This is a genomic window from Bradyrhizobium sp. DOA1, assembly GCF_001593325.1.
Taxonomy (GTDB): domain Bacteria; phylum Pseudomonadota; class Alphaproteobacteria; order Rhizobiales; family Xanthobacteraceae; genus Bradyrhizobium.
Map to the genome: position 1 here is coordinate 614,589 of NZ_JXJM01000001.1, position 55,041 is coordinate 669,629.

Sequence of the window (55,041 nt, forward strand, 5' to 3'; positions counted from 1 at the left end):
GTCGTCCCGGCTCGGTGCCGCCGACCGGCGGCACGCCGCCGGCAGTGCCGCCGCGGCGGGGGTAAGGCGTTTGCGCGGAGGGCATGCGCCATATAGAGAGGTCGTGTCATGACCGACATGTTCGTATCGCTGGGCAATTGGAACTGGCTGATCTTCGGCTTTATCCTGATGGCGCTGGAGGTGCTGGCGCCGGGCATCTTCCTGTTCTGGCTCGGGCTCGCCGCGCTGCTGGTCGGACTGATCTCGTTCACCGTTGCGATATCCTGGCAGATCCAGCTCGTGATGTTCGCGGTCTTCGCCGCCGCTGCGGTCCCGGTGTGGCGCCGCCTCGCCCGGCCGAAGCCGGACGCGAGCGCCAGCCCCTTCCTCAACAAGCGCAGCGAAGCCCTGCTCGGCCGTGAGTTCACGCTGGAGAAGCCGATCATCGATGGCTCAGGCACCGTCCGCATCGGCGACACGGTCTGGCGCGTCGCGGGTCCCGACACGCCGGCGGGGACCCGGGTCAAGGTGGTGCGGGTCGACGGCGCGAATCTGACGGTGGCCGCGGCGTAGCTCCCCTGTAAGAGTCCTACCTCTTCCACCGCTCCGCAAATTTGTGCAGCGGCATGAACGTCTCGCACAGTTCCCGGCCCAACGGCGTCAGCCCGTAGCCTCCGGCCTCGCCCAGCTCCACGAACCCCGCCTCGCGCAGCTCAGTCAGCCGCGCTTGTAGCACCGTCGGCGAGGCCTCGTCGCATGCCGTGCGGAGTGCGCGCGAGGTGAGGGACCCGTCGCGCAATTCCCACAGGATCCGCAGGCTCCAGCGCCGGCCGAGCAGGTCGAGCAGCGCCATGATCGGCCGTCCGGTGCGCGAGCCGCGGATACTGCGTGTTTTTGGGTCGGCCTGTTTCGCCATCGATGCCCCCTTGCGTGTTGCTACAAATATTGTAGCGTAGTGCTACGGTAATTGTAGCAACGGAGACGGCCCATGTCCCATCTCGCGCCCCGCATCGCGCCGCTCGATCCGCCTTTTCCCCCGCAGATCCAGCAGCAGTTCGATCGCATCATGCGCGGCGCGCCGCCGCTGGTGTTGTTTCGGGTGCTGGCAGGCCACGCCCGCGCCTGGGACAAGTTTCGCGCCGGCGGGCTCCTTGATCCCGGCCCGCTCTCGCTGCGCCAGCGCGAGATCGTCATCGACCGCACCTGCGCGCTGAACAGATGCGAGTATGAATGGGGCGTGCATGTCGCGATCTTCGCCGGTGCGGCCAAGCTCATCGAGGAGGAGGTGCGGGCAACGGTGCTGGGCGATGCGACGTCGCCGTGCTGGTCGCCGCCCGAGCAGGCGCTGATCGCGGCGGTCGATGCGTTGCACCATCGCGCGACGCTCGACGACGATGAGTTTGCCGTGCTGTCGGCGCATTACGACGCGGCGCAGATCCTGGAGATCATGCTGTTGTGCGGCTTCTATCGCACGGTGTCGTATCTGGCGAACGGCTTGAGGCTGCCGGTGGAGGAGAAGGCGGCGCGGTTTCCAGGATAGGTCCCTCCACCGTCATTGCGAGGAGCTCTTGCGACGAAGCAATCCAGAGTCTTTCCGCGGAGGGATTCTGGATTGCTTCCGCCTTCGCCGGAGGTTTCGGCGGACAAGTCGCTTCGCTCGCAATGACGAGTGGCGAGCGCGCTACGCCACGCCCGCCCGCAACAGATCATGCAGATGCACGATCCCGACCACCTTGCTCGCATCGGTCACGACCAGCGCGGTGATCTTGCGCGTGTTCAGCACCTCGATCATCTCGGTCGCGAGCATGGAGGGCGGCACCGTCTTCGGCTGCCGGGTCATGATCTCGTCGACCGTCACGGTCAGAAGGTCGGGCCGCATGTGACGGCGGAGATCGCCGTCGGTGATGATGCCGACGGCCTCGCCCGCATCGTTGACGATGCAGACGCAGCCGAGCCCCTTGGCCGACATTTCGACCACGGCCTCCGACATCTTGGTGCCTTCGGGCTTGACCGGGATCTCCGCGCCGGTGCGCATGTAGTCGCGGACGAATTTCAGCATCGCGCCCAGCTTGCCGCCGGGATGGAAATGCGCGAACTCCAGCGCGGTGAAGCCGCGCCCCTCGAGCAGCGCGATCGCGATGGCATCGCCGATCGCGGCCTGCATCAGCGTCGAGGTGGTCGGCGCCAGATTGTGCGGGCAGGCTTCGCGCGCCTTCGGCAACTCGATCACGATGTCGGCGGCTTGCCCCAGCGAGGACACAGCGCTCGACGTCACCGCGATCATGGGAATCGCAAAGCGCGCCGAATAGTTCACGAGGTTCTTCATCTCGGGCTGCTCGCCCGACCAGGACAGCGCCATGATGACGTCGTCGGGCGTGATCATGCCGAGATCGCCGTGGCCGGCCTCGGCCGCATGCACGAAGAAGGCGGGGGTGCCGGTCGAAGCCAGCGTCGCCGCGATCTTGCGGCCCATATGGCCGGACTTGCCGAGCCCGGTGACGATGACGCGGCCCTTGGCGTTGCGGATCAGGTCGACCGCTTTGGCAAATGTCGCGCCCAGCGGGCCGCGCAGGGCGGCGGCGAGCGCATTGATGCCGCCGCTCTCCGTCTCCAGCGTGCGGAGCGCGGATTCGACGCTGTCAGGAATGGAGCCGGATGATGCGGTCATCAGCGGTTTCGAATTCGGCATGAGCAGGTCCAGGGGGAGGGGCGTTCGCCCGTTGGCGCCTGCTTAGCACGCCGCGGCCGTGGAGGCGACGCGGCCGCCAAAGCCCTCAACGGGTCATTAACCATAATTGTTTTAACTCCATTAACGATGGTTCCCCTCAGCGACGGGAGATCATCAGGAAAGTGTTTGATTTTGTTGGAGTTCTTCCACGTGGGGTCGTCTTCAGGCACCGGCCGGAGCATACGCGCGCATTTCCTGCGCGCCGCTTTGCCGTGCCTTGCGCTGACGGCCCTCGACAGCGCACCGGCTAGCGCCCAGAGCCTCACGCCAGAGCTCTTCAATCCCAGCCGCGGCGGCTTCGCCTCGCCCGAGACGCTGCCGACGCGCCGCACCGCCGGCGTGCCGCAGGCGCCGTCGGATGCGTTGCCGACGCTGCCCGATCCCAACGATCTACGCCGGCGCCAGCAGGCCCCAGCGACTTCGCGCCCTGGCCAAAATGCAACCGCTCCGGTCCCGACCTACGGCTTGCCCGCCGCCAATGGCGCAAGCGGCTCCGGCTACGATTCGCTGAACCGCAAGCGGCAGCAGCCAAAACTCTATCCCGGGCAGCCCAAGCCGAAGCGCCCGGTCGGCCCTGGTTCGAAGGCACCGCCGGCAACGCCGGAGCGCACGCTAACGCCGCCGCGAATCGCGCCGCCGCCCTCGGAGACCGCACACAAGGTCCCGGTGCCGCCGGCAATGGCGGGCAACGTGCCGGGCCAGCCGCTGCGCCGCCGTCTCAAGCTGGATGAGGATCCGTTCGGCGCTGTCGGCGACTACGCCGGCAGCTTCCTGATCAAGGGCGGGCTCGAACTCTCCGCCGGCTACGACACCAACCCGACGCGCCTCAACAAGCCGGTCGGCTCGCCAGCCTATGTGATTGCTCCCGATCTGCTCGTGGTGTCCGATTGGGAGCGCCATGCGCTGGTCGCCGATCTGCGCGGCTCGTTCTCGGGCTACACCAACGACATGCCGGCGACGATCAACGGCTTCGCCTCGCCGTCGCCGGTCGAGGCCAATCGTCCCGATTTCACCGGTCATGTCGACGGCCGGCTCGACGTCACCCGCGATTTCAAGCTGCTCTCGCAGATGCGCCTGCGGCTCGCCACCGACAATCCCGGCAGCCCGAACGTGCAGGCCGGCCTGCAGAAATACCCAGTCTATGCAACCTACGGCACGACCATCGGCTTCGACCAGACCTTCAATCGCTTCCAGGTCTCGGCCGGCGCCACCGTCGATCGCACTGCCTACACCGATTCAAGGCTCACCGACGGCTCGACCTTTCCCAACACCGACCGCGACTTCAATCAATATGGCGGCGTCGGGCGGTTCTCCTACGATCTGAAGCCGGGCCTCAAGCCCTTCGTCGAAATCCAGGGCGACACCCGCGTCCACGACCAGGCCGCCGATCGCAACGGCTTCTTCCGCGACTCGAACGGCGGCTATGCCAAGGTCGGCTCGTCCTTCGAGTTCTCACGCATCCTCACCGGCGAGATCTCGGTCGGCTATTCCGCGCGCAACTACACCGACCCGCGTCTCAGCCAGCTCGCGGGCTTCCTCACCACGGGGTCGCTGATCTGGAATGCGAGCGGCCTCACCACCGTGAAACTTTTCACCGACACGCAGATCAACGAGACCACCGTGCCCGGATCGTCCGGCGTGCTGGTGCGCACCTATTCGGCGGAAGTCGACCACGACTTCCGCCGCTGGCTCACCGCGGTCGGCAAATTCACCTACGGCACGTACGACTATCAGAACCAGAACCGCAACGACAAAACGTATTCGCTTGAAGGCAATTTGATCTACAAGCTCAACCGCAACATCTGGGTCAAGGGCACGCTCCGCCACGACATCCTGGATTCGAACATCGCCGCGGCGAGCTCGCAGGGCACCGTGGTACTGCTGGGGGTGAGGCTGCAGAATTGAGTGCGCACGTGCGCATTGCAACGTATGTGGCCTAGTTAGCGGCGCTCATGCCACTCACTCAGCTGTCATGCCCCGGCTTGACCGGGGCATCCAGTACGCCGCGGCCCATCGAGTGAACCACTGCCGTTTCGGAGTACTGGATCGCCCGGTCAAGCCGGGCGATGACACCGTTTGCTAATCTGGTAGCGCGCGCCGCGCCTCACCGCGGCAGGTCCGTCTTCCCCATCAGGAAAGTGTCGATCGACCGCGCGCACAGCCGGCCCTCGCGGATCGCCCAGACCACCAGCGATTGCCCGCGGCGCATGTCGCCGGCGGTGAACACGTTCGGGCGCGAGGTCTGGTAGTCCAGCGTGTTGGCCTTGACGTTGCCGCGCGGGTCGAGCTCGACTGAGAGCAGCTTGAGCAGGCCCTCGTGCACGGGATGGACGAAGCCCATGGCAAGCAGGACGAGCTCGGCATCGAGCTCGAACTCGGTGCCGGCGATCGGCTTGAACTTGTCGTCGACGCGGACGCAATGCAGCTTCTTCACCTGGCCGTTCTCGCCGGTGAATTTCTGGGTCAGCACCGCGAATTCGCGGACGGCGCCTTCGGCCTGGCTGGACGAGGTGCGCATCTTCAGCGGCCAGTTCGGCCAGGTCAGGCCCTTGTTCTCGCGCTCGGGCGGGGCGGGCATGATCTCGAGCTGGGTGACCGACAGCGCGCCCTGGCGCAGCGAGGTGCCGATGCAGTCGGATCCGGTGTCGCCGCCGCCGATCACGACGACATGCTTGCCGCCGGCCAAAATCTCCTGGACGCCGCCGAGCGGCTCCTCCGAGACACGGCGGTTCTGCTGCGGCAGGAAGTCCATGGCGTAGTGGATGCCCGCGAGCTCACGGCCGGGAATCGGCAGGTCTCGCGGGGCTTCTGCGCCGCCGGTCAACGCCACTGCATCATACTCGTTGAGCATCTCGCGCGGATCGACATTGCCGTCAGCGCCGACATGACTGTTGTAGTGGAAGGTGACGCCTTCGCCTTCCATCTGCTTGACGCGGCGGTCGATGACGCCCTTCTCCATCTTGAAGTCGGGGATGCCGTAGCGTAGCAGGCCGCCGGCCTTGGCGTACTTCTCGAACAGGTGCACGTCGTGGCCGGCGCGCGCGAGCTGCTGCGCGCAGGCCATGCCGGCCGGCCCCGAGCCGATCACCGCGACCTTCTTGCCGGTCTTCTCGGCTGCGATCTCAGGCTTCAGCCAGCCATTGTCCCAGGCGCGGTCGACGATGGCGCATTCGATGGTCTTGATGGTGACGGGGTTGTCGTCGATGTTGAGCGTGCAGGACGCCTCGCACGGCGCCGGACAGATGCGCCCCGTGAACTCCGGGAAATTGTTGGTCGAGTGCAAATTGCGCGAGGCTTCTTCCCAATTGCCCTGATAAACGAGATCGTTCCAGTCGGGGATCTGGTTGTTGACGGGGCAACCGGGCGTGCCGGGCGCGACCGAGCCGGTGCCATGGCAATAGGGGATGCCGCAATTCATGCAGCGCGCGGCCTGGTCGCGCACCTCTTTCTCGGAGAGGGGAACGACGAACTCGCTGTAATGCTTCACGCGCTCGGCGACCGGGGTGTACTTGCGGTCGTGCCGTTCGATTTCGAGAAAACCCGTGATCTTGCCCATTAAACCCGAAGTCCCTGCCGCTTGGTCGTTTGTTCTCTCACTCCTCATCCTGAGGAGCGGCGCGCTCTTCGCGCCGCGTCTCGAAGGATAGAGGCCGGATGGTAGTCTCGTGGTTCGAGACGGCGCTACGCGCCTCCTCACCATGAGGCTTCTTTAAGCCCCGATCGCGATTTTCGGCTCGGCGTCCGCGTTGGCGGCCATCTCGCGCAGTGCACGCCGGTACTCGACCGGCATCACCTTGCGGAATTTGGGCAGCCATTCCTTCCAACTGGCCAGGATGTCGGCGGCGCGCTTGGAGCCGGTCGCTTTCGCATGGCGCGAGATCAGGACGTGCAACCGCTCGACGTCGGAGTCGAGCAGGTTCTTGAAGACGTCGACCCGACCGTGTGCCTCGAGGTCACCTGAGTGGTTGTAGGTGCCGGCGTTGATCAGCTCTTCGGACAGCACTGGCTCGAGCTCGACCATCGACAGATTGCAGAGCCTGTCGAAGTCGCCGGTCTCGTCCAGCACATAGGCGATGCCGCCGGACATGCCGGCCGCGAAGTTGCGCCCGGTCTTGCCGAGCACGACCACGATGCCGCCCGTCATGTACTCGCAGCAATGGTCGCCCGCGCCCTCGACCACCGCGACCGCGCCCGAGTTGCGCACGGCAAAGCGTTCGCCGGCGATGCCGCGGAAATAGCACTCGCCCTCGATCGCGCCGTACATCACGGTGTTGCCGACGATGATGCTCTCTTCCGGCACGATGCCGGCGTTCTTCGGCGGCTTAACGATGATCTTGCCGCCCGAGAGGCCCTTGCCGACATAGTCGTTGCCTTCACCTTCGAGCTCGAAGGTGACGCCGTGGGCGAGCCACGCGCCGAAGGCCTGGCCCGCCGTGCCCTTGAGGCTGACATGGATGGTGTCATGCGGCAGGCCCGCATGGCCGTAGATCTTGGCGACCGCGCCCGACAGCATCGCACCCGCGGAGCGGTTGGTGCTGTTGATGTTGGCCTCGATCTTGACCGGCGCGCCGCGGTCGAGTGCGGGCTGCGCCTTCTCGATCAGCGTGCGGTCGAGCACCGCCTCCAGATGATGGTTCTGGCGCTCGGAGTGATAGATCTTCTGGCCCTTCTCTTCCTTCTGCTTGACGAACAGCTTGGAGAAGTCGAGGCCCTTGGCCTTCCAATGCGCAACCAGCTTGGTCTGATCGAGCAGCTGGACCTGGCCGACCATCTCGTTGAAGGTGCGGAAGCCGAGCGAGGCCATGATCTCCCGGACTTCTTCGGCGACGAAGAAGAAGTAGTTGATGACGTGCTCGGGCTGGCCGGTGAAGCGCTTGCGCAGGACGGGGTCCTGGGTCGCGACGCCGACCGGGCAGGTGTTGAGGTGGCACTTGCGCATCATGATGCAGCCGGCCGCGATCAACGGCGCCGTGGCGAAACCGAACTCGTCGGCCCCGAGCAGCGCGCCGATCACGACGTCACGCCCGGTGCGGAAGCCGCCGTCGACCTGGACCACGATGCGGCTGCGCAGCCGCTCGCGCACCAGCGTCTGGTGCGTCTCGGCGAGGCCGATCTCCCAAGGCGAGCCGGCGTGCTTGATCGAGGTCAGCGGTGAAGCGCCGGTGCCGCCCTCGAAGCCGGCGATGGTGACATGGTCGGCGCGCGCCTTGGCGACGCCCGCGGCGACCGTGCCGACGCCGATCTCGGAGACCAGCTTGACCGAGACGTCACCCGTCGGGTTGACGTTCTTGAGGTCGTAGATGAGCTGCGCCAGATCCTCGATCGAGTAGATGTCGTGGTGCGGCGGCGGCGAGATCAGGCCGACGCCCGGCGTCGAGTGCCGGACCTTGGCGATGGTCGCGTCGACCTTGTGGCCGGGCAGCTGGCCGCCTTCGCCGGGCTTGGCGCCCTGCGCCATCTTGATCTGCATCATGTCGGAGTTGACGAGATACTCCGTGGTGACGCCGAAGCGGCCCGAGGCGACCTGCTTGATCGCCGAGCGCATGGAATCGCCGTTCGGCATCGGCTTGAAGCGGTCGGCTTCCTCGCCGCCTTCGCCAGTGTTGGACTTGCCGCCGATCCGGTTCATGGCGATCGCGAGCGTGGTGTGCGCCTCGCGCGAGATCGAGCCGAAGCTCATCGCGCCCGTGGCGAAGCGCTTGACGATGTCCTTGGCCGGCTCGACCTGGTCGAGCGGCACAGGCTTGCGCTTCTCTTCCTCGGCGTTCTTGATCCTGAACAGGCCGCGCAGCGTCAGCAGACGCTCCGACTGCTCGTTGAGGATCTTGGCGAAGGCGCGATAGCGCTCCTGCGAATTGCCGCGCGCGGCGTGCTGCAGCAGCGACACTGACTCGGCGGTCCAGGCATGGTCCTCGCCGCGGCTGCGATAGGCATATTCGCCGCCGACATCGAGCGCGGTCTTGTAGACCTGCGCCTCGCCGAACGCGTCGGCATGACGGCGCACGGCTTCCTCGGCGATCTCGGAAAGCCCGACGCCCTCGACGCGGGTATGCGTGCCGGCGAAGAACTTTGCGACAAAGTCGGCCTTGAGGCCGACCGCGTCGAAGATCTGCGCGCCGCAATAGGACTGGTAGGTCGAGATGCCCATCTTGGACATCACCTTGAGCAGGCCCTTGCCGATCGACTTGATGTAGCGCTTGACGATCTCGTAGTCGTCGAGCGAGCCGGGCAGGCGGTCCTTCATCGCGATGATGGTCTCGAACGCGAGATAGGGATTGATCGCTTCGGCGCCGTAGCCGGCAAGGCAGGCGAAGTGATGCACTTCGCGCGGCTCGCCGGATTCGACGACGAGGCCGACCGAGGTGCGCAGCCCGACGCGGATCAGATGATGATGCACGGCGGCGCAGGCCAGCAGCGCCGGGATTGGCACGCGGTCGCTGCCGACCATGCGGTCGGACAGGATGATGATGTTGACGCCCTCGCGCACCGCGCTTTCGGCACGCGCGCAGAGCTCGTCAAGCACCTGGTCCATGCCGGCCGCGCCGAGCCCGGCGTGGAAGGTGGTGTCCAGCGTGCGCGACTTGAAATGCGACTCGGCCACGTCGGAGATCGAGCGGATCTTTTCCAGGTCCGCGTCGGTCAGGATCGGCTGACGCACTTCGAGACGCTTGGTCGTCGCCATGCCCTGGAGATCGAACAGGTTCGGCCGCGGCCCGATGATGGAGACGAGGCTCATCACCAGCTCCTCGCGGATCGGATCGATCGGCGGGTTGGTGACCTGCGCGAAGTTCTGCTTGAAGTAGGTGAACAGCGGCTTGGCCTTGTCCGACAGCGCCGAGATCGGCGTGTCGTTGCCCATCGAGCCCGCGGCTTCCTCGCCGGTGGACGCCATCGGCGTCATCAGGATCGATACGTCTTCCTGGCTGTAGCCGAACGCCTGCTGCCGATCGAGCAGCGACAGGTTCGAGCGCACGCCCGTTGTCGGCACCTTCGGCAGCTCTTCCAGCACGATCTGGGTGCGCTCCAGCCACTCCTTGTAGGGATGGCTCTTGGCGAGCTCGGCCTTGATCTCGTCGTCCGGGATCAGGCGGCCCTGCTCGAGGTCGACCAGCAGCATCTTGCCGGGCTGCAAGCGCCACTTGGTGATGATCTGGTCCTCGGGGATCGTCAGCACGCCCATCTCGGACGCCATCACGATGCGGTCGTCCTTGGTGACGAGATAGCGCGCCGGCCGCAGGCCGTTGCGGTCCAGCGTGGCGCCGATCTGGCGGCCGTCGGTGAAGGCGATCGCGGCGGGGCCGTCCCACGGCTCCATCAGTGCGGCATGATATTCGTAGAAGGCGCGGCGCTTCTCATCCATCAGCGGATTGCCGGCCCACGCCTCCGGGATCATCATCATGACGGCATGCGGCAGCGAGTAGCCGCCCTGCACCAGGAATTCGAGCGCGTTGTCGAAGCAGGCGGTGTCCGACTGTCCCTCGTAGGAGATCGGCCAGAGGCGGTTGATGTCCTTGCCGTAGAGCTCGGAGCTGACCGAGGCCTGCCGCGCCGCCATCCAGTTGACGTTGCCGCGCAGCGTGTTGATCTCGCCGTTATGCGCGATCATGCGGTAGGGATGCGCCAGCGACCAGGCCGGGAAGGTGTTGGTCGAGAAGCGCTGGTGCACGAGGGCGAGCGCGCTCTCGAAATCGGTCTCGTGCAGGTCGGGATAGTACTTGCCGAGCTGGTCGGCGAGGAACATGCCCTTGTAGATCACGGTGCGGCACGACAGCGAGCAGGGGTAATAGCCGGCAAGGCCGCGGTCGCGGCGCTGGTAGATCGCCTGCGAGATCGACTTGCGCAGGATGTAGAGCCGGCGCTCGAAATCGTCCTCTGTCTTGGCGGTGCCGTTGCGGCCGATGAACACCTGCATGCAGGCGGGCTCGGTCGGCTTCACGGTGACGCCGAGCGAGGAATTGTCGGTCGGCACGTCGCGCCAGCCGAGCAGGGTCAGGCCCTCTTCCTTGATCTGGTCGGCGATGATGCTCTTGATGACGTTGCGCCAGGCGGTGTCGCGCGGCATGAACAGCGCGCCGATGGCGTATTCGCCGGGCGCCGGCAGCTTGAAGCCGAGCTCCGCGGCCTTGCGGCTGAAGAAGGCGTGCGGGATCTGCACCAGGATGCCGGCGCCGTCACCGGCGCGCGGGTCGGCGCCGACTGCGCCACGATGCTCGAGATTGCACAGGATGTTCAGCGCGTCCGAGACGATCTCGTGCGACTTCTTGCCCTTGATGTTGGCGATGAAGCCGACGCCGCAGGAATCCTTCTCGAGCGCAGGATCATAGAGACCTTCGGCTTTGGGCCGCGAATTGTGCTCTTGGATCGGGTAAGCGATCGGATCGGTCGTTTTCGAGGCGACCGTCGCCGACAGCTCTTCTGCCACGATGTTTGCGCGCTCGAATTGCGACCCGTTCATTGTTCCTGTCCTCTCCGTGCGGCAAGCTGCCTCACCGCTATCTTCGGCGCACCTTGGGCGTTCCGCGGCACCCGCCTCTGGGTCACCGCTCGTCCGCTCGCGAGCCGCATTTTCTTAAATTCAGGCCTAGGCGTTCTTCGTCCCCGAGAACGGCTTTGCCTGGCACCTTCCTGGGGCTCAAGAGCACCAGTTCTCGCTGCAATCCCTATGCCGGAACCGCAAGCAAAATTGAGACAGTCTTCCTGTCCTAACCATCACCTTGCCAAATTTTTGTCTAGCACACAAGCGCGCGGAAGTCCCGATTCCCCATAAGTCAATCAATCGCTTTCCAAAAGTTGCGCAGCCCCGATTTTGGAGCAAACGCGCCCTGATGCGGCCCTTTGGACGCCGGAATCCCCAATGAAGCTTCGGATCAGCCCTTCGGAAGGTGCGCCACGTCGCGAGAAGCGAAAGATGGCGGCCGTTGGAGGGCCTGACAGGAGCGTGTCGACCATGAAGTTTTTCACAGGATGTGTGGCTGCGGCCACGCTGGCGCTGGCTGCAACGGCCGCTCAGGCGCAAGTTCCCACGAGCGGTATTGCGGGAGGGGCTGTGATGGCGGTGTCGGATTTCGACGGGCCGTATGCCCCGCCGGAGGCCGCGCCACCCCCGCCGCCGCGTTACGGTTACGGCTACGGCTACGGCTACGGCTACGGCTATGAAGAGCGCGGTCCGGCGCCGGAGCTGCTGCCGTCCACCGAGGTCTATGCCGTGCTGCGCGACAACGGGTTCCTGCCGCTCGGCATCCCGCGGCTGCGCGGCAGCGTCTACACCATCGCGGTGATCGACCGTCGCGGCGATAACGGCCGGCTGGTGATCGACGCCCGCGACGGACGAATCCTGCGCTTCATGCCTGCCGCTGACGCCTATGGCATGGCCCCCGCCTATGACAAGCCCGCGGTCGCGCCTTACAGCCCGCAAAGCGCACTGCCGCCGCCGACCGTGGTCCGCAGCGGCCCGCCGCGCCCGCCGGCTGCAATCCCGCATGTGGCAAGCCACACCGTGCCGCTGCCCAAGGCTGCCCCGCGCCGCGGCGAGACGCCGGTGGTCGGGGCGAAGCCGGTTGAGCCAACGCCACAGCAGGCCCAGGCGCCGCAGCAGGCCCAGCCCACGCAGCAAACCGCGGCCGCCATGCAGGCCAAGCCTGCTGAAGCCGCTGCACCCACCGTCGGTCAGGCCAAGCCCGCGGCGACGATCCTGCCGACGCAGGAGATGCCGGCTGCACAGGGGCTGGATTAGCAGGCTGAACGCAAGCCGCTAGAAACAAGAGGCGCCTGAGCAATCAGGCGCCTTTTGCATTCATGCCGTCACCGTCAGCTCCGCGGCTGCCCCGCAGCCTCCAGGATCAGCTTCGCGACCTCCTTCGGATGCGACACCAGCGAGAGGTGGCCGGCGTCGAGCTCGACCGTGGTGGCGTTCATGCGCTTGGCGAGGAAGCGCTCGAAATCGGGATTGATGGTGTAGTCGTTTTTCGACACCGCGTACCAGCTCGGCTTGCTGTGCCAGGCGGCTTCCGTGGTGCGGCCGGCGAAGATGGAGGCTGCGGTCGGCCATTGCACCGCGTAAAGTGCCTTGGCCTGCTCCGCCTTCACGCCATTGGCGAAGTACTTCAGGAAGGCCTCTTCCGAGAGCTTGGTGTAGCCGTCGTGCTCGACGATGCCGGCGCGGGCAGGTCCGGCCGGAAACTGCTTGGACAGCGCGACGAAATCCTCATTCGCATCCGGCGCGCGTGCGGCGACATAGACGAGCCCGGTGACCTTGGGATCGGTGCCGACCTGGCTGATCACGGTGCCGCCCCAGGAATGCGCGACCAGCACCGTCGGTCCATCCTGCTCAGCCAGTACGCGCTTGGTCGCCTCGACAGAATCCGCGAGCGACGACAGCGGATTCTGCACGGACGTCACGTGCAGGCCCGCCGCCTGCAGGATCGGGATCACCTCCGACCAGCTCGAGCCATCGGCCCAGGCGCCGTGCACCAGCACGACATTGGTCGCTTTCACCGTCTGCGGTGTCTGTGCCTGGGCGACGCTGAAGGGGGCTGCGAGCAGGCTCGCGGCGACGAAAAGGCTGCGCCAGAAGGTCACGATCGTTCTCCGTCTTGTTTTGGTCGATGTCCAAGGGACGGAGCGAAGAGCCGTGGCGTTACGCTGCTCACCAGTCTGTGATCGGCGCGATAGCGAGCCAAACGACATAAAAAAACGCCCCGGGGCACCGGGGCGTTTTCGCAACCTGGCAGTCGCTTGGCTCAGGCGGCTTGCGCCGAGCTCTCGATCACCTGCGCCTTCGGGGCGCCGGCGTTGATAGCGATCTGGCGCGGCTTCTTGGCTTCGGGAATCTCGCGGACGAGATCGACGTGAAGCAGGCCGTTCTCGAGCGAGGCGTCCTTCACCTGCACGAAATCGGCAAGCTGGAAGGCGCGCTCGAAGGCACGTGCGGCGATGCCGCGATAGAGCACTTCGGACTTCGAGTTCTCGTTGGCGACTTTCTCGCCCTTGATCGTCAGCGTGTTTTCCTTCGCGACGATGGAGAGCTCGTCCTTGGCAAAGCCCGAGACCGCAACGGTGATGCGGTAGGCGTTCTCGCCGGTGCGCTCGATGTTGTAGGGGGGATAGCCGGGGCTGCCGTCCGAACCGGCCTGGTCGAGCAGGTTGAAGAGACGGTCGAAGCCGACGGTGGAACGATAGAACGGGGTGAGATCGTAGCTACGCATGGTCAAGTCCTCCATTGAGCGACTGTTGGGTACCCGCCCGCCAATCGGGCCGGGCTTTCGTCTGTGTGCAGCCTCATGTTCCGGTTCCGAAACACTGGTAGCGGCCTGCACGAAAATGATATGGGTGGATCGAGACGGCGTTCAAGAGGGCGGCAACAAGCGCCTTTTCGGCGCTCCCGCCCCTTGATTTGCAGCACTTCGCGCCCAAGCACGCCCAAATGACGCTGGTCTCGATTCCCGCCAACCCCGTTCCGGAAAACGTCGTCAGCGGCACCATCAAGACCCCCGATGGCGCCGAGCTGCGCTTTGCCCGCTGGGCGCCGCCGGCGGGCCGCAAGGGCACGGTCTGCGTCTTCACCGGGCGCAGCGAGCAGATCGAGAAATATTTCGAGACCGTGCGCGACCTGCGCGATCGCGGCTTTGCGGTGGCGATGATCGACTGGCGCGGGCAGGGCCATTCCTCGCGCCGCCTGCGCGATCCCCGCAAGGGCTATGTGCGCGACTTTACCGATTTCGAGATCGACGTCGAGACCTTCGTGCAGCAGGTGGTGCTGCCGGACTGCCCGCCGCCCTTCTTCGCGCTCGCCCATTCCATGGGCGGCACCGTGCTGCTGCGCATCGCCCATGCCGGCAAGCGCTGGTTCGACCGCATGGTGCTGTCCGCGCCGATGATCGACCTGCCCGGTCGCACCACGTCGTTTCCGGCCCGCGCGCTCCTGAAGGCGATGCGCCTGTTCGGGCAGGGGGGCCGCTATGTCCCTGGCGGCAGCAGCCGCATCACCGGGCTCGATCCCTTCATCAACAATCCCCTGACCAGCGACCCCGTGCGCTATGCGCGCAATGCCGCGATCCTGGAGGAGGATCCGACGTTGGGGCTGGCGTCACCGACGGTGGCCTGGGCCGACGCGGCCTTCAGCGCGATGCACACCTTCAAGGGCATGAGCTACCCCTCCCAGATCCGCCAGCCGATCCTGATGCTGGCGGCCTCCAATGACACCGTGGTCTCGACCGCGGCGATCGAGGAGTTCGCCTATCATCTACGCGCCGGCTCGCACCTCGTCATCGCCGGTTCGAAGCACGAAATCCTCCAGGAGCAGGACCGTTACCGCTCCCAGTTCTGGGCCGCCTTCGACGCCTTCGTGCCGGGCACGCCGCTGTTCAAGTGAGATCGCTACGATGTCGGCCCCGCGCCCGTCTGCCCGGGCTTGTCCTGGGCATCCACGTCTTGGTGCTGCGATAAGATCGTGGATGGCCGGGACAAGCCCGGCCATGACGACGGCGAACTCGGTCGCGTTACAACGTCTTGAGATACTCGATCAGATCATAGCGCTCGGCGTCGTCCTTGAACGTACGGCCGATCACGCCTGGGCGTTTCGGCTCGCCCTGCTTGAGTTCGAAGGAGTGGCCGAGCACGCTGTTGCCCTGGATTGGCTTGCCGTCAGGTCCGGTCGCAGAGAACTCCGTCTCACCCGTCTTGCAGCGCTCATTGGCGGTGACTGCGAACCCAACGGTGTCAGGATCATAGTCGCGGCGGCCCATGCAGAATTTCTGCGGACGCTCGCTCGCCGGCTTCAGCAGCCAGTACAGCGAAGGCACCGAGCCGTTGTGCAGGTATGGCGCGGTGGCCCAGATGCCGTTCAGTGGCCGCGCGCGATAGCGCGGATCAGGCGCCGGGTTGAGGCAGTTCTTGCGCGTAAGATTCCAGATCTCCGCCCGTTCGGCCTCCGGGATTTTCTCATCATCCATCCATTTGCGGGCGACGAGATCGACCACCGTCATGAGGCCGAGCGCATAGACCATCTCGTTGGGGGATTTGCTTGCGGTCGGGATCTCGCATTGCCACCATTTTTGCAGGTCGGCCGTGTTCACTTTCAGGAAGCCGGGGACATCGACGGTCCTCTTGCTGAGAACGAGCGACTGCTCGGGATCGGTCTTGATCTCGTCGAGCGGGATCGTCACCGCATTCAGCACCTTGCTGTCGCCGCTCGGCTCCCAACGCTTCGACGACCAGAAAGCCGGCGTGTCAATCGCCGGCAAATGGCAACCGGAACACATCTCGGTGTAGACGGCGCGGCCGCGCTCGACCCGATCCGGCTTCAGCCTCCAGGCGTCGCCGAGGATCTGCGAGGGCCATTTCGGCGCAAGCAGGCCGCCGAACTTCGGACCGGAAGGATCGGCTGTCTTGAATGGATCGGGGCCTCGCAGCATGTCTTCGATCCAGCCCAGCGTCCGGAAGTTCACCGAGGAGCGCCACAGCCTGTCCTCGGGATAGGCGTCGGACAGGTTGAGCAGGGCCGTCACGCCGAGGGCTTCGCCGGCGTTGCGGATCAGCGGCTGCTCGATCGAGGCGTCATACTGCGCGAACTTGAGCCACGGCACGGTCCAGATCGCGGGATAGCTGACCGGCGCGTCCTGGGCGTGCAGGTTCTTCTCGAATCCCTTGATGCCGCTCATCGCGAGGTCCTGCGAAAAGACCTGGTTGCCGATGCGGTTGAGGGCATCGAGGCGGCCGAACCCTTCCTCGGTGTCCTGCTGCTGCTTGCCGTCCCAGGTCGTCTTGCCCTCGATCGTCTTCTCGTAGGTTTTGGCCCAGTCGATCAGGAAGCTGCCGATCGCGCTGAGCTTCTGCTTGAGGACGGCGCGGTCCGCCTCGCTGGCATCGGAGCCGAGCACGCGATCGGCAAAGCGCTGAAAGCGGAACGGGACGTAAAGCGTGTAGGCGATCGACAGCCCGGTCGCGAGCTCGAGCTTCTTCAGGTCGGTCATCGCCGCGCCGCCGTCGAAGCGGACGTCGACGCCCTGATAGTGGATCTGGCCGGTATGACAGGCCGCGCAGGTCAGCCCGATCATGTCGTCCTCGCGGCGGCCCGTCGCGGGATCGACCACGCCGGTCATGCGCGCGAAGCCGACCGGCAGGCCGTCGACGTTCTCGGCCGGGGTCCATCGCGTCGACCAGTCCGACACCTGCGCCGTCTCGTAGACATTGGCATAGCCGAAGCGGCGCAGCGTCGCGGTGTCGGTCTGGATCGTCTGCGGGCTGGGGATGAAGCCGAAGCGCTCGAGATAGGCGCTGTCCTTGATCATGCCGGGCTTCGAGAACAGATGAAGCCGCGGCTGCTCCAATGCCACGAACCACTCATAGGGTACCGGGAAGGTCGCGGTGCCCTGGCTGGCATGGTGGAACCAGTGCCGGTCCTTCAGCGACCAGTTCTGCTCGAGCCAGTAAGCCGCCTTCGTTTCGGGGACCGCCGGCAAGGGCGGCGGCAGCAGGTTCACGAGCACGCCCTTCTGCGGCAGCATGGCGCGGACCTGGTTGGGGAATTCGGCGACCGCGACCAGGGCGACGAGGCCAAGCCCGATGACGAGCGCCGAGAGTGCGACTGCCCAGCGAAAGCGGAGCTGGCAGGACGACAGCAGCGGCTGCGACACGATCCGCTGGTTGATGCGGTCGGGGAATTGGCGCTGCTCGAACAGCGTACGCACGTCGGCCACGCTGAGATAGCGCTCCTCGCCCGGCTTGCCCTTGCCGATGATCTTCAGAAGGATCGGCCATTCGAACTTCATCAGCAGCGGGTAGTACCAGCGTGCGGCGCTGCCGGCGCGCTTGAGGTTGTCGTGCATGAAAGTCTTGATTTCCGCGGCGTTGAGGCCGGGCTCGCTGCTGCCGGTGTTCGGGTCGATGTAGGGCCGGCCGAAGCTTGCGAGCCGCGCGATCTCGTCTTCATTGACCTTGCCGTCGACGCCGAGGATGCGCGAGCCGGCGCCGCGCTTGTCGAGCGGGCCGCCGCGCAGCGCGTCGAGCTGCGCGCCCGACCAGATGCTCTTGAGGATATGCTTGATGCCGTTGGCGATCATCGCAACGCCGCGGACCTGGATGCGGGCCGAGACCTTCTTCAGCCCGGTCTCGCCGGTCGCATTCGCGATGGTCTGCGATAGCGTGTTGAGCGGGACGGTTCCGCCGTCGAGGAAGCCTTCGCCGACGAGGCCGCGCAGGAACGGGCAGGGATTGTTCGGCGAGACCGGGATCGAGGGATCGAGGGGCGGCTTCGAAGCGGGATGATGCATGGCCCAAATCCTGAAAGCAGCGAATCGTGAAAATGAAGCGCGCTGTTAGAGCGCGGAAAGTCCTAACAAACCGACAGCACGATATACTACTTGGGCGTGTGACGAAGTGTGGCGCATTTCACTGTCGAGTCAACAAGAGCAGCATAAGATCGCGGCAGGAGCGCAACGGAGCGGTGGCCTGCCGCTCAGGACTCGGCGGCGCGTTTGACGTCGCTCTGCACCAGGCTCAGCTTGCCCAGCGGCACGCCGGCTTTCAGCAGCCCCTCGCGGTAATGAGCGATGTCCTCGGGCCGCTTCCAGTGGAAATTGCGCAAGTGCCTGTCGACGTTCAGGGTTGGATAGTTTGCCATCAGCACGCCGACAGCCTCGCTGGCCTCGTCGTTCCGTCCCATCTGGGCCAAGGCCGCTGCGCGGATCGCCAGCGCCTGCATGTGGTTCGGGTTGATGTAGAGCTGCTCGCGGGCCCATGACAGGGTCGCGTCATATTGGCGCAACAGGTAGTGACTGAAGGCGTTCAGCGCCGCCCATTGGTAGCGTGGATCGCTGTTGTCGCGCTGCGAGGCCATCGAGAACAGTTCGATCGCCTCGCGGTGCTCGCCGATGATGAAATGGCAGATGCCGAGCACGCCGCGCGCGCCGTTGTCGTAAGGATTGAGCGCGACCGCGCGCTTGGCGGCGTCCATCGCGGCCTCGTAATGGCCTTCCATGCCGTGAACCCAGGACAGGATCGAGAACGCGAAGGAGGAGCGCGGGTCGAGCCGGACGCTGGTCTCGGCCAGGTTCATCGCCTCCGCCCACATCTCCCGCGTGCCCTTGACCCAGCCGAACTGGATGCTCTGGATCTGGATCGTGCCGAGATAGGCATGCGCGATCGACAGTTTGGGATCGAGCCGGATGGCCTCGCGGAACAGCTCGACGGCGCTGGCCAAATCCTCCTTGGTCTGCCGGTAGTAATGCGACAGTCCCTTGAGGAAGCGGTCCCAGGCGCTGACGTCGGTCGAGAGTCGTGCCGGCGCCGAAGCCTCGGCCCGGACGATCTCGGTGGCGATGGCGGCGGACAAATTCGTCGTGATCTCGTCCTGCATCGCGAACAGGTCGCCGATGTCGCGGTCGTAGCGGCCGGTCCAGAGCTGCTCGCCGGTCTCCGGCGCGATCAGCTCGGCCGTGACGCGGATCTTGGCGCCGGCGCGCCGCACCGAACCCTGGATCAGATAGCTGGCGTCGATCTCGCGCGCGATCAGCCGGGTGCTGGTGTTCTTGCCCTTGAACGCGAAGGTCGAGTTGCGGCTCAGCACGCGGTAGAAGGATTGCAGCGATAGCGCGTGGATCAAATCCTCGGTCAAACCATCGGAAAAATATTCGTCCTGGGCATCGCTGAGATTGGCGAAGGGCAGCACGCCGACGATCGCGGTGCGGTACTGCTGCGAGAGCGCGGACGCCTCCCTCATTCCGGGGGCGAGCGCCGGGGCGCCCTCGGGCGTCCAGGTCCAGACCCCGACCGTATCCTTGATGTTCTTGAAGCGGTGATTGCCGGCATCGGTCAGCGGCACGGTGAGATGCTTGCTGGCCTCGCGATGAGCCTTGGCCGAGATGGCAAAGCCGCCGGGGCTCGCCACCGATTCCAGGCGGACGGCAATGTTGACATCGTCACCGAAGACTTCGTCCTCGTCTGCGATGACGTCGCCCATGTGGATGCCGAGCCGGAATTGCATGGCGCGGTCGGCCGGCAGATGCCGGTTGCGCTCCGCCATCAGCGTCTGCATTGCAATCGCAGCTTCGGTGGCGCCGACGATCGAGGCGAACTCCAGCAGGAAGCCGTCGCCGGTGTTCTTCACGACGCGGCCGCCGTGATTGAGGATGATGGGGTGGATCGCGGCGCGATGGGCCTTGAAGGCGGCATGGGTGCCGGCCTCGTCGCTGCCCATCATGCGCGAATAGCCGGCGACATCGGCGCAGACAATGGCAGCCAGACGTCTTTCCATATCCTAGGCGCTCCAACGGATGGCGGACCGGCCACGGCGTGGCAGTCGCCCTGAATCCCGCATTTCAAGAACCGTGCCTTTATAAAGCAGATAGCGCCGCGCGAAAGTGTGATCCGCATTGCAAATTCGAGGTAAATCCCACGCAATTGCGGCAGTGGACGGGGACAGGCGAACCGAATATGCCGCCTGAAGGCCGATCGGGAGACTTCGCATGCTGGGCATTCACGAAATCTGGCTCTTCATCCTGTCAGGTGTGCTGCTCAACATCACGCCGGGCCCGGACTCGGTTTATGTGATCGGCCGCAGCATGCAGATGGGCTGGCGGGGCGGCGCCGCCGCGGCGCTGGGTATCAGTTGCGGCTGCTTTTTCCACGTTGCGGCCGCCGCGATCGGCCTTTCGGCGCTGCTGATGGCCTCATCGACGGCGTTTTCGATCCTGAAGCTGGTCGGCGCGGCCTATCTCGTCGTGACGGGACTTCAGATGCTGTGGTCACGTCCGGCGCTGGCCACGACCATAGACGAGCCGGTGCGGAGCTCGCTGCGGCGGGTGTTCCTTCAGGGCGTCTTCACCAATGCGCTCAATCCCAAGGTCGCGCTGTTCTTCCTGGCCTTCCTGCCGCAATTCGTCGCAGCCGACTCCGCGCACAAGCCGCTCGCCTTCCTGACGCTCGGCCTGATCTTCATCTCTACAGGAACGCTGTGGTGCCTGGTGCTGGCGGCGTTTGCGGCCAGGGCCGCCCATCGCCTGCGACGATCCGAGGGTGCGATCGCCTGGGTCAACCGTGCCCTCGGCGGCCTCTTCATCTATCTCGGCATCCGCGTCGCCATGCTGGAGACGCGGTAACTCTCTCAGGTGAGCTCCTTCGCCAGCGCGCTGCCGGCCAGATACAGACCGAGCAAGATCATCGCGATCAGGAACCAGCGACGAAACGCTTCCGCCGGCATCCGCGCCCGCACCGATTGGCCGATGAACATGCCGGCAAAGGCCATGGCGAGGCCGACGGCGCCCGGGACGGCATTGGCAGGCGTGAGCAGTCCGACTGCGGTCAGGTTGAAGGCGAGCGCCAGCGTTGCCGTCGTGAAGAACACGCCGAGCGCCTGCACCAGCTCGTCCTTTTCCATGCCGATCGCCTGCATGAACGGCATCGAGGGGATCACCTGCACCCCCGTCGAGGCCGAGATCGCGCCGGTGACGATACCGACGAGGCCACCGACCCATTTCTCGTTCTTGGGCGAGACTTGGAACTGGAATTTGTTCAATCCGATCACGGCGTAGATGATGAGCAGGACGCCGAGCACGATCGTGCCGTAGCGCGCATGCGGACCGGTCAGCGCGCCGGCATTGAGCCAGCAGCCGATCACGGTGCCGATCATCAGCGGCCACAGCCGCCTCAGGATGTCGCGCAAGTGCGGGCCGACGAAGGTCTGCCAGATATTGGTGATGATGGCGGGCACGATGACGATGGCGATGGCCCGGCTGGGGGTCATGCTCACCGCGAGCAGGCCCATCGACACCGTCGGCAGGCCGAGCCCGATCACGCCCTTGACGAATCCGGCAAGCAGGAAGACGGCGGCGATGAGGATGAGCAGCGGGTCGATCATCCCTGCACATTGACCGAAGCCGCGCGCCGGCACAATCTGGAGGTTACGGAGAGTGCCTTCGTTGCAGCCGAAGGCTGAACGTGATCCGGAAGAGTGCGCAGCTTTTCCGACGAGATCATGCTCCAACAACAAGAGCAGGACCCCATGCGCTTCGACCTCGTCGACCTTCAGCTCTTCATCGCGGTTGCCGACCAGCGCAGCATCACCCGCGGTGCGGAGCGCTCGCACCTGGCGCTGGCCTCGGCCAGCGCGCGCATCAAGGGCCTCGAGGACGCACTCGGTGTCGCCCTGCTCAAGCGCGGGCGCCGCGGCGTGGAGTTGACAGCGGCCGGCGAGAGCCTGCTCGACCATGCGCGCCTGGTCATCCACCAGGTCGACGCCATGCGCGGCGATCTCGCCGGCTTTGCCTCTGGCGTCCGCGCCAGCGTGCATTTCCTCGCCAACACGTCGGGCCTGTCGGAGCATCTGCCGAAAGCGCTCGCCGGCTTCCTGCGCGAGCATCGCGATGTCGCGATCGATATCGAGGAGCGCGAGAGCACCGATATCGCTGCGGCGATCACGGCAGGTGCCGCGGATCTCGGTTTCGCCGCCGAGCACGCATTGCCCGATCATATCGAGCGTTTCGTCTTCAGCGAGGACCGCCTGACGCTGGTGACGTCGAAACGCGGTCCATTCGCCGGCCGCCGCCAGATCGACTTTCAGGAGGCGGGAGCGTATGACTTCGTCGGCCTCACCAGCGCCACCGCGCTGCAAATGCACATCGCCAAACATGCGGCGCGTCTCGGCATGCGTCCGCATTTCCGCGCGCGGCTGCGCGACTTCGACGCGATCTGCCAGATGGTCGCCGAAGATGTCGGCGTGGCGCTCGTGCCCGAAGCCGCCGCCCGCCGCTGTGCCAGGACCATGCCACTCGCCACGGTCCGCCTGCGCGATGCCTTCGCCAACCGGAGGCTCGTGATCTGCGCGCGCAGCTTCAAGGCGCTGCCGAAGCCGGCCAAGATGCTGGTGGAGCATCTTCGGGCCGCGGCGGCGTAAGCCGCAGCTCGAGAAGGGTTGCGTTGCGAAGAGCAGGTGCCCTCGCGAATCCCGTGCGGCGTTCGCGTGCATGCACCGCTGCGGCGATTGGCCCGGGAACGGTCGCGGCCGTATCTCATTCCTCTCACGACGAGACGTACCAGGAGCAAACCATGTCCAAGATGCCTCCCGTACCTGAAGAACAGCGCAGCCATAAAGGCCCCGGTTCCGACCCAGCGATTGAGGCGCAGGAGAAAGTGCCCGGTCGTGAGAATTTCGACACCCAGGGTCGTCACGGCAACATCAAGCAAAACACCACCAATCAAGGTTATCAGCAGGATCGATGATGTCCGCCAAGAACAACGCCGGAAATTCGATGCGTGTCACGGCCCTCGTATTGGCCGCCGTGCTGGGCGCTTCCGTCGGTCCAGCATCAGGGCAGGGCGGCGGGGGCGGTGGAGGAGGTTCGGGCGGTGGAGCGGGGGCGGGCAGCGGCGGCGCCACGTCCGGTACCGCCACCACTCCCGGAACCAACGCGGCCGGAACGGCTCAATCCGGCGGTGGCGCCGGTCCGCGGGGATCGACGACCGTCGGACGGCCCGGCAATCCCGCGGGTGGCACCAATATCGGTCGGATCGATGGGACGGTCACGCCCGGTCCCTCGCTGCAGGGCGATGACCAGATCCGCTCGGAGAGCTCGGCGAACTCAGAGGCCGATCGCAAGATCAAGAGCATTTGCAAGGGCTGCTAGCCTGATTCAGAAAAGCATAATCTAAAGCGCGGTGACGGTTCATCCTGATGTCATCGCGCTTCAGATCATGATCAGGGCGCCGGCTTGTCCGGCGCCCAGTCGAGATCCGCGTCGTCCTGCGGTTCTGGGTCGGCAGGACAAGGCTTGATCTTCAAGTCGTCCTCGAGCACGGGCCGCCCATCACCGTGCTCGACCAGCCCAGCCTGATCTGCCTTCCGCAGCGTTTCCTCCCTCGTCGAAAACGTCCGGCTCAGCTTCTCCCCGTCCTTGAACAGGGCGTATGCCATGGTGTGCCTTCCTCGCGCCTATGCCATTTCTCTGAGACTGCTGAGGGTTGCCAGATGCCGCTGGATGATCGGTAGCGACATCTGAGCGACCTGCTGCTCCTGCGGATTGCTGCCGGTTCGCAAATACGACGTGTTGAGCGCAAGCAATTCGCGGTGTCCGCGGATTTGCCCTTGCACATACATCCGGTCAAACCGTCCGGAAGGAGTCGCCTGCAGCTGCCGCAGCAAGGCGGCATGGTCGGACCGCAGCGGCGCGGAGCCCGGTGCTGCGCCGAGTGCGCTTGCGACCTGCACCTGCTCGGCGATCTCGGCATTGGCGAAATTGATGACATCCGGATTGCGGGTGCGCGTCAAGGCGAGCTGGCTTGTTTGCATCGCGAACGCGCCGCCCATGAGGTCGGCCGTTCGGAAGTCCCCCTGCGGAATGGCTCTGGCGTTTGCAGCGTAGGTCGATAATCCCAGTCCGCCCAAAGCAAGCAAAAATGATCTTCTCAGCATATTCCATCTCCACTGTGTGCACGACAGACGCACCGCCGTGTCGAACGTTCCTGCTTCATCGACATGGAGCAGGCGCTTGCATCAACCAACGTGTTGCCCGCTTAACGTATGTTATTCTCGATGAGCTGACTGCTTCGATGCGCCGGGCTTCGGTGGCGAAGCCGATCAGAAGCCGATCATTGGAACGCCTGCGCGTGAGATGGCTTGTTCTCGCGAGAGCGTGCCGGTCCGTGTACGAGTTCATCCATGCAAGACGTCAGATCTGAAAGCTTCCCGATGTCCGCGGGCATTCTTCTCGGGCTTGGCCTCGGCGCGTTCTTCGACGGCATCGTGTTTCATCAGCTGCTGCAATGGCATCATATGTTAAGCGGCTGGTACCCGCTCAATTCCATCGACAACATCAGACTCAACACGACATGGGACGGCATCTTCCACAGCGCCGCCTACGTTCTCGTGCTCGCCGGCCTGTACAAGCTGTGGCAGCAGGCGCGCGGGAGCGGGCTGCGCTGGTCTGGTCGACGGTGTGTCGGGACGATCCTGCTCGGATGGGGAATCTTCAATCTGGTCGAGGGAGTCATCGACCACGAGATCCTCGGAATGCATCGCGTCAATGAGACGGTGCCCGATGCGCAGCGCATCTTCTGGGATATCGGCTTCCTGTTGTGGGGAGCTGCGATGATCGTGGTGGGCGCCGCCATGGCGCGTGCGGACGCGCAGGAGGGAGATCATGCGGAGCGCAGTTTACAGCCTCGTTAAGAGTACGCCCCCGGTGCTGGTCTACGTGATCTTTCTGTTGCTGCTGGCGCTTGCGATAGCGCCGGCATTGCGGGTCGTCCTGTTCGGCCTCTCGCTGGATGATCTCCTGCTGCTGCGCTGCTCTGTGCCGGTCTGACCAGGGAGGTGACGATGGTGGAGTTCAGACTTCCGAAAAACTCCCGCATCGAGCGAGGAGCGATCTGGCCAAAGCCGCGCGGTGAAAGCTTGCGCGAGTTTCACGTCTATCGCTGGAATCCCGACGATGGGCGCAATCCGCGGCTCGACACCTATTTTGTCGACGCGACGGATTGCGGACCGATGGTGCTGGACGGCCTGATCTGGATCAAGAACAACGTCGACGCGACATTGACGTTCAGGCGATCCTGCCGCGAGGGCGTGTGCGGCTCCTGCTCGATGAACATCGCCGGCCAGAACACCCTGGCCTGCACCAAATCCATGAGCGAAGATATTTCGGAAGGTGAGCCGCTCCGCGTGCTGCCCTTGCCGCATCAGCCTGTCGTGAAGGATCTGGTGCCCGACCTCACCAATTTTTATGCGCAGCTCGCTCTGGTCGAGCCGTGGCTGCAGACCACTTCGCCCACGCCCCCGAAGGAATGGCGGCAAAGCCATGAGGATCGGGCAAAGCTTGATGGACTGTACGAGTGCATTCTCTGCGCCTGCTGCTCGACCTCGTGCCCGAGCTACTGGTGGAATTCCGAGCGCTTCCTCGGACCCGCTGCCCTGATTCAGGCCGCGCGCTGGATCAACGACAGCCGGGACGAGGCGACAGGCGAGCGCCTCGACATGCTCGAGGACCCCTTCAGGATCTACCGCTGCCACACCATCCTCAATTGCGCCAAGGCATGTCCAAAGGGTCTCAATCCCGGCGAAGCCATCGCCGCCTTGCGCCTCAAGATGGTCGAGCGGAAGTTCTGACGTCACTCCGAGCGTAGGAACCATGCCCGCGGCGTTCACTTATCAATCCCCGAACGGGAGGAGCTTGATGGGAAAGAAGCAGTTCGCCGCATTGCCGTTTCGTCTGGACAATTCCGAGCTGCGCGTGCTGCTGATCACGACCAGGCGCAAGCGCAGATGGAGTGTCCCCAAGGGATCGCCGATGCGCAACAAGGAGCCGCACCTGACGGCCGCGCTGGAGGCTTACGAGGAGGCGGGCCTTATCGGCATCATTGCGACGCGCGCGATGGGCAGCTTCAAGCACCGCAAGCGGAAGGGTGACCGCAAGCAGATCATGGATGTCGCTGTCTTCCCCATGAAGGTCCACGGTCAGGAGCGCTGGTGGCCCGAGAAAGGGGAGCGGAAAGCGATCTGGGTTTCCGCGGAAACGGCCGGGCGTCTGGTGCACAAAGCCGAGCTTCGGCGGCTGATTGCCCGCTTCGCGGCGAAGACGGAGAAGAGTGGACCCTCGCTGCAGGGCGGCAAGCGGACTTCCGATCCAGGAACCCGCGTCCCGCGCAACCGTTCGAACTAGATGGACCAACGACCGGCAGAGCTCGCATACGAGCAGCGGCCGCCTCACGATATCCTGGCCGAGGCGATCAAGCGACGCCGCGCGGTCCTGTTCGTCGGCGCTGGCGTTTCGATGGCCGTCGGATTGCCCTCCTGGCAATCCCTGATCGAGCATCTCTTGGACGATCTCGGACTCGAGCGCGACGTGGTCGACGGAATGCACGGCGGTTATCAAATGCTCGCGGAGTACTACCGGCTGAAGCGCGGAGGCATCGGCCCGCTCCGCAGCTGGCTCGATCGCAATTGGCGTGTCGATCCGCAGAGGATCGCCGCCTCGGAGCTTCACCGGATCATCGTCGAGCTCGATTTTCCGATCATTTACACCACGAACTACGATCGCAATCTCGAGACGGCATTCGATGTCCTGAAGAGGCCCTTTGCGAAGATCAGCAACGCGAAGGAGATCGCAAGCGCCGGCGTCGGCGTCACGCACATCATCAAATTCCACGGCGACTTCGACGATGATGCCTCGCTCGTTCTGACCGAGACCGACTTCCTCAACCGGCTCGCATTCAATTCTCCGCTCGATATCCGTTTTCGCGCCGATGCCCTGGGCAGCACGCTGCTCTTCGTCGGCTACAGCATGTCCGATCCGAACATTCGGCTGCTGCTGCACCGGATCTGGCAGATCTGGGACGACTCCGGACACCGTCAGGACAGGCCGCAATCCTTCGTGTTCGTCGCCCAGCGCAATCCAGTGCAGGAAGCCGTCTTGGCGAATTGGGGCATCACCACCATTGCGCCGCCTGAGGGAATGGCCGCCGACGAGGGGCTGACCCGATTTCTCCTCGACGTCGGCCGGAATATCGATCGAAGCTCCTAGAGCGATCGCCGCACGCTACGGATCTCATTTTGGAGCGGCGCAAGACTTGCGGCATGCTGCATGTCCAGAAGACCGGCCCGCCAGCGCTGCGCCATCGCAGTTTCCGACAGGTCGAAGGATTTTTCAGGACCGGCTTCCTCGCGGCCCGGCCGGTAACTCAACAGATAGACGAAGTCGTCGCGAGCAAGGCCTTGAAGCTCGGCGCGAAGCTGGCGGGCTTCCAGGGCGTGGCCAAGGCGCTGGAAGGTCTGGTTGCCGAAGGTCAGGTCGCTCTTGCGCTCGGCTGCAGCTTCGATGCCATCAGGGACTTTGCCGTCGCGGGCGAACAGGTCGATGACGTAGAGGCGGAGCGGGCTCGGAGATTCCAGGATCGGTTCGAATGGCGCGTTCAGGGAGAACCCGCCATCGCCGAGCCAGCGGCCGGCGACCTGCACCGGCGCGAACTCAGGGAGGAACCCGCAGCTGGCCAGGATGTGATCCATCTCGATCCGTTCCGACGCGGAATCGAACAACACTGCATCGCCGCTTTCGACATCGGTGGCGCAGATCGTGATGCGGGGATCACCCTCGTTCAGGCGCTCGAAGTCGATCAACTGACGCAGGCGTTCGCGCGTCGGGCCGAGATCGTACAGGCCGCCGAACTGCGGTGACGGAAGCGGCAGACGCGGATGGAAGAATCCGGCATGGCCAAGCAGGCGCGTGCTGATCGAGTTCAACCACGCGAAAAGATGGCGGCTGTCGCTTGTCCCAGCGGACGGGCCGCCTGCATGCCAGTAGCGCCGCAAATTCGGCAGCCGATCACCGCTCGGACTTCCTGCGATCAGCGCCGCCGTGATCGCGCCTGCTGAGGAACCCGCTACCCAGTCGATCCGCCGGGCGACAGCAGTCAAGGCTTCGAACGCGCCGCCATGATACGCGCCGAGCCCGAGTCCGCCGGAGAAGACGACGGCGGTGAGCTGGCGCTCCGTTGTTTGGGCCTCGCTCAGCTCAGCGTTGCGGTCAGTCAACCCGGGTCCCAATGGTCAGTCTGAACGTCAGGCGCATCACCGATATCTCTCTAGCGGCGCGCATTTGCATCTCCGGTTCTGACATCGAACGCGGTCGAGCAGGCTGTGTTCCAAACGGGCGCGCAACACCCGCATCTCAGCTTTCAATCATGCGGTTAACCTGTGTGAAGCCGCTCGCCTCGGATCGCGGCTAGGGTCATCGCTGCGATGTCTCGATCGGAAACCGGATGCCGGAACAGTCTCCCAGCCTCAGAAACTTCACCATCAATTTCGGACCTCAGCATCCGGCCGCCCATGGCGTGCTGCGGCTCGTGCTCGAGCTCGACGGCGAAGTCGTCGCGCGCGTCGATCCCCACATCGGATTGCTGCATCGAGGCACCGAGAAGCTGATCGAGGCCAAGACCTACCTCCAGGCCATTCCCTATTTCGATCGGCTCGATTACGTCGCACCCCTGACCCAGGAGCATGCCTTCTGCCTCGCGATTGAAAGACTGATCGGCATCGAGGTGCCGAGGCGCGGACAGCTGATCCGGGTGCTTTATCCCGAGATCAGCCGGATCCTGTCTCACCTTCTGAACGTCACGACCCAAGCCATGGACGTCGGTGCCCTGACCCCGCCGCTATGGGGATTCGAGGAGCGCGAGAAGCTCATGGTGTTCTACGAGCGTGCCTCCGGCAGCAGGATGCACGCCAACTATTTCCGGCCCGGCGGCGTGCATCAGGACCTTCCGCCGAAGCTGATCGACGATATCGAGGCCTGGTGCGATCCGTTCCTGCGCGTCGTCGACGATCTGGACCGGTTGCTGTCGCTCAATCGGATCTTCAAGGCGCGCAACGTGGATATCGGCAGAGTGACGCTCGACCAGGCCTGGGCATGGGGCTTTTCCGGCGTGATGGTGCGCGGCTCGGGGGCGGCCTGGGATTTGCGGAAGGCGCAGCCCTACGATTGCTATGCCGAGATGGATTTCGACATCCCGATCGGCCGGAACGGGGATTGCTACGACCGCTATCTCATTCGCATGGAAGAGATGAGACAGTCGGTCCGCATCATGAAACAGTGCATCGAGAAGCTGAAATCTCCGGACGGGGGAGGTCCGGTTATGGTGCAGGACAATAAGATCGCGCCGCCCCGGCGTGGCGAGATGAAGCGCTCGATGGAGGCCTTGATCCACCATTTCAAGCTCTACACCGAGGGGTTTCATGTTCCTGCCGGCGAGATCTATGTCGCTGTCGAGGCTCCCAAGGGCGAGTTCGGCGTTTTCCTGGTCTCGGACGGGACCAACAAGGCCTACAAATGCAAGATCAGGTCTCCCGGCTTTGCCCATCTGCAAGCCATGGATTTCCTCTGCAGGGGACATTTGCTTGCCGACGTCTCCGCGATCCTGGGCTCGCTCGACATCGTGTTCGGGGAGGTCGACCGCTGATGGCACATGGATGCGATTTTACTTCCCCGTCTCGATCCCGGCGTCCTTGATCACCTTGGCCCACTTCTTCGTCTCATCCGCGATGAAGCTGCGGAAGTGATCCGGCTCGTCGCCGATCAGCGTCGCGCCTTGCGCGGCGAGCTTCTCCTTCACTGCCGGATCGGCCATCGCCTTCGTTGCGAGGCCATGCAGCGCGGCGACGATCTCCTTGGGCGTGCCCTTCGGCGCAACCATGCCGTACCAGTTCTCGATGCGTAACGCGCGAAATCCCGCTTCCGCCGTGGTCGGCACGTCGGGCGCGGTTGGCGCGCGCTCGGCCGAGCCGACCGCGATGGGGCGCAGGGCGCCGGCCTTGACCTGCGGCAGCAGCACGGGGAGATCGAGGAAGGTCATCTGCACCTGCTGGCCCAGGAGGTCGTTCACGGCCGGCGCGGCGCCGCGATAGGGCACGTGCACGATGTCGATCGTCGCCGTCAGCTTGAACAATTCGCCGGCGAGATGCGGCAGGCTGCCGGGCCCGGAGGAGGCGAAGTTGAGCTTGCCCGGCTGCGCCTTGGCGAGCGCGATCAGTTCGCCGATGTCCTTGACCGGCACGTTGGTGGCGACCACCAGCATTTCCGGCACGGTCGCGACCAGCGTCACCGGCGTGAGGTCGCTGAGCGTGTCGTAGGCCACCTTCTCCATACTCGGGCTGATCGCGAGCGCGCCGGCTGAGGAGATCGCGATGGTGTAGCCGTCCGGCGCGGCCTTGGAGACGGCATCAGTGCCGAGCACGCCGCCCTGGCCGCCACGATTGTCGATCACCACCGGCTGCCCCGACAGCTCGGACATGCGCTGGCCGATCACGCGGGCGATGATGTCGTTGGGCCCGCCGGCCGAGAAGGGCACGATCAGCTTGATCGGCTTGGCCGGGAAATTCTGCGCCGATGCGAGCGTCGGCGGCAGAAGCACCAACAATCCCAGGAACAATTGAGCGAGCAGCCTGCGTGAGACGGTCATGCAAGCCCTCCGCTCGCGCTGTTATTCGTTCAAAAGCTTGAGCGCTTCTTCGTGGACCCTGGGATCGCCCGCCGCGATGATGCGGCCGCCGCCCTGGGCCGGCTTGCCTTCCCACGTGGTGACCACGCCGCCGGCGCCGGTCACGATCGGGATCAGCGCCGCGATGTCGTAGGGCTTCAGCTCGGTCTCGACCACGAGGTCGACATGGCCCGCCGCCAGCATGCAATAGGAATAGCAATCGCCGCCATAGCGCGACAGCCGCGCACCCTGCTCGATGCGGCCGAAGATGGCGCGGTCACTCTCATTCATCAGCAAGGGGCTGGTGGTGTAGGTCGTCGCTTGCGAGAGCGAGGCGCAGCGGCGCACCTGGAGCCGGCGCTCGCCGGACGGGCCTTTATAGTTGGCCGAGCCGTTGTCGCCGGAGAAGCGCTCGCCGATGAAGGGCTGGTGCATCATGCCGAACACCGGCGCGCCCTTGTGCAGCAGCGCGATCAGCGTGCCCCAGATCGGAAATCCGCCGATGAAGGACTTGGTGCCGTCAATGGGGTCGAGCACCCAGACATAGTCAGCATCGTCCCGCTCATTGCCGAACTCCTCGCCGACGATGCCGTGCTGGGGGAAGTTGGCCTTGATCAGCCGCCGCATCACCGCTTCCGCGGCACGGTCGGCCTCCGTCACGGGGTCGAAATCCTTGGTCTTGCTCTTGTCGTCGATCGACAACGAGGTGCGGAAGAACGGCAGGATGGTTTCGCCGGAGGCGGTGGCGAGCCGTCCGATGAAGGCGGAGAAGTCGATCACCGTCACGGCGAAATCCTCGAAAGCGAAAGGCAGGTGAAGCTCGCTCCTGCGTAGCTCAATTCGGCAAGATCTTGCAGCGTTGTCTTGTCTTGATCCCTGGTATTTTGAATGCCGCAGATGGCTGCCTCATCTCAGTCATCTGCTGGCCAAATATCGATCACAGCGTTGAAAACTTAGTTCCGACCATGCCTCGTTCGTATGCAAACATCTATCAACCCATTGAATTTCCTTATCAAAGAAACTGAATCTGGGTTTCCGTGGAAGCAACTGAGCCATGTGCATATTGCATGGGAAACGGCTCAAAAGCCCTTGCACTTTGTGCGTCGCGGTCGCATATTGTTGCGGTGCGGTAGCGCTTGGCGTTACCGCTGCCCTCCTTGGGCGTTTCCTCCCTAGACTTGGGCCGCTTCTTCATCAGAAGCGGCCCTTTTTTCTTGGGCATTCATTTCTCTCTTTGAGCTGTCGTTTTCATTCGGTGCGCGTGAGCCCTCGAAGCGAAAACGCATTCGCGTCAGCCGCAGACAACATAAGCGTCCGAAGTAAAAGCCGCGCCTATTCCGCCGCGGCCTGGAACGGGCCGAGATCGCCGAACGGGATCGTGGTCGCCAACACGTCGGCCAGGATGCCGAAGTCGGACGCCACCTGCGCAAAGCGCGGACCGCGCTCGCGCCGGCGCTCGTCCATGTAGATCGCGCGGTTCAATTCGAGCTGCACCGCGTGCAGGCCGCTCGCCGGATTGCCGTAGTGCTCGGTGATGAAGCCCCCGGCATAGGGCTTGTTGCGCCCGATCGAATAGCCGAGCCCCGTCATGGTCTCCTCGACGCGGTCGGAGAGCAGCGGCGTGCAGCTGGTGCCGTAACGGTCGCCGATCACGATATCGGGCCGGCGCGGCTCGTCCCTGCTGACGCCGACCGAGGGCATCGAGTGGCAGTCGACCAGCACCACAGTGCCGAACGTCTGGTGCACCTTGTTGATCAGCCGGCGCAGCGCGCGGTGATAGGGCTTGTAGAGCGTCTCGATTCGCGAAAGCGCATCGTCGACCAAAATACGATCGCGATAGATCTCCTGGCCGTCGCCGACCACGCGCGGAATGGTGCCGAGGCCGCCGGCGACCCGCATCGAGCGGGTGTTGGCGAAGCTCGGCAGGCGGCCGGTGAACATGCGCGGATCGAGCTCGTAGGGCTCGCGATTGACGTCGACATAGGAGCGGGGAAAGTTCACCCGCACGGTCGGAAAGCCGCGATCGCTCAAATGGCCGATCAGCTCGTCCATGAAGGAATCTTCGGAGCGCCGCAGCGTCGGCAGGTCGATCCGCGAGGCCGCCAGAAATTCGTCCGGATAGGTCGAGCCGGAATGGGGCGAGTTGAAGATGACCGGCGCACGCCATTGCGCGGGTTCGACGATCTCGAAGGCTGGCGACGTCTCGCCGTCAAACCGGGTCATCTTCTCAGGCTTCGTCCCTTCGCGCCGGGACCTGGCAGGGGGCCAGGTCGCTTGATTCGGCCGATCGAGCGGCTCTTATGTGTCGTCATTGTCCGGAATCGCAACCATTCTGCCAAGCGAAAAGATGTGACGGCGCGTTGGAACACGTCTTAACCGTGCGGGCAGTGAGGCGGGGATACGCACGCGCGGCTCGATTGATTCGAGCCGCATTCCGGTTCACAACGGACCGGCAGCGGCAGCCGTCTCAGGGTAAAGATTTTCACCCCAAATTTACCCTCTGTCGGGCTTAGTGACTACCGCTGATATCCTCTGGGGATTCGACGTTTCCTGCCATGCCAAAGATCCTGCTCGCCGAAGACGACAACGACATGCGCCGTTTCCTGGTCAAGGCGCTGGAAAACGCCGGTTTTCAGGTCTCGTCCCATGACAACGGCATGGCCGCCTATCAGCGGCTGCGGGAAGAGCCGTTCGAGATGCTGCTGACCGACATCGTGATGCCCGAGATGGACGGCATCGAGCTCGCGCGCCGGGCCTCGGAACTCGACCCCGACATCAAGATCATGTTCATCACCGGCTTTGCCGCGGTCGCCCTGAACTCGGATTCGGACGCCCCCAAGAACGCCAAGGTGCTCTCCAAGCCCGTGCACCTGCGCGAATTGGTCAGCGAAGTGAACAAGATGCTGGCGGCCTGAATCGGCCCCGTTCCGTCCTTGCGCCGGCTCCCCTGAGCCGTTATAGGGACCCCACCCGATCTAGACGACCTCTAGGGCACGTAGCTCAGCGGGAGAGCACTACCTTGACATGGTAGGGGTCACAGGTTCGATCCCTGTCGTGCCCACCACGCTTCGCCTTCGGCTTCGCGTGGCACAGCCACGATCTCTCGGGCGAAGCGTGTCCGGCGTAGCTCGAAGAGCGAAGACGGACTGCCGCCACAGGTCCGATTCCCTGCGCGACACGATTTCCTTCGACAGCAGCTCCTCGCCAGATGGAATGAAGCGTTCGCATACCGAACGCAGGTCTGAACCGCCACTTCTCCGTCCAGATCGGATTTGTCCCAAGCCGTAGGGACAGACATTCCCCGCGACCCGCGCGAGATTGCGTCCGCGAACTATAATACACGGGAGGACATCATGATCAGGCGCTGCCTTGCAGCCTTGTGCGTTTGCGCGGCCATGGTTCTCGCTACCTCCGGCGCCAAGGCCGATATCAAGGTGGGCATCGTGGTGTCCGGTACGGGGCCGGGGTCGGCGCTCGGGCAGCCGCAGATGCGGACGGTGGCTGCACTCCCGAAGGAGATCGGCGGCGAGAAGATCGTCTATATCGCCCTCGACGATGAATCGGATTCGACCAAGGGCGTTCAAAACGCGCGGCGGCTCGTCATTCAGGACGGCGTGGACGTCCTCATCGGTTCCTCCCTGACGCCGGTGACGATGCCGATGCTGGATGTCGCCTGGGAAGCCAAGACGCCGATCATTTCGCTGGCCGCCGCGACGGCCATCGTGCAGCCGATGGACGAACGGCGCAAATGGGCTTTCAAGGTCGTTCCCAACGACGATTTGATGGCTCTCGCGATCCTCAAGCACATCGCCAAATCGGGCGCGAAGACGCTCGGCTATATCGGCGTTTCCGATGGTTATGGTGAGGGCTATTACAAGGAAGTGAGCAGGCTCGCTCCGACCTTCGGCCTGACCGTGACCACGCACGAAGTCTATGCTCGGGCCGACACCAGCGTGACCGGCCAGGCTCTCAAGGTGATCGCGACGAATCCGGACGCCGTCTTCATTGCCTCGGCGGGCACCCCGGCCGTCCTGCCGCAGCAGGCGCTTCGCGAGCGCGGCTATTCCGGCAAGGTCTACCAGACCCACGGTGTCGCCACCGAGGAATTCATCAAGCTCGGCGGAGCCAGCGTCGAAGGAGCGGTCTTCACCGGCGAGGCGTTCACGATCGCGGACGATCTGCCGGCGGACGATCCCTTCCGCAAGGTCCGAGACGAATTCTTGTCCGCCTATGAGAAGGCGAATGGGCAGAAGCCGAACATCTTCGCCGCGCATCTGTGGGACTCGATGGCGCTTCTCAAGACGGCGATACCGAATGCAATGAAGACCGCGAAGCCCGGCACGGCAGAATTTCGTGCCGCCCTTCGCGACCAACTCGAGCGCGGCAAGGACGTGTATCTGAACAACGGCCTGTCCACGATGAGTCCAACCGATCACAATGGCTACGATGAGCGCTCGGCGTTTCTGATCAAGGTGGAAGGCGGCCGCTTCAGGCTGATGAAGTAGCAGCCGGGCAGTGGGCGGCTTCTCGGCGTGACGCGTCGCGTCCGGCAAAGCAGGCGCGCCGCCTACGCGGTGCCGCCCTTTGCCGCTCCCAGCAACAAGTCCTTCAGCCCGGTCGGAAACAGGCTCGCAGCACCGTCCACGTCGAGAGCGGCGAGGTCGAACCAGCGGGCGACGATGGGGTCGCCATTGTCCTCCCTGAAGTCGATGCGCTCCTGATCGCAGAATGCGGCGTCGGGAAACTCGACCTCGGAGATGAACATCACCTCGTGGCCGGTCGCCCCCTCGTGCACGAAGATATTCTCCAGCATCAGGGGCTCTCCCTTGAGGATAACCTCGATGCCGAGCTCTTCGTTGAACTCACGCACCAGGGCAGCCCGCCAGCTCTCGCCGAACTCGATCTCGCCGCCGAGCGGCCGCACGCCCTTGATCCGGCCGGCATCGTCGCGCACTTCGGCCGCGAGCAGCCGGCCGTCCCGCCAGTGCAGGCCGATGGCGACGACCCTGATATGGGCACGAGGGCGCCATGTAGTCATGGGGCACCGTTGGGGCGTGTACTCATCGATCGGTTTTTCATGGCCGAGCGGAAATAGTCTGATCGGTTGAGCGGCATTCTCTCTGACTCAAGCATTGTGGAGACTAATCACCGCAAGGTGCTTATGACCATTCGTCGAGACGCCCCAGCAATATCTTGTGATCGGCTCAACCCACATAGGTTAATTTGTCCAATTCATTTCAGGCGTCTGATGTAGTCATCGCAATCCAGCCCGGAGGTTGCCATGTCGACATCGGACGATGATCGTCGCGAATTTTTGAAGACCTGCGGAAAATTTGCTGCCGTGACACCGCCAACTCTCGCCGTGCTGCTGTCTACCTCCCTCACGTCGGATGCGATTGCGCATTCCGGCGGAGGCGCTGTCTACCGTGGCAGCAATGGCAAGGGCTACGGCCGAGGGGACGATTGCTAGGCTTGATCAATTAGTCGATTGTCGAGCTTCTCTATGTCCCCCCCAATGGCTTGGGGCTCGCTTCCCCCAAGACAGCTCAACGGGCCCCAACTCACGCCCCTGGAGTTGGGGCCTTTTGCTGGCCAAAGTATCGATCCGCATCCCGGACATCTGAAGGAAGTGAACTGGCGAGTCTGCTTCTGGCCCCCAAGCAGACGAACTCGCGAAGGTGCACCACAGCCGACAGCGCTCAGTCCTGCCGACCAGGGCAGCCGATGGGGCACATTATAGCGCCGACTGCCGAACAAGCGCCGATCTAGTCTTCGTCTGGCTCGCGCACGACCGCTGGTTCGTCAGAGTCATCTTCCTCTTCGTCATCTTCGTCCTCGTCATCTTCTTCCTCGTCCTCTTCATCAGGATCTCTTGGCGGCATCGCGGTGCCCATTGCCACGAGCTGTGTCCAGCAGATCGCTGTGATGGAAAATGCTTCGAAGGTATGTTGCTTCATGGCGTTGCTGCTCCTGAGAACCCGCAGTTGAATACTCCTGACGGGCGGTACGCATAGGTCCAGGGCGCGATCGTTGCCAACATCAGGTCGATGACGTGAGCAAGGGCCGCATCCGCCGCGCAACTGGCGGCGCGTGGGGCTACCTCATGCCCGAAGATCCATTGGACTCCATGTCCACCAAAAGTTCGCCGCTGGTCACTTCGGGGACGCCGAGGTCGAGGTCATGCAGGCTCGCCTCAATAAACGCCAGTATCTTGGCGTTCGCCGCGTTGGCGCTTTCGCGGTCATCAAATATCATCACGGCGATACCGACACCGCCGCCCGCATCCAGCACATGGTAAGATCTAAATCCCTGCGATTGCCTCAGGATCTCACCGACGCCGCTCTTGGCGCGACGGGCGGCGTCCGCGACCGAACGAACATTCGTGTACTTGCGAATGACCATGTACATGGGGCCACCACGTGCCATACGCGCCCCTCGCATCAGAGCATATCGGTCCCGGTCGGACCAGTGCCAACTTCCGGAATAGGCCACAGCGTCCTGTTGGGCGGACCGTGCAGCGCGCCTTCGCCAACGAGCCATCCTCGCCCGCAAGGGGGCGAGGTGCTGAAGCTCAGGTGCCCTCGAACTTGAAGGATACGTTGAGCTTGGCGCGATAGGCCTCGACCTTTCCCTTTTCGTCCAGTTGCATATCGAGCTTGACGACCTCTGCGATGCGAAGATCTCGGAGAGATTTAGCGGCTTGGTCGACCGCATTGGCGGCCGCCTTCTCCCACGAGTCCTTACTGGTACCGATCAGTTCGATGACCTTGTAGACGCTCTCGGGCATGTCGTCCTCCTATTCGGTAGGCCGGGAAATCTAGCATCTGAATCTTGACGCCGATACGTGTCGCGGGTGCCGCGGAAAAGGGTTCGTTTGGCTGTCGCATTTTCTGTTCAAGGAAGAACTCGGGCGCCCCGTCGAGAGATGCGATCGTATTTTCAGCCCGTACGGACGCGCATATGGAATCTCCTTCCCGCCGGTGATTTCTCAATATAGTTCTGCAGGCCGATGTCGTGATTGCCGCCAAGGTTCTGACCCATGAAGCGATGGCACCGCGTCAGCATCAGCAGCATCGTCATCGCCGTGGGTCTGGTGTGTGCCGGGGCCCTGGTGGTCAGTCGATCGCACGTTCCCTCAGAAGCCATCGCTTCATCGGTAATACGTACTCCTGAGCTTATGGAGCGTGCGTGGCATCTGCCCGTGGCAGCCACATTTCAAAGACACGTTGATTGGCAGTCAAATGGTTCTCGCTGCGGACCTGCCGCTGTTGCGAATGCGTACCGGTCGCTTGGCGAGGCGGCAAGGACGGAGGGCGAGGTGTTGGCCGGCACGTGGAGCTGCTGGACAGGGGTATGCATCATGGGCCTCACGCTCGACGAGCTGGCCAAAGTCGCCCAGTCGCAGACCAAGCGGAACGTTACCGTCTTGCGCGATCTCAGCGAGAAGCAGTTCCTGGAGCATCTCCGCCGCTCCAACGATCCGGGGCGACGCTACATCGTGAATTTCGATCGCGCTCAAATTTTTGGCGCTGGTAGCGGGCACCATTCCCCAATCGGGGGCTATTTCGAAGCCGAGGACCTCGTTTTCGTGCTCGACGTCAATGTTGATTTCCAGCCATGGCTCGTCGAGCGGAAGCGGCTGTTCGACGCTGCAAATACGTTCGACGGCGATAAAAAGCGGGGACTGCTGGTCATAGAGTAGTATCCCGCATGTCGCCTGTTGGCCCGCCGCGGCCTCGCCTGACCATCCAATGACCGTCTGCTTTCAGGTCGAGAGCGAGGGCCGTGGCCTCTCTTCACTTCAGCAGGTGGAGGCCCAATGAACCCGTCACACAGGCAACTGAATTGATGCCAGCGTCTGCTCAGAAATCCATCGGACGTCACCCAAGTTTGGAAGGGCCGGGAAACGCCGCTTAGCTACGTGATGGCAATCGAAGTGTGTGCGACCGCGCGTCGCATGTCGCCAGTTCCCGCTACTCTGTTGTCCGAACTCATCGCCAAGGCGTTACAAATCTTTGATTTGTGACGAACTTCTGAGCGATGGAACCAAGCCGAGCCGAGTTCCACGATCGAGCGTAGAGTTGCGGCGGGAAGATTCGGTAGTCGCTGTTGCGTTCAGGTAACGCGGTGCGCGCGACTGCCGGGTTAAAATTGCATCACCAAATCGTTCGTGATTCCGTGCCTTAAAAATTGGGGAAGATAATGAAAAGATTCGTCATCGCCGCTGCCGCTCTCGTCCTCGGCACCGCCGGCGCGTCAGCCGCCGATATGGCCGCCCGGCCTTACACCAAGGCTCCCGCACCGGTAGCCGCCGTTTACAACTGGACCGGCTTCTACATCGGTGCGCAGGTCGGTTACGCCTGGGGTGACAACGGTACCCGTGAGTTCGACCCAGCGGGCGTCCCCACGGGCCTCGTCCAGGGCTTCAACGCCAATGGCGTCGTCGGCGGTGGTCACGTTGGCTACAATTGGCAGTTCGGCCAATTCGTCTTCGGTCTCGAAGGCGACATAGAGGGCGCCGACGTCAACGGGGGTTATCGCCTTGGCAACCTCAATGGCACTGATTTCCGGATCGATGCTCAGGCCTCTATCCGCGGTCGCCTTGGTGTCGCTTTCAACAATTCGCTGCTCTACGTGACCGGCGGTGCGGCCTGGGCCGATATGGACCACACCTACGTGCTCGCGAACACGCTGTTTGAGACCGTCTCCACCACCCGCACTGGCTGGACCGTCGGCGCAGGCTGGGAATACGGCTTCACGCCCAACTGGTCGGCCCGTGTTGAATATCGCTACACCGATTTCGGCAATTTCCGGAACACCTCTGTCGTTGCATTCCCCGGCTTCTCTTACGAACATGATCCAGTGTTCCACACCGTGCGTGCAGGTGTGAGCTATCGCTTCGGCGGACCGGTGGTGGCGAGATACTGATTGCCAAACCTGAATACGTGAACAGCTCAAAGCCCCGGCGTCGCCCGGGGCTTTGTTGTTTGGTGGTGCCCCGTCCTCCGTCCTCGCGAGCGCAGCAAAGTAAATTCAGAGTCTCCGCGGTAGCAGTCTGGATTGCTTCGTCGCAAAAGCTTCTCGCAATGACAGAGTGAAAATCTGCCTACATCATTCCCCGGCGTTGGTGCGGCGGCAGCGTGATCGTGCCACCAGATATCTCTTCACCGCCGCCTCATCCCATTCGATGCCGTTGCCGGGCTCCTCGCCTCCACCGCGGCGCCCACCGACATGATGCCGAGCCCTTTCGAATTGTAGGCTCGCACCCTAAGCCGAGCGATCAGCCGGTCGAGCAGCCGACACGTTTCAAGCTGATAAATCGAACAGTTGATAATGCGCTCGGCTTACAGATCCCACCGTCGGTACTCATTGGCGCTGACGAAATCATTGAGTAGGTCGATACTGGCCCGCAGCGGCCTCGCCTGACCGTCCAACGATCGCCTGCTCACATGTGGAGAGCGGAATAGGGCTGTGACCTCTGTTCACTTCAGCATGTGACCCAAAGCGGGGCTACACCAATCGAGGATTATTGATGCGAAGTGTGCTATACGTTTGTCTCCAACGAACTGGAAAGCCATTGGATTGTGGGCAATCTAATGAAGCGACGCGAGTTCCTGATCCTGGTTGGCGGCGTGACGACTTGGCCATTCGCGGCTCAAGCTCAAAGAAGTCGCAGGATTGCTCGGATTGGCGTGCTCTGGCACGCGGGCAATGCAGAGGAAGAGGCGGTCTTTCTGAAGCCGCTGGTAGACGGACTTGCCAAGCTAGGGTACGTGGAGGGAAAGAACGTAATATACGAGCATCGCTTTCCGGCAGAGCAGCCTGAGCGTTTCAAAGCGATGGCCGCGGAGTTGGCGCAGCTTAACCTCGACGTCATCATCACCTCAGCGTCGGCCGCAGCATACGCGGCGAAAGCGGCAACCAAAACAACTCCCATCGTCTTCATTATTGTTGCTGACCCCGTAGGTGGCGGGCTGGTCAATAGCTTTTCGCGACCAGGCGGCAACACCACGGGCTATGCAGTAGTGGATGTTAGCCCAAAGCGACTTCAACTATTCAAGGAGACGTTTCCCAATCTCTCCCGCGTGGCATTGCTTATCAATCCAGATAACCGCTCGACTGCTCAACGCTTTTTCGATCAGGTGGTAGCAGCGGCAAGCCCACTGGATTTAACGGTGCAGCCGATTGAGGTGCTAGGTCCTCGCGACTTGAGCGAGCTCTTTCTCTCATCCCTAGAGACAAGAAAACTGGCGTGATCACGGTTTTCGATCCGATGTTCTTCAATGAGCGTAGACAGATCGCGCAAGTGGCGATGGCGTATGGCTTGCCCGTGATGGCACCTGCCGACGTCTATGTGAAAGCAGGGGCGCTGATGTCCTATGGTCCCGATTTGGTTGACCTGTTTCGACGCGCAGCAACTTCCGTCGACAAGATACTAAAAGGCGAGCAACCGGGAAATCTGCCGGTCGAGCTGCCAATCAAATACGACTTTGTCATCAATTTAGCGGCTGCCAAGACCATACAGATGGATGTTCCGGCAACGCTATTAGCGCGCGCCGATGAGGTGATTGAATAGGATGCCCCTTGGCGACCCCTGTTTCTGACCTTCGGCGTCATTGCGAGCGCAGCAAGCAATCCGAAGTCTTCGCTGCGACGGTCTGGATTGCTTCGTCGCAAGACCGGCTTTCGCCGGGACGACTCCCGGGAAGTAGCGGCAGGACGTCACCCAACGAGATATTTGGTCACCGCCGCCTCGTCCCATTCGATCCCGTTGCCGGGCTCCTCGCTCGGCAGCGCGAAGCCGTCCTTGATCTTCAGGCGCGTCGAAAGCACCGCGTCGGCCCAGTCGACATATTCCAGCCAATGCGCGGTCGGGGTCACGCAGAGCAGATGCGCGCTCACTTCCGAGAACAGGTGCGTCGACATCTCGATGCCGGCGGCGTGGGCGAGCGCGGCGGCGCGGAGCCAGCCGGTGACGCCGCCGATGCGCTGGACGTCAGGCATCACGTAGTCGCAGGCTTCAGCCGAGAGCGCCGCCTGCATCGAGAACGCGCTGTCGAAATTCTCGCCGATCTGGACCGGCGTATGCAGCGCGTCCGCGATGCGGGCGCAGCCCACATAGTCGTCGTGGCGGATCGGCTCCTCGATCCAGGTGAGGCCTTCGTCGTCGAGCATCTCGCCGCGGCGGATGGCTTCGGTGACCGTCAGCGCCTGATTGTAGTCGCACATCAGCGTGACCTGATCGCCGACCGCCTTGCGCACGGCGCGAACGACAGCGAGATCCTCCCGCGCATCGGGCCGGCCGACGCGGATCTTGGCCGCTCCGAAACCCTCAGCCAGCAGCTTGTGCGCTTCCTCCACCGCGGCACCCGCCGGCATGATGCCGAGCCCCTTCGAATTGTAGGCGCGCACCGGCTTCGGCGCGCCGCCGAGCAGGCGCGCCAGCGGCAGGCCCTTGCTGCGCGCCAGCGCGTCCCATGCCGCCATGTCGATGCCGGATTGCGCCAGTCGTTGCAGGCCGGCGAGGCCCAGCAGCGTGAAGCGCTGCGCCAGCTTGCGTTCGATCTCGAACGGCAGCAGCTCATCGCCGGCGAGGAGATCCGACATTTCCGTGACCATCGCCGTCAGCGGCTTCAAGGCCGACGGGGTGATCGAGAACAGATAGGCATGCCCGCGCACGCCATGGTCGGTCTCGCAGTCGATCAGCACCAGCGGCGCCTTGGCGACCGATCCGGTCGAGGTTTGGAGCGGCAGGTTCATCGGCACGATCACGGGCCGCGCCTGGAAGCGCTTGATGCGGATGGTCTCGGTCATGGGTCTCTCCCGGCGGGATGTAACGATCAGGCTACTTTTGCTGCAAGGCCATGCGAACGCCAAGACCGAGGTAGATCGCCCCGATGACGCGGCCCTGCCAGCGGCCGATGCTGCGATGACGGGTGAGCCAGCCAGCGACTCGGCCGGCAACGAGCGCGATCAATGCGGTGTAGATCGCGCTCATGATGACGAAGATGAGGCCAAGAATTGCAAGCTGGGCAACGACGGAGCCGTGCTCGGAATGTACGAATTGCGGGAGGAAGGCCAGGAAGAAGAGCGCCGTCTTCGGGTTGAGCAGTTCAGCCAGCACGGCCTGCCGGAAGGCGAGCGATGTGTCGACCAAACGCGACTGCGCCAACTTGATATCCTCTCCTCTTTCCATGAGCGCGCGGATGCCAAGATATATGAGGTAGGCAGCGCCGGCGTACTTCACCAGGCTGAAGGCGAGAGCCGAGGTCATCAGCACTGCCGACAATCCGAGCGTAGCCATCGCGGTGTGAAGCAGATCCCCAGTCGCGATGCCAAGACCGGTGGCAATTCCGACACGATGCCCGCCCACAGACGAGCGTCCGAGCACCAGGAGGACGGCGGGACCCGGAATGAGAAAGAGGCCGAGAACCACCGCGACATAGGTCAGCAACGTGTCGAACGGGATCATGGTGAGCTCCGATCTGATTGTCAGGAGCCAGAACCAGCCAGACCCGGTCTCTCAATGCAAGCCCTCAATATGGCGTGGGCTTCTGGTTCGGGCGGCGGAGCGAAGCTGCATCATCACGAGGCCGCACCGGGGCTCGATCTTCATTTCGGGTCCGGCGCGTGGAGCACCGAAGCGTCCGCATCGTCATGGCCGGGCTTGTCCCGGCCATCCACGTCTTGCCACGTAGAACGAAGAACGTGGATGCCCGGGACAAGCCCGGGCATGACGGTCGCCTTTGTTTTTGAATGTCACCTTGCCACGCCTTCCGTGAACGCGGTCTCGATCACCTCTCCGAAAGGCTGCCAGGACCGGCCGTCGAATTGCACCAGCCGCATCTGCCTGATCGGCAGATAGTTGTGGGGCGAGGTGTTCATCCTGATGTCGGGCAGCGCAAGGGTGGGGTGATGATTCCTCAGCGAGGCCGCCTGCCGCATGATGTTTTCGCGCGAGACATCGTCGCCGCATTGCTTCAGCACCTCGGTCAGCGCCTCGGCTGCGGCGTAGCCATAGACGGCCGCGCTGTTGTTGGTGCTCTCGACCTGATGATACTTGTCCATGAAGGCGAACCAGTCCTTCATGGCGGAATCGTCCTTCCATGCGGGATCGCTCGGGTCCTTCAGGAACGCCGCCGAGATCACGCCGGCCGAGTTCTCCAGGCCCGCGGGCGCCATCGCATTGGCAATCGAGGCGGAGGCGTCGTTGACGATGAAGACCGGATGCCAATTCATGGACGCCGCCAGCTTGATCACCTTGGAGGCCGTCGAGGGCACGCCGAGAAAGACGAAGATGTCGGCGCCCGAGCGCTTCAGGATCGAGATGTGCCCGTCGAGATGCTGATCGGCAATGTCGAAGGCGATGTCGACGAGGACGTGACGGTTGAGGTCGCCAAGTCCTTCCTGGATGCCCTTGTAGAGCATGCGGCCGAACTGGTCGTTCTGCCAGAGCACGACGATCTTCTTCCGGGGATAATAGGCCTGGATGTAGTTGGCATAGATGCGTCCTTCCGACCGCAATGAGGGCTGCCAGCCCATGGTCCAGGGAAACGCGCCTGGCTGGCTCAGCTCCTCGTCGCCGGAGGCAACGAACAGCTGCGGGATCTTCTTCTCGTTCAGATACCAGCGCGTGGCGAGATTGCCGGGCGTGCCGAACGAGCCGAACATCAGATCCACCTTATCGATCTCGACCAGGTTGCGCGTCAGCTCCAGCGCCGTCGCCGGATCGGAATTGTCGTCGCGCGTGATGAAGCGGATCTTGCGGCCGTTGATGCCGCCGCGCGCGTTGACCATGTCGAAATAGGCGGCCTCGGCTTGGCCGATGGCCCCGAACTCCGAGAGCGGCCCCGAATACGGCATGACATTGCCGATGCGGATTTCCTTGTCGGTCGCGGGTTGGTCCGTACGTTGCAGTGACATCGCCCCGAGCGAGGTCAGTGCAGCGATCAAAACGAATAGCACTCTGCCGGTGACGCGCATGCTCGACACCTTGTCGTTGGCCCCCAACGAGGTCGGCTCAATTCGCAGCAAGGCGAGTTGATCTAGATCAGGCGTTTGGCAATCGTGTGGTGGCTTCTGCGGCCGGCTTCAATGCAGCGCAGGCGGCATGAAATGGCAGGCGTACTGACGCGCCTCCTACGGCAATCCCCGCGCCTCGAGCTGACGCACCAGCAGCAGCGTCGGCTCTGCGAGGCTGTCACCGGAGCCGTCGAGGCCGAAGGCGTTGGCGATGCCGTCGCGGCTGCGCAGCAGCGCGCTGCGCGGACAATGGCCGGCGCCGCAGAGCGTCTTCTTCAGGGTCTCGCCTTGCGCCACGATGCCCGGGGAATCGTCCGCGGCCCAGGCCAGCACGATCGGCACGTCGACATTGAGGATGCCGGGGAACACCGAACGAGCGTTGTATTGGCTGGCATCGGTGCCGAGATAGGCCTTCTCGCTGTCGCTGGCGTCCTTGCCCGCGCGGTAGATGCCGGATACCAGCACGACTGCGGCGACGTCGGCGCGGTCGGCCTGAAACTCGGGATGCGCCAGCAGGGTGGCGACATGGAAGGCGCCGGCGCCGTAGCCGACCGCGACGATCTCGCGGGCGTCGCCGTTGAACAGGTCGATATTGCCGTGGATCCAGGACAGCGCTGCCGCGACGTCAGTGGCTCCCATCGGCCAGGTCGCCGCAGGCGCCAGGCGATAATTGACGCGCACGCCGATCATCTGGTTGCGCGCGGCGAAGCACATCGCCTGGTCCTCGATCTGCCGCGCCAGTTCCGGCGCCTGGCGGTCGCCGGTAAAGGTGTCGCCGGTCACGAACAGCAGCACCGGCCGCGGCGTATCCGCCTTGATTTCGCTGGTCGCGATGTCGAGCACATTCGCCTCGCTGTCGCCATATCGCAGGCCGCGCGAGAAGCTGACCTGCTCGCACAGCCGCGCGGTGCCGCCGGCCGTGGTGTCGCTGTCGGTGAGGCCGATTTGCACGAGGTCGGACGGTCGTAAGAGCCGGGCCGGCAAAGGTCCGTGCGCGGACGCCGTGGTCATGGTCAGAAGCAGGAAAAACGTCAGATAATTCTTCATGGTGATGCCGGCCTTGCGGGCCATATTGGCCCGCCGATATGGCCTGTCTTTTCAATTCGCCACATTAGTCAGCCGGCCTTGAGGCGAATTCGCGGCACCCTTGGTCCACACGGAACGGACATCCGGCCTGGCATGTCGCCGCATTTGGAACGCAAATTCGCAGAGCTCCGGAGAATTGCGCAGCGCCGCCGTTTTGTCTCGATCCGTCAAGCCGTTGCCCGGCATTGCCGAGGCTCGGGCCGGAAACAGCTTTCTACTGTGCATGGGGTTGTTTTCGCAGTTTGGTTTTGGAGACGTCTATCATACCCGCTTCATCGTCCGGAAGGTGATGGAATAGCGGCGCGCTTCCACCGGCGGAATGCTGTGCTCCCATTGCGACCGCGCCTCGCCGTCCATCATGTAGAGCGAGCGCGGCAGGGCTTCCAGCGTGTGGCGCTCCCATCGCTCGCCGCTGCGGCGGCGAAAGCGGAACTTGCAGGGGGCGCCGAGCGAGAGGCCAAGCACCTTATCGAACTGCGGCTTGTCGCGGTGCCAGCCGATGCCGACGCCGGCCTCATATTCGGTGCAGAGCACCTGGCGGACGCTGGCCTCCGGCAGCCCCGCCCAAGCCTCCACCTGCCGTGCGATCGGCAGCACCCAGTCGGGGATCGGCTCTGCTTCCGCCAGGCGCTGCAGCGAATAGTCGTAGCGATAGCCGAACGACGCCACCCGGCGATTGCCCTCGAAGGCGCCGAACTGAAACCGTTGAAGCGGCAATGCCGCGATGCGGCTGATCAAGGCCTGCTCGAGAGCGGCATCGATAAAATTGTCCGTATGGCGAAGCCCGGCGGGCCCGGCCAACGGATCTGCGAACAAGCCAAGCTGCTGCGTCATTCCTCGCACGTCCGTGATGGAACCTATTGGCGGCTGATGCGACTTACATATGACGCGGAGAGTAATGTGCGAGGCTGTCATGGCAGAGAAGCATACCGCCGATCCGGCAGAGATCATGCGGGCGACCGGTCATCCTGAGCTGGAATATGCCGCCGGCTGGACCATCGCTGGTCTCGTTACCATCGCCACCATCGTCGCCGCCTGGGTGTTCGCGATCTAGGCGACTGGGAATTGGAGTTCGAAGGCCGCGCCCTGGTCTGTGGGCTTGAGCCTGATCGAGCCGCCATGGCTCGCCATCACCGCGCGTGCGATCGCCAGCCCCATTCCGGTACCGCCCTGGTCGCGGCGGGTGGTGAAGAAGGCGTCGAAGATCCTGTCGCGGTTGGGCGCCGAGATCGGCTCGCCGTCATTGCTCACCGTCAGCTGCAAGGTCGTGCCTTGGTCCACGGCGTGCAGCCGGATTGACTTCGCCTTGTGCCGCATTGCGTTGTCTGCGAGATGCGACAATACGATCAGGGCCTTCTCCGGAGACATGCCGATCGCTCGGTCGAGGCTGCCATTCGCCTCGATGGTGTTTTCCGGGAACCGGCTCCTGAGATCGGCGATGACGGGAGCAAGCTCAGTGCGCTCGTTCTGCGGCAGGCTCTCGGCGCGCGCGAGCTCGCGCAGCCGCTGCGCCATCGCCTCCAGCCGCTGGGTGTCTGACAGGATGTTGGTGATGAAGGTTGTCTGCTCGGCTGGCGTCAGGCTGCCCAATTTGCCCTGGACCGAATCCTGCAGCAGCTCGGCCGCGCCCTTGATCGAGGTCAGCGGCGACTTCAGCTCGTGAGTGAGGTGGGCCGAGAACGTCGCGATATAGTCCGAGCGCCGCGCGAGCTGTTCGGCCATCCCAAGGAAGCTGTGCGAAAGCTGGGCGAACTCGCGCGTGCCGTAGTGCCGCAGCGGCCGGAACGCCTCGCGGTCGCCGCGGCCGATTTGAGCGGCGCGGTCGATCAGCTCGCGCATCGGCAGCGTGATGGTGCGCGAGAAGACGAGGCCGATTGCGATCGTGCCAAGGATCACGGCAAGCCCGGCCAGCACGAACTTGCCCCGCTCCTGGTAGAGATGGTCGAAGATGTTGCTCGGCGTGCGCGTGGTGTAGATCACCCCGGCGACGCGGCTGTTGACGATGACGGGCATCGCCGAGAACACATGCACGCCGAGGCCGCGGCTGAAGGAATAGATCGGCGGCGGCGGCTTGTCCGGCACGCGGTTGCGCAAGGTGGCGCGGTATTGCCCGTGGAGAGCGTCCGCGACCTCCTCGATATGAGCGAGCGACTGTCCGACCTCTTGCCGCCCGGCGATCACCACGCCTTGCGGATCGAGGATGCGGAAGCCCGCGAGCGTCACCTTCTGGGTCTCGCGGATGATCGGCGTCAGCTTGGCGCCGATCTCGACATAGGCCGGCTCGGCCGGCCGGACCGCTGCCTGTGCATCCGGCCGCCGCCGCAGCAGGTCGTTGGCGGTGAGATCGAGCGCGGGGCGGATCGGCGTGACCTGGTCGCCGGGATCGGGCAGCACGCCGGGCGGTACCTCGGCGCCGAGCGTCAGGCCGCCACCGAGGCTCGCCGTGACCTCCTGCGCATAGATCGTCGCGAGCACGCGACTCTGCGCGATCAGCTCGGCCTGGGTCTGACGGATCAGCTGGTTGTCGTAGAGGCGGAAGAAGAACAGGCCCACCAGCGGCAGCACGCCGACAGTGGTCAACACCGTGAAGATCACGAGCCCAAGCGACGGCCGCCATTTGTCGGGAGCCGTGCTCATGCCTCTTTCTCGCAGCGGCCGAGCTTGAAGCCGACACCGTGGATGGTCTCGATCACGTTCTCGCAATTTTGCGCCGCGAGCTTGGCGCGGATGTTGCGGATATGGCTGTCTATGGTGCGGTCGGAGACCTGGATGTTGAGCTGGTAGGCTGCCCGCATCAACTGCTCGCGATTGAACACCGAGGTTGGCCGGGTCAGGAAGGCGCGCAGGATGCCGAACTCGATCGCGGTCAGCTTGAGCGGCGTGCCGGCAAAGGTCGCGACATGCTGCTCGGGATCGATCAGGAGGCCACCTTGCATGAGCGCGCCCGGGCCCACTTTGGCCTCGCCATTGCGCGGGTTGAGGCGGCGCAGGATGACGTTGACCCGCGCCACCAGCTCGCGCGGGCTGAACGGCTTGGTCACGTAGTCGTCGCCTCCGATCTCGAGGCCGAGGATGCGGTCGATCTCCTCGTCGCGTGCCGACAGGAACAGGATCGGCATGTCGGACGTCTTGCGGATCTCGCGGCAGACGTCGAGGCCGTCGAACTCGGGCATGCCGATGTCGAGCACGATCAGATCCGGCTTGTCGGCGGCAAAGCGGGCGAGCGCCTCCTTGCCGTCGCGCGCCTCGATCACGTCCATGCCGGCCTTCCTGAGGGCGACGCGGATGACCTCGCGGATATGGCCCTCGTCGTCGACGATGAGAATGCGATGCGCCAAGAAACTCTCCGTGTCCTCGTCAGCCCGCCGGCTGGCTGCCGGCCTGAGCTTTCGCCTGGACGTCCAGCCTGCGCTGGAGCCGCCAGTCGCGAAAGCTCCAGCTTCGCCAGGCCAGGTCCTGACGCTGCTGTTCTACAAGGCGGTCGCGGCGTGACACAAGGCAGCCCTCCCTGGCGGCGGGCCGCAGCGCGAACGCCTTGTCGATGGCGGGTACCGCCTGCGGTCCGAGCGTCATGAGATAGTCGATGTCGATCTGCACGCCTTTCCCCGACACTTCCCGGCTGTGGGCGACATTGTAGTCGGCGATGAAGGCGTCGAAGTTCACAAGCGAGCAGCCATAGAGCACGATCGTCAATGCGATCAAATTCGCACCGACCAGCCATTGGTTGGACCTGTCGAGCGCGATGCGCGCGACGATCAGGATCAGGCCGAGCGCCACCAGCCCCATCCAGATGAACGCCGCGATCCGCCAATAGGTCAGCATGTAAATGTCGACATAGAGATCGAGCCGGCGGATGGAGGAGGCGACCAGAAGCACATTCTGTCCCACCCAGAGATAGACCAGCGGCCGGATCACCTTCGACTTCTCGGCCGGCCCGCCCGGGCGCATCGCCACCAGCACGAAAGCGGCGGCGAGCAGCGCGGTCGCGATCAGCGGATAGGCGCCGCGATGGGCGTAGGCGGCGTAGGTCAAATTATCGGGCAGCGCCGCATGGCCCCAGAGATAGATGCCGTCGAGGATCGATTGCGCCGCGAACAGCAGGTTAAACAGGATCAATGAGCGCAGGATGGTGGAGGGGCCCAGGAGCTCGGTGGGGACGAGCGGCACCCGAGGCTCTGGTTCGGTGGCATCGGTTGCGTTCGCAACGGCAATCTTCTTGCTGCGCCACCGCACATGGATGAACGGCCAGACCAGCGCCAGCATCAAGGTCCAGAACAGCACGCGCCGGACACTGACATATTCCAGGAGGAGCTTCGGATTGAGCAGGGACACCCAGTGCTCGATTACCGGATTGGCCGCCGCGAACAACGCGATGAACACCGCGCTCAGGATCATCGGCAGCAGCCAGAGCGCGATGCCCCGGGTGAAGGCCGACCAGTTCAAGGCCTGGAGCGCTTCGGGGAAGAACCGCAAGAAGCCGAGCAGAACGAGGTGACGGAGTGCGCGGGCGCGGTCTGGAAGCCCGGCTGTCTCCGGATTGGTCGCGAGCAGCAGGGCGATGAGCAGCGCCGCGATGAGGATCAGGAACGAGAGTGTGTTGAGCTGTTCCACGGCCGGCACCAGGCCGAATGCGACGATCGCACCTCCGATCGCCGCGCGTCGAAGATTGAGCGTGGCAAGATTGGCGAGCAGCGAGGCGCAGGCGATGGCCGTTGCAAAGATCGCCAGCGATAGCCCGATCCGCTGGCCGTAGAAGAGCCAGTCGGCGAGGGCAGCGAGCAGCAGCGCCATTGCGAGCTTGGCCGACAGCGCGGAAGGCCTGATCGGTTGGATGTCCGTCGTCGAGGTCGAAGCCAGGCTGGTCATGTCCAGAAGATTCTCCGTGAAGGATGGCATGACGAATTCTGAACGGTGCATGTGCAGAAGGCGGGATCAACGCCTGCACGGATTCAGGAGTCTTTTGCAGTTTTCGTGCAGGCGCGCTTTTGGCGCTCGCGTAGCGCGGACCGCTTTGATAGGTGCGAAGCATTCGCTCCAACCGCGTGTGACGCATCATGCAATTTCTCAATCGTATCGCTCTCAGCTTGCTCTGGATCGTCGCACCGCTTGCTGCATTCGCGGCAGCAAACAAGAACGATCCCTATCTGCTCGTACTGCGTGGCGCCGGAAACGCCGCCCTTGTCGTCGCAAGCATTGTCGTCGTCATCACCTTGCTGCGAACAGGGCGCTGGCGCAGCACAGCCGGCAAGCTGCTCGTCATTCTCTGGTGCTTGCCGCCGCTGCTGATGGCAGCGGCGCATGTCAGGTTCGAGCTGCGTAAGCACGAGGTCCTCACTGCCAGCGCCGCCGAGGCCCGGCAGCTCGGACCTCACTTCATGGTCGGCTATTCCTCGTTTCCGGAAGTCGCGCGCCTCGCCGAGCAGGGATTGATCGGCGGCGTTTATGTTACCCGGCACAACATAAGGGGACGGACGGTCGAGGCGCTGCGTGCGGAGATCGCGGCGCTTCAGGACAAGCGACGCGCGGCCGGTTTGTCGCCGCTGGTCGTCGCTGCCGACCAGGAGGGCGGTATCGTCGGCCATCTCGCGCCGCCGCTGACCAAGGTGCCGGCGCTGGCGACGCTCGCCGGGCTCGCGCCCGACGATCAGCAGGCCAAGGCCGAAGAGTTCGGTCGCATTCACGGGCGTGAGCTCGCAGGGCTCGGCGTCAATCTCAACCTCGCGCCGGTGCTCGACCTCAAGCCACCGCCGCGGCGCAATCGGCTCGATTTCCACACCCTGATCGGACAGCGCGCGATCGCGGCCGATCCCGCAGTCGTCAGCACGATTGCGAGTGCCTATGTGCGCGGGCTGGAGGACACGGGCGTCGGTGCCACGCTGAAGCATTTTCCGGGCATCGGCCGCGTGCGCGACGATACCCATCATTTCAGCGCCAATCTCGATACGCCGGTGGCGGAACTGGAGGCGACGGATTGGCTGCCGTTCCGCGAGGTGCTGTCGCATTCGCGCAGCGCCCTCATGGTTGGTCATGTCACGCTCACCGCCGTCGACCCCGATCGCGCAGCCTCGCATTCGAAGCGCGTCGTCCAAGGGATCATCCGCGACAAATGGAACTATCAGGGCGTGGTGATGACCGACGATCTCGTCATGGGCGCGATCTACCAGAACGACGTCTGCAAAGCCGTGGTGGAGGCGATCAATGGCGGGGTTGATCTGCTGCTGGTCGCCTATGACGGCGTGCAGTTCTATCGCGTCTTCGCCTGTGCTCTGGACGGATCGCGACGGGGCAAGCTCGACGCGGCGATGCTGCGCGCGAGCCAGACGCGGCTCGAACGCGGCTTCGCAGTCGAGCAGGCGCGGGCCGTTTCACTCACCAAGAGCACGCGCGAGACAACCCGCACCGCCCCGCGCGCGATGGCGAGGGGCGGTTGAACGCTGAGTGCTCCCTATTCGGCCTGCTCCAGGGCAGCAGGCATCTTCGCGACCGACATCAGCGAGCGCGCCACCTGATTGAGCAGGAGATCTGCATTCTCTTCCTCCGCCAGGGATTTGGAGAGCAGGGCGACGATCGCGCTGTGCCGGAGCTGTTGCGCCAGGTTGCGTGCCGTGGTGTAGCCCGACATCTCGTAATGCTCGACGCGTTGGGCCGCTGAGATCAGCGCGAGGTCGGCCGCCGCGTCCTCCTTCTCCTCGCCTTCCTTCATGACCTCCTGGCCTTCCTCGATCAGGCCCATCATACCTTTGCAAGGCTTGGCTCGGGCGTTCTCGCCGAGCAGCTCGAAGCATTCATTGATGCGCTCGACCTGGTTCTCGGTCTCGGCCAGATGCTGCTCGAACAGCTCTCGCAATTGATCGAAGCGCGCGGCCTGGGCCATCTTGGGAAGCGCCTTGGTCAACTGCTTCTCGGCGTGGAGGATGTCACGCAGTTCGTGAAGCAGAAGATCGGTCAGGCCGGCCTCGTCGACGGGCGGCGAGCTCTCCGTGACGATCGACGGGGCAGCGCCGGGCTCAGAAGACTGAAGCGCAGGCGATTCCGTGAAGACCCAGTCTTCGCCTTCGTTCCAGGGGCCGCGGGTATCGATTTCACCGTGGTCGCCGCTGCCGGTGGAGTCGTTGAAATATTGGTTCACGAGGCCCGGCGTCGGGGCGATCCGCCCGATGCTGAAGGCGGGTTTGGACAAGCTTTCGAGCGCGCGCGCAAACGCCTTCATATGCGTGATCTCGCGCGTCATCAGAAATTGCAGCGCGTCCTTGGAGCCGGCGTCGTCGCAAAAATTGATCAGGCGCTCATAGACGATCTTCGCACGCGCCTCGGCCGCGATGTTGCTGCGGAGGTCGACGTCGAGCTCGCCGGTGATCTTGAGATAGTCGGCAGTCCAGGGATTGCCTTGCGAGTTGAACAGGTTGACGCCGCCACCGCCGGCAATCGCAATCAGCGGATCGGCTTCCGCGGCCTGACGGTCGTTCTTCGAAGGCGCGAGATGCATCCGCGCCAGGCAACCGACGACCTCGAGATGGCTGAGCTCTTCGGTGCCGATATCCATCAAGAGATCCTTGCGGTCGGGATCCTCGCAGTTCAGCCCCTGAATCGAATATTGCATCGCGGCCGCGAGTTCCCCGTTGGCGCCGCCGAACTGCTCGAGGAGCATATTGCCGAAACGCGGATCGGGTTCGTCGACGCGCACGGTGAACATCAACTTCTTGACGTGGTGATACATGGAGGGACTCGCGTGCTGGAGGGAATATGCGCGACAACGAAGGCCTTCGGAGGTTCGTTCCTAAGTCTCTCCAAGATTCAAAGTTGCAGATGGACGTCTGCCAAGGACGCGATGGCCCTACGGCGTCACCGCGCCGCGTTCGACGGCGCGTGGGGCGGACAGCTCTTTCCAGTTCGAGTTGGCCAGATGCACCGGCGAGAAGGCGGGGCGCTCGATGTAGCGGCCGTCGCCGGCCTCGGCGCGGAGATCGCCGTCTTTCCAGGCGATGCGTCCACGGGACAGCGTCACGACTGGCCCACCCGTGCAGGAAAATCCTTCGAACACGTTGTAATCGATCCGGCTCATCTGCCGCTTGGCGCTGATGGTCCTGGTTGCCTTAGGGTCCCACACCACAATATCGGCATCCGAACCGACCGCGATCGCGCCCTTGCGGGGAAAGATGTTGAGGATGCGGGCGATGTTCGCCGAGGTCACCGCGACGAACTCCTCCTTGGCCAGGCGCCCCGTGGCGACGCCCGCGGTCCATAGTAGCGCTAGCCGGTCCTCGAGGCCGCCGGTGCCGTTCGGGATCTTCCTGAAATCGCCGAGGCCGAACCGCTTCTGCGCGGTGGTGAAGGCGCAATGGTCGGTCGCAACCACCTGGAGCGATCCGGCTTGCAGGCCGGCCCACAGGCTGTCCTGGTGCGACTTGTCGCGGAACGGCGGCGACATCACGCGTTGCGCGGAATGGTCCCAGTTCTCGTGCTGGTACTCGCCGGCATCGAGCAGCAGATGCTGGATCAGCGGCTCGCCATAGACGCGCTTGCCTGCGGCCCGTGCGCGGGCGATCGCCTCATGCGCTTCGCGACAGCTGGTGTGCACGATGTAGACCGGCGTGCCCGTCATGTCCGCGATCATGATGGCGCGGTTGGTGGCTTCGCCCTCGACCTCCGGCGGCCGCGAGTAAGCATGGCCTTCCGGGCCGGTGACGCCGCGCGCGATCAGCGCCTCCTGCATCAAGGCGACGACGTCGCCGTTTTCCGCATGGACCACGGGCATGGCGCCGAGATGGGCGCAGCGCGCGAACGAGTTGTAGAGCTCGTCATCGTTCACCATCAGCGCGCCCTTGTAGGCCATGAAGTGCTTGAAGGTGTTGATGCCGTAGGTTTTGACCACGGTCTCCATCTCGTCGTGGATCTGCTTCGACCACGACGTCACCGCCATGTGGAAGCCGTAGTCGGCGGCCGCCTTCTCCGATTTGTGCCGCCAGTCCTGATAGGCCGCGAGCATCGACTGGCCAGGATCCGGCAGGCAGAAATCCACCACCATGGTTGTGCCGCCGGCGAGCGCCCGCCTTGGTTCCCGACTCGAAATCGTCGGCGGTGACGGTGCCCATGAACGGCATTTCGAGATGGGTATGCGGATCGATGCCGCCAGGGATGACGTAGGCGCCGCCGGCGTCGATCACCTGCGTGCCGGTCGGGGCATCGAGCGAGGCCCCGATCGCGACGATGGTCTCGCCCTCGATCAGCACGTCCGCGCGGCGCGAGTGATCGTGATTGACGACGGTGCC

54 protein-coding genes, 1 tRNA gene and 1 pseudogene (1 of these 56 cut by a window edge) are annotated in these 55,041 nt (G+C 63.9%); 25 read left to right on the plus strand and 31 right to left on the minus strand.

Translation table 11 applies throughout. The annotated features are described in order from the left end of the window. Positions 1-108 precede the first annotated feature (108 nt). Entirely contained in the window at positions 109-552 is a 444-nt protein-coding gene (locus tag SE91_RS02840; RefSeq protein ID WP_061846490.1) for an NfeD family protein, read from the plus strand. Positions 553-568: 16 nt separating this feature from the next. Here the strand turns inward: SE91_RS02840 and SE91_RS02845 are convergent, their stop codons facing one another. Beyond that, entirely contained in the window at positions 569-895 is a 327-nt protein-coding gene (locus SE91_RS02845) for a winged helix-turn-helix transcriptional regulator (protein ID WP_061846491.1), read from the minus strand. Between the two features lie 72 nt (positions 896-967). On the opposite strand from SE91_RS02845, the gene SE91_RS02850 reads away from it, so the two are divergent. After that, the gene (locus SE91_RS02850) at positions 968-1,519 is read left to right on the plus strand and encodes a carboxymuconolactone decarboxylase family protein (protein WP_061846492.1); all 552 of its coding nucleotides are present in this window, start codon (positions 968-970) and stop codon (positions 1,517-1,519) included. Between the two features lie 141 nt (positions 1,520-1,660). On the opposite strand, the gene SE91_RS02855 is transcribed toward SE91_RS02850, so the two are convergent. Beyond that, positions 1,661-2,668, minus strand: coding sequence for a KpsF/GutQ family sugar-phosphate isomerase (locus SE91_RS02855; protein ID WP_061846493.1), 1,008 nt, complete (start codon positions 2,666-2,668; stop codon positions 1,661-1,663). Positions 2,669-2,857: 189 nt separating this feature from the next. Here SE91_RS02855 and SE91_RS02860 point away from each other — a divergent pair, with 189 nt between their 5' ends. Then, positions 2,858-4,612, plus strand: a complete 1,755-nt coding sequence (locus SE91_RS02860; protein ID WP_061850892.1) for an outer membrane beta-barrel protein — start codon at positions 2,858-2,860, stop codon at positions 4,610-4,612. A gap of 199 nt (positions 4,613-4,811) precedes the next feature. Here the strand turns inward: SE91_RS02860 and SE91_RS02865 are convergent, their stop codons facing one another. Next, positions 4,812-6,263, minus strand: coding sequence for a glutamate synthase subunit beta (locus SE91_RS02865; RefSeq protein ID WP_061846494.1), 1,452 nt, complete (start codon positions 6,261-6,263; stop codon positions 4,812-4,814). Between the two features lie 153 nt (positions 6,264-6,416). Beyond that, positions 6,417-11,162 carry a glutamate synthase large subunit gene (gene gltB, locus SE91_RS02870; protein ID WP_061846495.1) on the minus strand — a complete coding sequence of 1,582 codons (4,746 nt, stop codon included), beginning with the start codon at positions 11,160-11,162 and terminating at the stop codon, positions 6,417-6,419. 492 nt (positions 11,163-11,654) lie between these two features. On the opposite strand from gltB, the gene SE91_RS02875 reads away from it, so the two are divergent. Further along, complete coding sequence (locus SE91_RS02875; RefSeq protein ID WP_061846496.1) at positions 11,655-12,440, plus strand: hypothetical protein; 786 nt, start codon at positions 11,655-11,657, stop codon at positions 12,438-12,440. Between the two features lie 74 nt (positions 12,441-12,514). On the opposite strand, the gene SE91_RS02880 is transcribed toward SE91_RS02875, so the two are convergent. Both SE91_RS02880 and SE91_RS02885 read right to left on the minus strand, forming a co-directional pair. Further along, complete coding sequence (locus tag SE91_RS02880) at positions 12,515-13,285, minus strand: alpha/beta fold hydrolase (protein ID WP_061846497.1); 771 nt, start codon at positions 13,283-13,285, stop codon at positions 12,515-12,517. A 161-nt stretch (positions 13,286-13,446) separates the two neighbouring features. After that, complete coding sequence (locus SE91_RS02885) at positions 13,447-13,911, minus strand: Hsp20 family protein (RefSeq protein WP_008543818.1); 465 nt, start codon at positions 13,909-13,911, stop codon at positions 13,447-13,449. 218 nt (positions 13,912-14,129) lie between these two features. On the opposite strand from SE91_RS02885, the gene SE91_RS02890 reads away from it, so the two are divergent. Next, on the plus strand, positions 14,130-15,077 hold the full coding sequence (locus tag SE91_RS02890) for an alpha/beta hydrolase (RefSeq protein ID WP_008543819.1): 948 nt from the start codon (positions 14,130-14,132) through the stop codon (positions 15,075-15,077). A gap of 127 nt (positions 15,078-15,204) precedes the next feature. Here the strand turns inward: SE91_RS02890 and SE91_RS02895 are convergent, their stop codons facing one another. Next, positions 15,205-17,976 carry a di-heme-cytochrome C peroxidase gene (locus tag SE91_RS02895; RefSeq protein ID WP_061846498.1) on the minus strand — a complete coding sequence of 924 codons (2,772 nt, stop codon included), beginning with the start codon at positions 17,974-17,976 and terminating at the stop codon, positions 15,205-15,207. 185 nt (positions 17,977-18,161) lie between these two features. Beyond that, positions 18,162-19,958 (minus strand): adenylate/guanylate cyclase domain-containing protein, encoded by a 1,797-nt coding sequence (locus SE91_RS02900; RefSeq protein WP_061846499.1) that lies wholly within the window; start codon positions 19,956-19,958, stop codon positions 18,162-18,164. Positions 19,959-20,169: 211 nt separating this feature from the next. Here SE91_RS02900 and SE91_RS02905 point away from each other — a divergent pair, with 211 nt between their 5' ends. Continuing rightward, positions 20,170-20,802 (plus strand): LysE family translocator, encoded by a 633-nt coding sequence (locus SE91_RS02905; protein WP_061846500.1) that lies wholly within the window; start codon positions 20,170-20,172, stop codon positions 20,800-20,802. 5 nt (positions 20,803-20,807) lie between these two features. On the opposite strand, the gene SE91_RS02910 is transcribed toward SE91_RS02905, so the two are convergent. Continuing rightward, positions 20,808-21,560: a sulfite exporter TauE/SafE family protein gene (locus SE91_RS02910; RefSeq protein WP_061846501.1), complete on the minus strand. Its 753-nt coding sequence runs from the start codon at positions 21,558-21,560 to the stop codon at positions 20,808-20,810. Positions 21,561-21,704: 144 nt separating this feature from the next. Between SE91_RS02910 and SE91_RS02915 the strand changes: the two genes are divergently transcribed. The 3 genes from SE91_RS02915 (at position 21,705) to SE91_RS35895 (ending at position 23,325) form a co-directional block, all read left to right on the plus strand. Then, positions 21,705-22,595: a LysR substrate-binding domain-containing protein gene (locus tag SE91_RS02915; protein WP_061850894.1), complete on the plus strand. Its 891-nt coding sequence runs from the start codon at positions 21,705-21,707 to the stop codon at positions 22,593-22,595. Positions 22,596-22,747: 152 nt separating this feature from the next. Then, positions 22,748-22,921, plus strand: coding sequence for a hypothetical protein (locus SE91_RS36820; RefSeq protein WP_197489414.1), 174 nt, complete (start codon positions 22,748-22,750; stop codon positions 22,919-22,921). A gap of 29 nt (positions 22,922-22,950) precedes the next feature. Further along, positions 22,951-23,325: a hypothetical protein gene (locus SE91_RS35895; protein ID WP_063921337.1), complete on the plus strand. Its 375-nt coding sequence runs from the start codon at positions 22,951-22,953 to the stop codon at positions 23,323-23,325. A 71-nt stretch (positions 23,326-23,396) separates the two neighbouring features. Here SE91_RS35895 and SE91_RS02925 read toward each other — a convergent pair whose 3' ends face one another. Next, positions 23,397-23,612: a hypothetical protein gene (locus SE91_RS02925; RefSeq protein WP_061846503.1), complete on the minus strand. Its 216-nt coding sequence runs from the start codon at positions 23,610-23,612 to the stop codon at positions 23,397-23,399. 18 nt (positions 23,613-23,630) lie between these two features. Next, positions 23,631-24,110, minus strand: coding sequence for a DUF4142 domain-containing protein (locus SE91_RS02930; RefSeq protein ID WP_082813652.1), 480 nt, complete (start codon positions 24,108-24,110; stop codon positions 23,631-23,633). Positions 24,111-24,356: 246 nt separating this feature from the next. Between SE91_RS02930 and SE91_RS02935 the strand changes: the two genes are divergently transcribed. The 5 genes from SE91_RS02935 to SE91_RS02950 all read left to right on the plus strand — a co-directional run bounded on the left by SE91_RS02935 (position 24,357) and on the right by SE91_RS02950 (position 27,216). Beyond that, positions 24,357-24,866 carry a DUF2243 domain-containing protein gene (locus SE91_RS02935; RefSeq protein WP_061846505.1) on the plus strand — a complete coding sequence of 170 codons (510 nt, stop codon included), beginning with the start codon at positions 24,357-24,359 and terminating at the stop codon, positions 24,864-24,866. Next, on the plus strand, positions 24,838-25,002 hold the full coding sequence (locus SE91_RS35900) for a hypothetical protein (RefSeq protein WP_156489429.1): 165 nt from the start codon (positions 24,838-24,840) through the stop codon (positions 25,000-25,002). Before SE91_RS02935 ends, SE91_RS35900 begins: the two co-directional genes overlap by 29 nt. A gap of 14 nt (positions 25,003-25,016) precedes the next feature. Beyond that, a complete protein-coding gene (locus SE91_RS02940; RefSeq protein ID WP_061846507.1) occupies positions 25,017-25,802 on the plus strand; it encodes a succinate dehydrogenase iron-sulfur subunit in 786 nt (261 codons plus the stop codon). A 67-nt stretch (positions 25,803-25,869) separates the two neighbouring features. Beyond that, positions 25,870-26,355 carry an NUDIX hydrolase gene (locus tag SE91_RS02945; protein WP_061846508.1) on the plus strand — a complete coding sequence of 162 codons (486 nt, stop codon included), beginning with the start codon at positions 25,870-25,872 and terminating at the stop codon, positions 26,353-26,355. Further along, a complete protein-coding gene (locus tag SE91_RS02950) occupies positions 26,356-27,216 on the plus strand; it encodes an SIR2 family NAD-dependent protein deacylase (protein WP_061846510.1) in 861 nt (286 codons plus the stop codon). On the opposite strand, the gene SE91_RS02955 is transcribed toward SE91_RS02950, so the two are convergent. Further along, entirely contained in the window at positions 27,213-28,223 is a 1,011-nt protein-coding gene (locus tag SE91_RS02955) for a patatin-like phospholipase family protein (RefSeq protein WP_245318291.1), read from the minus strand. The two genes, SE91_RS02950 and SE91_RS02955, sit on opposite strands and share 4 nt — an antisense overlap. Before the next feature lie 227 nt (positions 28,224-28,450). Here SE91_RS02955 and SE91_RS02960 point away from each other — a divergent pair, with 227 nt between their 5' ends. Next, positions 28,451-29,647: an NADH-quinone oxidoreductase subunit D gene (locus SE91_RS02960; RefSeq protein ID WP_061846512.1), complete on the plus strand. Its 1,197-nt coding sequence runs from the start codon at positions 28,451-28,453 to the stop codon at positions 29,645-29,647. A gap of 18 nt (positions 29,648-29,665) precedes the next feature. On the opposite strand, the gene SE91_RS02965 is transcribed toward SE91_RS02960, so the two are convergent. From SE91_RS02965 to SE91_RS02975, 4 genes are all read right to left on the minus strand, one after another. After that, entirely contained in the window at positions 29,666-30,646 is a 981-nt protein-coding gene (locus SE91_RS02965) for a Bug family tripartite tricarboxylate transporter substrate binding protein (RefSeq protein WP_061846514.1), read from the minus strand. Positions 30,647-30,667: 21 nt separating this feature from the next. After that, entirely contained in the window at positions 30,668-31,450 is a 783-nt protein-coding gene (gene hisN, locus SE91_RS02970) for a histidinol-phosphatase (protein WP_061846516.1), read from the minus strand. 226 nt (positions 31,451-31,676) lie between these two features. After that, positions 31,677-31,886 carry a hypothetical protein gene (locus tag SE91_RS35905; RefSeq protein WP_144441163.1) on the minus strand — a complete coding sequence of 70 codons (210 nt, stop codon included), beginning with the start codon at positions 31,884-31,886 and terminating at the stop codon, positions 31,677-31,679. Positions 31,887-31,996: 110 nt separating this feature from the next. Next, complete coding sequence (locus SE91_RS02975; RefSeq protein ID WP_008543866.1) at positions 31,997-32,887, minus strand: N-formylglutamate amidohydrolase; 891 nt, start codon at positions 32,885-32,887, stop codon at positions 31,997-31,999. Between the two features lie 332 nt (positions 32,888-33,219). Between SE91_RS02975 and cpdR the strand changes: the two genes are divergently transcribed. The 3 genes from cpdR to SE91_RS02990 all read left to right on the plus strand — a co-directional run bounded on the left by cpdR (position 33,220) and on the right by SE91_RS02990 (position 35,169). Continuing rightward, positions 33,220-33,579 (plus strand): cell cycle two-component system response regulator CpdR, encoded by a 360-nt coding sequence (gene cpdR / locus SE91_RS02980; protein WP_007597092.1) that lies wholly within the window; start codon positions 33,220-33,222, stop codon positions 33,577-33,579. 74 nt (positions 33,580-33,653) lie between these two features. Continuing rightward, positions 33,654-33,728, plus strand: a tRNA-Val gene (locus SE91_RS02985). Positions 33,729-34,059: 331 nt separating this feature from the next. Further along, entirely contained in the window at positions 34,060-35,169 is a 1,110-nt protein-coding gene (locus SE91_RS02990; protein WP_061846518.1) for an ABC transporter substrate-binding protein, read from the plus strand. Between the two features lie 62 nt (positions 35,170-35,231). Here the strand turns inward: SE91_RS02990 and SE91_RS02995 are convergent, their stop codons facing one another. Then, a complete protein-coding gene (locus tag SE91_RS02995; protein ID WP_061846520.1) occupies positions 35,232-35,702 on the minus strand; it encodes an NUDIX hydrolase in 471 nt (156 codons plus the stop codon). Positions 35,703-35,945: 243 nt separating this feature from the next. On the opposite strand from SE91_RS02995, the gene SE91_RS35020 reads away from it, so the two are divergent. Beyond that, positions 35,946-36,134, plus strand: a complete 189-nt coding sequence (locus SE91_RS35020) for a hypothetical protein (protein ID WP_008543878.1) — start codon at positions 35,946-35,948, stop codon at positions 36,132-36,134. 295 nt (positions 36,135-36,429) lie between these two features. Here SE91_RS35020 and SE91_RS36825 read toward each other — a convergent pair whose 3' ends face one another. The 4 genes from SE91_RS36825 to SE91_RS37975 form a co-directional block, all read right to left on the minus strand. Then, positions 36,430-36,621: a hypothetical protein gene (locus SE91_RS36825; protein ID WP_061846522.1), complete on the minus strand. Its 192-nt coding sequence runs from the start codon at positions 36,619-36,621 to the stop codon at positions 36,430-36,432. Positions 36,622-36,760: 139 nt separating this feature from the next. Then, complete coding sequence (locus tag SE91_RS03005; RefSeq protein WP_061846524.1) at positions 36,761-37,072, minus strand: hypothetical protein; 312 nt, start codon at positions 37,070-37,072, stop codon at positions 36,761-36,763. 163 nt (positions 37,073-37,235) lie between these two features. Then, positions 37,236-37,451, minus strand: coding sequence for a dodecin family protein (locus tag SE91_RS03010; RefSeq protein ID WP_061846525.1), 216 nt, complete (start codon positions 37,449-37,451; stop codon positions 37,236-37,238). Between the two features lie 152 nt (positions 37,452-37,603). Next, a complete protein-coding gene (locus SE91_RS37975) occupies positions 37,604-37,738 on the minus strand; it encodes a hypothetical protein (RefSeq protein WP_283806323.1) in 135 nt (44 codons plus the stop codon). Between SE91_RS37975 and SE91_RS03015 the strand changes: the two genes are divergently transcribed. The 4 genes from SE91_RS03015 (at position 37,704) to SE91_RS37985 (ending at position 41,240) form a co-directional block, all read left to right on the plus strand. Next, a complete protein-coding gene (locus SE91_RS03015; protein ID WP_061846527.1) occupies positions 37,704-38,366 on the plus strand; it encodes a phytochelatin synthase family protein in 663 nt (220 codons plus the stop codon). The two genes, SE91_RS37975 and SE91_RS03015, sit on opposite strands and share 35 nt — an antisense overlap. 500 nt (positions 38,367-38,866) lie before the next feature. Beyond that, positions 38,867-39,592 carry an outer membrane protein gene (locus SE91_RS03020; protein WP_061846529.1) on the plus strand — a complete coding sequence of 242 codons (726 nt, stop codon included), beginning with the start codon at positions 38,867-38,869 and terminating at the stop codon, positions 39,590-39,592. Positions 39,593-40,203: 611 nt separating this feature from the next. Further along, a complete protein-coding gene (locus SE91_RS37980) occupies positions 40,204-40,920 on the plus strand; it encodes an ABC transporter substrate-binding protein (protein WP_156489430.1) in 717 nt (238 codons plus the stop codon). After that, a complete protein-coding gene (locus SE91_RS37985) occupies positions 40,917-41,240 on the plus strand; it encodes an ABC transporter substrate binding protein (protein ID WP_061846533.1) in 324 nt (107 codons plus the stop codon). Before SE91_RS37980 ends, SE91_RS37985 begins: the two co-directional genes overlap by 4 nt. Positions 41,241-41,386: 146 nt before the next feature. Here the strand turns inward: SE91_RS37985 and SE91_RS03035 are convergent, their stop codons facing one another. The 5 genes from SE91_RS03035 to SE91_RS03055 form a co-directional block, all read right to left on the minus strand. Further along, entirely contained in the window at positions 41,387-42,478 is a 1,092-nt protein-coding gene (locus tag SE91_RS03035; RefSeq protein WP_061846535.1) for an enolase C-terminal domain-like protein, read from the minus strand. A 31-nt stretch (positions 42,479-42,509) separates the two neighbouring features. Beyond that, positions 42,510-43,136, minus strand: a complete 627-nt coding sequence (locus SE91_RS03040; RefSeq protein ID WP_061846537.1) for a LysE family translocator — start codon at positions 43,134-43,136, stop codon at positions 42,510-42,512. 287 nt (positions 43,137-43,423) lie between these two features. Then, positions 43,424-44,647 (minus strand): ABC transporter substrate-binding protein, encoded by a 1,224-nt coding sequence (locus tag SE91_RS03045; RefSeq protein WP_061850898.1) that lies wholly within the window; start codon positions 44,645-44,647, stop codon positions 43,424-43,426. A gap of 156 nt (positions 44,648-44,803) precedes the next feature. Then, positions 44,804-45,733, minus strand: coding sequence for an alpha/beta hydrolase (locus SE91_RS03050; RefSeq protein WP_061850900.1), 930 nt, complete (start codon positions 45,731-45,733; stop codon positions 44,804-44,806). A 300-nt stretch (positions 45,734-46,033) separates the two neighbouring features. Beyond that, the gene (locus tag SE91_RS03055; protein WP_061846539.1) at positions 46,034-46,606 is read right to left on the minus strand and encodes an alpha-ketoglutarate-dependent dioxygenase AlkB; all 573 of its coding nucleotides are present in this window, start codon (positions 46,604-46,606) and stop codon (positions 46,034-46,036) included. 79 nt (positions 46,607-46,685) lie between these two features. On the opposite strand from SE91_RS03055, the gene SE91_RS36830 reads away from it, so the two are divergent. Further along, the gene (locus SE91_RS36830) at positions 46,686-46,826 is read left to right on the plus strand and encodes a hypothetical protein (protein ID WP_008543962.1); all 141 of its coding nucleotides are present in this window, start codon (positions 46,686-46,688) and stop codon (positions 46,824-46,826) included. On the opposite strand, the gene SE91_RS03060 is transcribed toward SE91_RS36830, so the two are convergent. Genes SE91_RS03060 through SE91_RS03070 form a run of 3 tightly spaced genes read right to left on the minus strand, consistent with a single transcriptional unit; the run spans position 46,823 to position 50,638 of the window. Beyond that, a complete protein-coding gene (locus tag SE91_RS03060; protein WP_061846541.1) occupies positions 46,823-48,409 on the minus strand; it encodes an ATP-binding protein in 1,587 nt (528 codons plus the stop codon). The genes SE91_RS36830 and SE91_RS03060 overlap by 4 nt on opposite strands. Beyond that, the gene (locus SE91_RS03065) at positions 48,406-49,110 is read right to left on the minus strand and encodes a response regulator transcription factor (RefSeq protein WP_061846542.1); all 705 of its coding nucleotides are present in this window, start codon (positions 49,108-49,110) and stop codon (positions 48,406-48,408) included. The genes SE91_RS03060 and SE91_RS03065 overlap by 4 nt, the downstream gene beginning before the upstream one ends. Positions 49,111-49,129: 19 nt before the next feature. After that, positions 49,130-50,638 (minus strand): DUF4153 domain-containing protein, encoded by a 1,509-nt coding sequence (locus SE91_RS03070; RefSeq protein ID WP_061850902.1) that lies wholly within the window; start codon positions 50,636-50,638, stop codon positions 49,130-49,132. Between the two features lie 188 nt (positions 50,639-50,826). On the opposite strand from SE91_RS03070, the gene SE91_RS03075 reads away from it, so the two are divergent. Continuing rightward, complete coding sequence (locus SE91_RS03075; protein WP_061846543.1) at positions 50,827-52,203, plus strand: glycoside hydrolase family 3 N-terminal domain-containing protein; 1,377 nt, start codon at positions 50,827-50,829, stop codon at positions 52,201-52,203. A 14-nt stretch (positions 52,204-52,217) separates the two neighbouring features. On the opposite strand, the gene SE91_RS03080 is transcribed toward SE91_RS03075, so the two are convergent. Both SE91_RS03080 and hydA read right to left on the minus strand, forming a co-directional pair. Then, on the minus strand, positions 52,218-53,489 hold the full coding sequence (locus SE91_RS03080; RefSeq protein WP_061846544.1) for a DUF892 family protein: 1,272 nt from the start codon (positions 53,487-53,489) through the stop codon (positions 52,218-52,220). A 117-nt stretch (positions 53,490-53,606) separates the two neighbouring features. Then, positions 53,607-55,041, minus strand: a pseudogene (hydA, locus tag SE91_RS03085) (dihydropyrimidinase) (it continues 21 nt past the right edge of the window).

Excerpts from the sequence above, each read along its gene's own strand:
- SE91_RS02840 (WP_061846490.1), top strand. The coding sequence starts at position 109 with ATGACCGACATGTTCGTATCGCTGGGCAATTGGAACTGGCTGATCTTC.
- SE91_RS03060 (WP_061846541.1), bottom strand. The coding sequence starts at position 48,409 with ATGAGCACGGCTCCCGACAAATGGCGGCCGTCGCTTGGGCTCGTGATC.
- cpdR (WP_007597092.1), top strand. The coding sequence starts at position 33,220 with ATGCCAAAGATCCTGCTCGCCGAAGACGACAACGACATGCGCCGTTTC.
- SE91_RS02865 (WP_061846494.1), bottom strand. The coding sequence starts at position 6,263 with ATGGGCAAGATCACGGGTTTTCTCGAAATCGAACGGCACGACCGCAAG.
- SE91_RS02930 (WP_082813652.1), bottom strand. The coding sequence starts at position 24,110 with ATGCTGAGAAGATCATTTTTGCTTGCTTTGGGCGGACTGGGATTATCG.
- SE91_RS03045 (WP_061850898.1), bottom strand. The coding sequence starts at position 44,647 with ATGCGCGTCACCGGCAGAGTGCTATTCGTTTTGATCGCTGCACTGACC.
- SE91_RS03015 (WP_061846527.1), top strand. The coding sequence starts at position 37,704 with ATGAAGCGATGGCACCGCGTCAGCATCAGCAGCATCGTCATCGCCGTG.
- SE91_RS03055 (WP_061846539.1), bottom strand. The coding sequence starts at position 46,606 with ATGACGCAGCAGCTTGGCTTGTTCGCAGATCCGTTGGCCGGGCCCGCC.
- SE91_RS02995 (WP_061846520.1), bottom strand. The coding sequence starts at position 35,702 with ATGACTACATGGCGCCCTCGTGCCCATATCAGGGTCGTCGCCATCGGC.
- SE91_RS02850 (WP_061846492.1), top strand. The coding sequence starts at position 968 with ATGTCCCATCTCGCGCCCCGCATCGCGCCGCTCGATCCGCCTTTTCCC.
- SE91_RS02950 (WP_061846510.1), top strand. The coding sequence starts at position 26,356 with ATGGACCAACGACCGGCAGAGCTCGCATACGAGCAGCGGCCGCCTCAC.
- SE91_RS02845 (WP_061846491.1), bottom strand. The coding sequence starts at position 895 with ATGGCGAAACAGGCCGACCCAAAAACACGCAGTATCCGCGGCTCGCGC.
- SE91_RS02875 (WP_061846496.1), top strand. The coding sequence starts at position 11,655 with ATGAAGTTTTTCACAGGATGTGTGGCTGCGGCCACGCTGGCGCTGGCT.
- SE91_RS02975 (WP_008543866.1), bottom strand. The coding sequence starts at position 32,887 with ATGACCCGGTTTGACGGCGAGACGTCGCCAGCCTTCGAGATCGTCGAA.
- SE91_RS37975 (WP_283806323.1), bottom strand. The coding sequence starts at position 37,738 with ATGCTGCTGATGCTGACGCGGTGCCATCGCTTCATGGGTCAGAACCTT.
- SE91_RS03050 (WP_061850900.1), bottom strand. The coding sequence starts at position 45,733 with ATGAAGAATTATCTGACGTTTTTCCTGCTTCTGACCATGACCACGGCG.
- SE91_RS03020 (WP_061846529.1), top strand. The coding sequence starts at position 38,867 with ATGAAAAGATTCGTCATCGCCGCTGCCGCTCTCGTCCTCGGCACCGCC.
- SE91_RS03075 (WP_061846543.1), top strand. The coding sequence starts at position 50,827 with ATGCAATTTCTCAATCGTATCGCTCTCAGCTTGCTCTGGATCGTCGCA.
- SE91_RS02945 (WP_061846508.1), top strand. The coding sequence starts at position 25,870 with ATGGGAAAGAAGCAGTTCGCCGCATTGCCGTTTCGTCTGGACAATTCC.
- SE91_RS36820 (WP_197489414.1), top strand. The coding sequence starts at position 22,748 with ATGTCCAAGATGCCTCCCGTACCTGAAGAACAGCGCAGCCATAAAGGC.
- SE91_RS03080 (WP_061846544.1), bottom strand. The coding sequence starts at position 53,489 with ATGTATCACCACGTCAAGAAGTTGATGTTCACCGTGCGCGTCGACGAA.
- SE91_RS03070 (WP_061850902.1), bottom strand. The coding sequence starts at position 50,638 with ATGACCAGCCTGGCTTCGACCTCGACGACGGACATCCAACCGATCAGG.
- SE91_RS02905 (WP_061846500.1), top strand. The coding sequence starts at position 20,170 with ATGCTGGGCATTCACGAAATCTGGCTCTTCATCCTGTCAGGTGTGCTG.
- SE91_RS35020 (WP_008543878.1), top strand. The coding sequence starts at position 35,946 with ATGTCGACATCGGACGATGATCGTCGCGAATTTTTGAAGACCTGCGGA.
- SE91_RS02855 (WP_061846493.1), bottom strand. The coding sequence starts at position 2,668 with ATGCCGAATTCGAAACCGCTGATGACCGCATCATCCGGCTCCATTCCT.
- SE91_RS35905 (WP_144441163.1), bottom strand. The coding sequence starts at position 31,886 with ATGCCCAAGAAAAAAGGGCCGCTTCTGATGAAGAAGCGGCCCAAGTCT.
- SE91_RS02925 (WP_061846503.1), bottom strand. The coding sequence starts at position 23,612 with ATGGCATACGCCCTGTTCAAGGACGGGGAGAAGCTGAGCCGGACGTTT.
- SE91_RS02910 (WP_061846501.1), bottom strand. The coding sequence starts at position 21,560 with ATGATCGACCCGCTGCTCATCCTCATCGCCGCCGTCTTCCTGCTTGCC.
- SE91_RS02990 (WP_061846518.1), top strand. The coding sequence starts at position 34,060 with ATGGTTCTCGCTACCTCCGGCGCCAAGGCCGATATCAAGGTGGGCATC.
- SE91_RS03005 (WP_061846524.1), bottom strand. The coding sequence starts at position 37,072 with ATGTACATGGTCATTCGCAAGTACACGAATGTTCGTTCGGTCGCGGAC.
- SE91_RS03035 (WP_061846535.1), bottom strand. The coding sequence starts at position 42,478 with ATGACCGAGACCATCCGCATCAAGCGCTTCCAGGCGCGGCCCGTGATC.
- SE91_RS02885 (WP_008543818.1), bottom strand. The coding sequence starts at position 13,911 with ATGCGTAGCTACGATCTCACCCCGTTCTATCGTTCCACCGTCGGCTTC.
- SE91_RS36825 (WP_061846522.1), bottom strand. The coding sequence starts at position 36,621 with ATGAAGCAACATACCTTCGAAGCATTTTCCATCACAGCGATCTGCTGG.
- SE91_RS03010 (WP_061846525.1), bottom strand. The coding sequence starts at position 37,451 with ATGCCCGAGAGCGTCTACAAGGTCATCGAACTGATCGGTACCAGTAAG.
- gltB (WP_061846495.1), bottom strand. The coding sequence starts at position 11,162 with ATGAACGGGTCGCAATTCGAGCGCGCAAACATCGTGGCAGAAGAGCTG.
- SE91_RS02895 (WP_061846498.1), bottom strand. The coding sequence starts at position 17,976 with ATGCATCATCCCGCTTCGAAGCCGCCCCTCGATCCCTCGATCCCGGTC.
- SE91_RS02935 (WP_061846505.1), top strand. The coding sequence starts at position 24,357 with ATGCAAGACGTCAGATCTGAAAGCTTCCCGATGTCCGCGGGCATTCTT.
- SE91_RS02915 (WP_061850894.1), top strand. The coding sequence starts at position 21,705 with ATGCGCTTCGACCTCGTCGACCTTCAGCTCTTCATCGCGGTTGCCGAC.
- SE91_RS02965 (WP_061846514.1), bottom strand. The coding sequence starts at position 30,646 with ATGACCGTCTCACGCAGGCTGCTCGCTCAATTGTTCCTGGGATTGTTG.
- SE91_RS35900 (WP_156489429.1), top strand. The coding sequence starts at position 24,838 with ATGCGGAGCGCAGTTTACAGCCTCGTTAAGAGTACGCCCCCGGTGCTG.
- SE91_RS36830 (WP_008543962.1), top strand. The coding sequence starts at position 46,686 with ATGGCAGAGAAGCATACCGCCGATCCGGCAGAGATCATGCGGGCGACC.
- SE91_RS02890 (WP_008543819.1), top strand. The coding sequence starts at position 14,130 with ATGACGCTGGTCTCGATTCCCGCCAACCCCGTTCCGGAAAACGTCGTC.
- SE91_RS35895 (WP_063921337.1), top strand. The coding sequence starts at position 22,951 with ATGCGTGTCACGGCCCTCGTATTGGCCGCCGTGCTGGGCGCTTCCGTC.
- SE91_RS02960 (WP_061846512.1), top strand. The coding sequence starts at position 28,451 with ATGCCGGAACAGTCTCCCAGCCTCAGAAACTTCACCATCAATTTCGGA.
- SE91_RS02940 (WP_061846507.1), top strand. The coding sequence starts at position 25,017 with ATGGTGGAGTTCAGACTTCCGAAAAACTCCCGCATCGAGCGAGGAGCG.
- SE91_RS03040 (WP_061846537.1), bottom strand. The coding sequence starts at position 43,136 with ATGATCCCGTTCGACACGTTGCTGACCTATGTCGCGGTGGTTCTCGGC.
- SE91_RS02900 (WP_061846499.1), bottom strand. The coding sequence starts at position 19,958 with ATGGAAAGACGTCTGGCTGCCATTGTCTGCGCCGATGTCGCCGGCTAT.